58 protein-coding genes and 2 pseudogenes (1 of these 60 cut by a window edge) are annotated in these 55690 nt (G+C 68.5%); 25 read left to right on the top strand and 35 right to left on the bottom strand.

Annotation, left to right across the window (positions count from 1 at the left end; all coding sequences use genetic code 11):
* Positions 1-175, top strand: the 3' portion of a protein-coding gene (locus WT53_RS08980; protein ID WP_060259323.1) for a TetR/AcrR family transcriptional regulator. It extends 509 nt beyond the left edge of the window; the window shows 175 of its 684 coding nt (coding positions 510-684); its start codon lies off the left edge, out of view; it ends in the stop codon at positions 173-175.
* A gap of 61 nt (positions 176-236) precedes the next feature.
* Here WT53_RS08980 and WT53_RS08975 read toward each other — a convergent pair whose 3' ends face one another.
* On the bottom strand, positions 237-1145 hold the full coding sequence (locus tag WT53_RS08975) for a LysR family transcriptional regulator (RefSeq protein WP_059781879.1): 909 nt from the start codon (positions 1143-1145) through the stop codon (positions 237-239).
* Positions 1146-1275: 130 nt separating this feature from the next.
* Between WT53_RS08975 and WT53_RS08970 the strand changes: the two genes are divergently transcribed.
* Both WT53_RS08970 and WT53_RS08965 read left to right on the top strand, forming a co-directional pair.
* On the top strand, positions 1276-1686 hold the full coding sequence (locus WT53_RS08970) for a cupin domain-containing protein (RefSeq protein WP_059826834.1): 411 nt from the start codon (positions 1276-1278) through the stop codon (positions 1684-1686).
* Between the two features lie 242 nt (positions 1687-1928).
* Entirely contained in the window at positions 1929-2630 is a 702-nt protein-coding gene (locus tag WT53_RS08965; RefSeq protein WP_373558442.1) for a carboxymuconolactone decarboxylase family protein, read from the top strand.
* Positions 2631-2836: 206 nt separating this feature from the next.
* Here the strand turns inward: WT53_RS08965 and WT53_RS08960 are convergent, their stop codons facing one another.
* Positions 2837-3892 carry an aldo/keto reductase gene (locus WT53_RS08960; protein WP_060259319.1) on the bottom strand — a complete coding sequence of 352 codons (1056 nt, stop codon included), beginning with the start codon at positions 3890-3892 and terminating at the stop codon, positions 2837-2839.
* 74 nt (positions 3893-3966) lie between these two features.
* Positions 3967-4557, bottom strand: a complete 591-nt coding sequence (locus WT53_RS08955; RefSeq protein ID WP_060259314.1) for a flavodoxin family protein — start codon at positions 4555-4557, stop codon at positions 3967-3969.
* A 116-nt stretch (positions 4558-4673) separates the two neighbouring features.
* Here WT53_RS08955 and WT53_RS08950 point away from each other — a divergent pair, with 116 nt between their 5' ends.
* Entirely contained in the window at positions 4674-5579 is a 906-nt protein-coding gene (locus WT53_RS08950; protein ID WP_060259310.1) for a LysR family transcriptional regulator, read from the top strand.
* A gap of 88 nt (positions 5580-5667) precedes the next feature.
* Here the strand turns inward: WT53_RS08950 and WT53_RS08945 are convergent, their stop codons facing one another.
* Positions 5668-6561, bottom strand: a complete 894-nt coding sequence (locus WT53_RS08945) for a LysR substrate-binding domain-containing protein (RefSeq protein WP_060259306.1) — start codon at positions 6559-6561, stop codon at positions 5668-5670.
* Between the two features lie 170 nt (positions 6562-6731).
* Between WT53_RS08945 and WT53_RS08940 the strand changes: the two genes are divergently transcribed.
* The 5 genes from WT53_RS08940 (at position 6732) to WT53_RS08920 (ending at position 10715) form a co-directional block, all read left to right on the top strand.
* Positions 6732-7262: a hypothetical protein gene (locus WT53_RS08940; RefSeq protein ID WP_034208936.1), complete on the top strand. Its 531-nt coding sequence runs from the start codon at positions 6732-6734 to the stop codon at positions 7260-7262.
* Positions 7255-7581, top strand: coding sequence for a hypothetical protein (locus tag WT53_RS08935; RefSeq protein ID WP_034208937.1), 327 nt, complete (start codon positions 7255-7257; stop codon positions 7579-7581). Before WT53_RS08940 ends, WT53_RS08935 begins: the two co-directional genes overlap by 8 nt.
* 18 nt (positions 7582-7599) lie before the next feature.
* The gene (locus tag WT53_RS08930) at positions 7600-8445 is read left to right on the top strand and encodes an MBL fold metallo-hydrolase (protein WP_060259421.1); all 846 of its coding nucleotides are present in this window, start codon (positions 7600-7602) and stop codon (positions 8443-8445) included.
* A 4-nt stretch (positions 8446-8449) separates the two neighbouring features.
* On the top strand, positions 8450-8959 hold the full coding sequence (locus WT53_RS08925; protein WP_257127822.1) for a VOC family protein: 510 nt from the start codon (positions 8450-8452) through the stop codon (positions 8957-8959).
* 190 nt (positions 8960-9149) lie between these two features.
* A complete protein-coding gene (locus tag WT53_RS08920; RefSeq protein ID WP_060259302.1) occupies positions 9150-10715 on the top strand; it encodes a methyl-accepting chemotaxis protein in 1566 nt (521 codons plus the stop codon).
* Positions 10716-10724: 9 nt separating this feature from the next.
* Here the strand turns inward: WT53_RS08920 and WT53_RS08915 are convergent, their stop codons facing one another.
* Entirely contained in the window at positions 10725-11132 is a 408-nt protein-coding gene (locus tag WT53_RS08915) for a DUF3224 domain-containing protein (protein WP_060259299.1), read from the bottom strand.
* Between the two features lie 317 nt (positions 11133-11449).
* Here WT53_RS08915 and WT53_RS08910 point away from each other — a divergent pair, with 317 nt between their 5' ends.
* On the top strand, positions 11450-12712 hold the full coding sequence (locus tag WT53_RS08910) for a trans-acting enoyl reductase family protein (protein ID WP_060259297.1): 1263 nt from the start codon (positions 11450-11452) through the stop codon (positions 12710-12712).
* Positions 12713-12718: 6 nt separating this feature from the next.
* Here WT53_RS08910 and WT53_RS08905 read toward each other — a convergent pair whose 3' ends face one another.
* Positions 12719-13642 carry a LysR substrate-binding domain-containing protein gene (locus tag WT53_RS08905; RefSeq protein WP_060259295.1) on the bottom strand — a complete coding sequence of 308 codons (924 nt, stop codon included), beginning with the start codon at positions 13640-13642 and terminating at the stop codon, positions 12719-12721.
* A gap of 132 nt (positions 13643-13774) precedes the next feature.
* On the opposite strand from WT53_RS08905, the gene WT53_RS08900 reads away from it, so the two are divergent.
* Entirely contained in the window at positions 13775-14407 is a 633-nt protein-coding gene (locus tag WT53_RS08900; protein WP_060259292.1) for an FMN-dependent NADH-azoreductase, read from the top strand.
* 33 nt (positions 14408-14440) lie between these two features.
* Here WT53_RS08900 and WT53_RS08895 read toward each other — a convergent pair whose 3' ends face one another.
* Positions 14441-15058, bottom strand: a complete 618-nt coding sequence (locus WT53_RS08895) for a LysE family translocator (protein WP_060259290.1) — start codon at positions 15056-15058, stop codon at positions 14441-14443.
* 67 nt (positions 15059-15125) lie between these two features.
* Between WT53_RS08895 and WT53_RS08890 the strand changes: the two genes are divergently transcribed.
* The 3 genes from WT53_RS08890 (at position 15126) to WT53_RS08885 (ending at position 16944) form a co-directional block, all read left to right on the top strand.
* A complete protein-coding gene (locus tag WT53_RS08890) occupies positions 15126-16049 on the top strand; it encodes a LysR family transcriptional regulator (RefSeq protein WP_060259287.1) in 924 nt (307 codons plus the stop codon).
* 203 nt (positions 16050-16252) lie between these two features.
* A complete protein-coding gene (locus WT53_RS33415; protein WP_156447863.1) occupies positions 16253-16570 on the top strand; it encodes a hypothetical protein in 318 nt (105 codons plus the stop codon).
* A 41-nt stretch (positions 16571-16611) separates the two neighbouring features.
* Positions 16612-16944, top strand: coding sequence for a cupin domain-containing protein (locus WT53_RS08885; RefSeq protein ID WP_034208946.1), 333 nt, complete (start codon positions 16612-16614; stop codon positions 16942-16944).
* Between the two features lie 172 nt (positions 16945-17116).
* Here the strand turns inward: WT53_RS08885 and WT53_RS08880 are convergent, their stop codons facing one another.
* Positions 17117-17416, bottom strand: coding sequence for an H-NS family nucleoid-associated regulatory protein (locus WT53_RS08880; RefSeq protein WP_060259284.1), 300 nt, complete (start codon positions 17414-17416; stop codon positions 17117-17119).
* A gap of 227 nt (positions 17417-17643) precedes the next feature.
* Between WT53_RS08880 and WT53_RS08875 the strand changes: the two genes are divergently transcribed.
* Positions 17644-18132 (top strand): RidA family protein, encoded by a 489-nt coding sequence (locus WT53_RS08875; protein ID WP_034208948.1) that lies wholly within the window; start codon positions 17644-17646, stop codon positions 18130-18132.
* A gap of 117 nt (positions 18133-18249) precedes the next feature.
* Here WT53_RS08875 and WT53_RS34400 read toward each other — a convergent pair.
* Positions 18250-18402 (bottom strand): annotated as a pseudogene (locus WT53_RS34400) (AraC family transcriptional regulator); the annotation flags it as partial.
* Positions 18399-19457 (bottom strand): NAD-dependent epimerase/dehydratase family protein, encoded by a 1059-nt coding sequence (locus WT53_RS08870; RefSeq protein ID WP_179949002.1) that lies wholly within the window; start codon positions 19455-19457, stop codon positions 18399-18401. The gene WT53_RS08870 and the pseudogene WT53_RS34400, both read right to left, overlap by 4 nt.
* 248 nt (positions 19458-19705) lie before the next feature.
* On the opposite strand from WT53_RS08870, the gene WT53_RS33815 reads away from it, so the two are divergent.
* From WT53_RS33815 to WT53_RS08850, 4 genes are all read left to right on the top strand, one after another.
* Positions 19706-20110 carry a hypothetical protein gene (locus WT53_RS33815; protein ID WP_179949001.1) on the top strand — a complete coding sequence of 135 codons (405 nt, stop codon included), beginning with the start codon at positions 19706-19708 and terminating at the stop codon, positions 20108-20110.
* Between the two features lie 104 nt (positions 20111-20214).
* Complete coding sequence (locus tag WT53_RS08860) at positions 20215-21267, top strand: ankyrin repeat domain-containing protein (protein ID WP_060259415.1); 1053 nt, start codon at positions 20215-20217, stop codon at positions 21265-21267.
* A gap of 351 nt (positions 21268-21618) precedes the next feature.
* Positions 21619-21870, top strand: a complete 252-nt coding sequence (locus tag WT53_RS08855) for a hypothetical protein (RefSeq protein WP_034208950.1) — start codon at positions 21619-21621, stop codon at positions 21868-21870.
* A 280-nt stretch (positions 21871-22150) separates the two neighbouring features.
* Positions 22151-23236, top strand: a complete 1086-nt coding sequence (locus tag WT53_RS08850) for a helix-turn-helix transcriptional regulator (protein WP_257127821.1) — start codon at positions 22151-22153, stop codon at positions 23234-23236.
* Positions 23237-23271: 35 nt separating this feature from the next.
* Here WT53_RS08850 and WT53_RS08845 read toward each other — a convergent pair whose 3' ends face one another.
* Both WT53_RS08845 and WT53_RS08840 read right to left on the bottom strand, forming a co-directional pair.
* Positions 23272-23466, bottom strand: a complete 195-nt coding sequence (locus WT53_RS08845) for a hypothetical protein (RefSeq protein WP_034208952.1) — start codon at positions 23464-23466, stop codon at positions 23272-23274.
* Positions 23467-23556: 90 nt separating this feature from the next.
* On the bottom strand, positions 23557-25722 hold the full coding sequence (locus WT53_RS08840; RefSeq protein ID WP_060259279.1) for a glycoside hydrolase family 28 protein: 2166 nt from the start codon (positions 25720-25722) through the stop codon (positions 23557-23559).
* 599 nt (positions 25723-26321) lie between these two features.
* Between WT53_RS08840 and WT53_RS08835 the strand changes: the two genes are divergently transcribed.
* From WT53_RS08835 to WT53_RS08820, 4 genes are all read left to right on the top strand, one after another.
* Positions 26322-27308, top strand: a complete 987-nt coding sequence (locus WT53_RS08835; protein ID WP_034208954.1) for a TRAP transporter substrate-binding protein — start codon at positions 26322-26324, stop codon at positions 27306-27308.
* On the top strand, positions 27305-27877 hold the full coding sequence (locus WT53_RS08830; protein WP_059781852.1) for a TRAP transporter small permease: 573 nt from the start codon (positions 27305-27307) through the stop codon (positions 27875-27877). The genes WT53_RS08835 and WT53_RS08830 overlap by 4 nt, the downstream gene beginning before the upstream one ends.
* Before the next feature lie 4 nt (positions 27878-27881).
* Positions 27882-29234 carry a TRAP transporter large permease gene (locus WT53_RS08825; protein WP_060259272.1) on the top strand — a complete coding sequence of 451 codons (1353 nt, stop codon included), beginning with the start codon at positions 27882-27884 and terminating at the stop codon, positions 29232-29234.
* A gap of 94 nt (positions 29235-29328) precedes the next feature.
* Positions 29329-30420 (top strand): beta-propeller fold lactonase family protein, encoded by a 1092-nt coding sequence (locus WT53_RS08820; RefSeq protein WP_060259270.1) that lies wholly within the window; start codon positions 29329-29331, stop codon positions 30418-30420.
* Positions 30421-30442: 22 nt separating this feature from the next.
* Here the strand turns inward: WT53_RS08820 and WT53_RS08815 are convergent, their stop codons facing one another.
* The 23 genes from WT53_RS08815 to WT53_RS08705 are packed head-to-tail and all read right to left on the bottom strand — an operon-like array spanning position 30443 to position 54159.
* The gene (locus WT53_RS08815) at positions 30443-30688 is read right to left on the bottom strand and encodes a hypothetical protein (RefSeq protein ID WP_059781848.1); all 246 of its coding nucleotides are present in this window, start codon (positions 30686-30688) and stop codon (positions 30443-30445) included.
* A gap of 32 nt (positions 30689-30720) precedes the next feature.
* Positions 30721-32139 (bottom strand): FAD-binding oxidoreductase, encoded by a 1419-nt coding sequence (locus WT53_RS08810; RefSeq protein WP_060259266.1) that lies wholly within the window; start codon positions 32137-32139, stop codon positions 30721-30723.
* Between the two features lie 2 nt (positions 32140-32141).
* Positions 32142-32684: a hypothetical protein gene (locus WT53_RS08805; RefSeq protein WP_034208960.1), complete on the bottom strand. Its 543-nt coding sequence runs from the start codon at positions 32682-32684 to the stop codon at positions 32142-32144.
* A 37-nt stretch (positions 32685-32721) separates the two neighbouring features.
* Positions 32722-33801 carry an ABC transporter permease gene (locus WT53_RS08800; protein ID WP_059781843.1) on the bottom strand — a complete coding sequence of 360 codons (1080 nt, stop codon included), beginning with the start codon at positions 33799-33801 and terminating at the stop codon, positions 32722-32724.
* Positions 33794-34807 carry an ATP-binding cassette domain-containing protein gene (locus tag WT53_RS08795; protein ID WP_060259412.1) on the bottom strand — a complete coding sequence of 338 codons (1014 nt, stop codon included), beginning with the start codon at positions 34805-34807 and terminating at the stop codon, positions 33794-33796. Before WT53_RS08795 ends, WT53_RS08800 begins: the two co-directional genes overlap by 8 nt.
* A gap of 11 nt (positions 34808-34818) precedes the next feature.
* Positions 34819-35892 (bottom strand): TauD/TfdA family dioxygenase, encoded by a 1074-nt coding sequence (locus tag WT53_RS08790; RefSeq protein WP_060259263.1) that lies wholly within the window; start codon positions 35890-35892, stop codon positions 34819-34821.
* Positions 35893-35895: 3 nt separating this feature from the next.
* On the bottom strand, positions 35896-36558 hold the full coding sequence (locus tag WT53_RS08785; protein ID WP_027786439.1) for a class I SAM-dependent methyltransferase: 663 nt from the start codon (positions 36556-36558) through the stop codon (positions 35896-35898).
* 28 nt (positions 36559-36586) lie between these two features.
* Complete coding sequence (locus WT53_RS08780) at positions 36587-37825, bottom strand: citrate/2-methylcitrate synthase (protein ID WP_060259260.1); 1239 nt, start codon at positions 37823-37825, stop codon at positions 36587-36589.
* 1 nt (position 37826) lies between these two features.
* Entirely contained in the window at positions 37827-39674 is a 1848-nt protein-coding gene (locus tag WT53_RS08775) for an acyl-CoA dehydrogenase (protein WP_060259257.1), read from the bottom strand.
* On the bottom strand, positions 39674-40765 hold the full coding sequence (locus WT53_RS08770; RefSeq protein WP_060259254.1) for a hypothetical protein: 1092 nt from the start codon (positions 40763-40765) through the stop codon (positions 39674-39676). The genes WT53_RS08775 and WT53_RS08770 overlap by 1 nt, the downstream gene beginning before the upstream one ends.
* Positions 40762-42345, bottom strand: coding sequence for an acyl-CoA ligase (AMP-forming), exosortase A system-associated (locus WT53_RS08765; RefSeq protein ID WP_060259252.1), 1584 nt, complete (start codon positions 42343-42345; stop codon positions 40762-40764). Before WT53_RS08765 ends, WT53_RS08770 begins: the two co-directional genes overlap by 4 nt.
* A 20-nt stretch (positions 42346-42365) precedes the next feature.
* Positions 42366-43541, bottom strand: coding sequence for a PLP-dependent decarboxylase (locus WT53_RS08760; protein ID WP_060259249.1), 1176 nt, complete (start codon positions 43539-43541; stop codon positions 42366-42368).
* Complete coding sequence (locus WT53_RS08755; RefSeq protein WP_034208967.1) at positions 43531-44520, bottom strand: 3-oxoacyl-ACP synthase; 990 nt, start codon at positions 44518-44520, stop codon at positions 43531-43533. Before WT53_RS08755 ends, WT53_RS08760 begins: the two co-directional genes overlap by 11 nt.
* Position 44521: 1 nt before the next feature.
* Positions 44522-45505 (bottom strand): ferritin-like domain-containing protein, encoded by a 984-nt coding sequence (locus WT53_RS08750; protein ID WP_060259246.1) that lies wholly within the window; start codon positions 45503-45505, stop codon positions 44522-44524.
* A gap of 1 nt (position 45506) precedes the next feature.
* Positions 45507-46136, bottom strand: a complete 630-nt coding sequence (locus tag WT53_RS08745; protein WP_060259241.1) for a hypothetical protein — start codon at positions 46134-46136, stop codon at positions 45507-45509.
* 1 nt (position 46137) lies between these two features.
* On the bottom strand, positions 46138-47013 hold the full coding sequence (locus WT53_RS08740) for a hypothetical protein (protein ID WP_060259238.1): 876 nt from the start codon (positions 47011-47013) through the stop codon (positions 46138-46140).
* Positions 47014-47020: 7 nt separating this feature from the next.
* On the bottom strand, positions 47021-47275 hold the full coding sequence (locus tag WT53_RS08735; protein ID WP_011350104.1) for an acyl carrier protein: 255 nt from the start codon (positions 47273-47275) through the stop codon (positions 47021-47023).
* 58 nt (positions 47276-47333) lie between these two features.
* Entirely contained in the window at positions 47334-48428 is a 1095-nt protein-coding gene (locus WT53_RS08730) for a hypothetical protein (protein ID WP_060259229.1), read from the bottom strand.
* A 13-nt stretch (positions 48429-48441) separates the two neighbouring features.
* Entirely contained in the window at positions 48442-49770 is a 1329-nt protein-coding gene (locus WT53_RS08725; protein WP_060259228.1) for a hypothetical protein, read from the bottom strand.
* The gene (locus WT53_RS08720) at positions 49760-50503 is read right to left on the bottom strand and encodes an outer membrane lipoprotein-sorting protein (protein ID WP_060259227.1); all 744 of its coding nucleotides are present in this window, start codon (positions 50501-50503) and stop codon (positions 49760-49762) included. The genes WT53_RS08725 and WT53_RS08720 overlap by 11 nt, the downstream gene beginning before the upstream one ends.
* Positions 50500-51717 carry an ABC transporter permease gene (locus WT53_RS08715; protein ID WP_060259223.1) on the bottom strand — a complete coding sequence of 406 codons (1218 nt, stop codon included), beginning with the start codon at positions 51715-51717 and terminating at the stop codon, positions 50500-50502. The genes WT53_RS08720 and WT53_RS08715 overlap by 4 nt, the downstream gene beginning before the upstream one ends.
* Positions 51689-52399, bottom strand: a complete 711-nt coding sequence (locus tag WT53_RS08710; RefSeq protein ID WP_060259220.1) for an ABC transporter ATP-binding protein — start codon at positions 52397-52399, stop codon at positions 51689-51691. The genes WT53_RS08715 and WT53_RS08710 overlap by 29 nt, the downstream gene beginning before the upstream one ends.
* Positions 52396-54159, bottom strand: coding sequence for a fatty acyl-AMP ligase (locus tag WT53_RS08705; RefSeq protein ID WP_052100438.1), 1764 nt, complete (start codon positions 54157-54159; stop codon positions 52396-52398). The genes WT53_RS08710 and WT53_RS08705 overlap by 4 nt, the downstream gene beginning before the upstream one ends.
* Positions 54160-54579: 420 nt before the next feature.
* On the opposite strand from WT53_RS08705, the gene WT53_RS08700 reads away from it, so the two are divergent.
* Both WT53_RS08700 and WT53_RS08695 read left to right on the top strand, forming a co-directional pair.
* The gene (locus tag WT53_RS08700; protein ID WP_060259216.1) at positions 54580-55527 is read left to right on the top strand and encodes a fatty acid desaturase; all 948 of its coding nucleotides are present in this window, start codon (positions 54580-54582) and stop codon (positions 55525-55527) included.
* Positions 55528-55556: 29 nt separating this feature from the next.
* A pseudogene (locus tag WT53_RS08695) lies at positions 55557-55690 on the top strand (ferritin-like domain-containing protein); the annotation flags it as partial.

The raw sequence follows: 55690 nt of genomic DNA, 5'->3' as shown, positions 1-55690 counted from the left end.
GACGCGGCCCGACCCGGTGCCGCTCGAGCAGGCCGCGACGCTGATGATCTGCCGGCTCGCGGCCGACGGGTTGTGGATTTCGGAATTGCTCGACAGCGTCGACGTATCGGCCGAATTGCGCGCCGAGATCGTTCGGCAACTCGATGCAATGAGCCGGGGCGTGTTTCCGACGTGATGCGCGGCGCGGGAGCGATGTCGTCACGGGCGGGACGCTGTCGATACATCGGCGTCACGGCTCATGCCGATCGTGTGGTGCGTCGATACCCGGCCCTGAGCGCGTCGACCACGAGTTCCATGGCTCGCGACGATTTGTGCCGGCTCGGATAAAAGACGTGGTGCCCGACGAACGTTGGAAACCAGTCCTCCAGCACCCAGCCGAGCCGTCCGGCTTCGACGTGATGCGCGACCAGGTCCTTCGGCACATAGGCGAGCCCGAAGCCGGCAAGCGCCGCGTCGACCATCTGATAGACGTTGTTGAACGTCAACTGCCCTTCGACGCGGACCTGCAAGTCGCGGCGCCCCTTGCTCAACTCCCACGACAGCAGCGCGTTTCTGGTCGGCAGCCGAAGATTGATGCAGTTGTGCCGGGTCAGGTCCTGGGGCGTCTTCGCCGTGGGGCGGGACGCAAGGTAATCGGGAGAACCGATGATCGACATCGTCATGTCCGGCCCGATACGCTGCGCGATCATGTCCTTGGCAATCTGGTCGCCGAGTCGCACGCCGATGTCGTAGCGGCCGGCGACGAGGTCGGTCAGGCCATAGTCGTTCACCAGCTCGACCTTGAGCGCCGGATATCGACGCAGCAGCGGTTGCAGCCGCGGCCACACGTACTCGTTCGCCGCATAGTCGGTCGCGGTGATCCGGACGTTGCCGGCCGGCTGGTCCGTCATCGCGCGCAGCGATTCCAGTTCCGCCTCGATTTCCTGAAAGCGCGGGGCGATCGATGCCAGCAACCGCTCGCCGGCCTCGGTCGGCGACACGCTGCGCGTCGTGCGCGTCAGCAACGGGATGCCCATGCGGGCTTCCAGCGCGCGCACCGTTCGGCTCAACGCCGATTGAGACACGCCGAGCTGCGCGGCCGCACGGGTGAAATTGCGCTCGCGCGCGACGGCCATGAACGCCACCAGATCGTTGAAGTCTTCCATTGATTAATGCGCCACGGCATAGGTTCATGCCGATTTTGCCATCTAGTCGCATGAATCGCGAGTCGTTAAAGTGGGATGGCCGACCGCTGGAGCGATCCATGCGGCACCCTTTTCGATAGAGGAAGACATCATGGAACTGAAGCGCGCGGGCTCGCAGCCCTCGATCAAAGGCCCCGACGAATGGTTCACCGGCACGGTCCGCATCGACCCGCTGAACGCACCGCTGCCGCCGGCGCGCGTATCGTGCGCCAGCGTGACGTTCGAGCCGGGCGCACGCACCGCGTGGCACACCCATCCGCTCGGCCAGACGCTGCTGGTGACTGCCGGCTGCGGCTGGACGCAATGCGACGGCGAGCCGCGCGTCGAGATCCGGGTGGGCGACGTGATCTGGTGCCCGCCCGGCCACAAGCACTGGCACGGCGCGACGTCGACCACCGCGATGACGCATATCGCGATTCAGGAAGCGCTCGATGGCAAGAACGTCAACTGGCTGGACAAGGTGACGGACGAGCAATACCTCGGCAGCGGCGAGCCGCAATGAACGCGCCCGCTGCCGCTGCGTTGGCCTCGATGCCGGCCTGCGTGTCGCTCGCCGCGTCGGCCGACGACACGGCCAGCACGGGCATCGCGGTTGCGCACAGCGGCACGCGATCCTCGAACACGTCACCGATGCGCGGTACGGCGCACGGTGACGATCGCACGCGTCGCCCGTTGCGGCTCGTCGCCGCGACTGGACTGGCCCTGCTCGTCGCCGCGTGCACTCCCATGCAAAGGACCGACACCATGCAGGAACCCTTGTCTTCCCCCGATTTGAAAGCGGTCGCCCCGGCCTTCGAGCGATACACGACGCACACCGTGTTCGACGGCTTGTGGAAGCGGCCGCACCTGTCGCCGCGCGATCGCAGCATCGTGACGCTGTCGGTGCTGATCGCCCGCGGCCAGACCGTCGAGATGTCGCTGCATGTCCGCCTCGCGCTGGATCACGGCGTGAAGCCCGCGGAAATATCGGAAACGATCGCGCACCTGGCCTTTTACGCGGGATGGGCCAACGCGAGCGCCGCGTCGATTGTCGTCAAGCACGTCTATGACGAACGCGGCATCGGCCCCGATCAGCTCGCACCGGCGGACGTCACGCCGCTGCCGCTGAACGAGGCGGCCGAAGCGCAGCGCGCACGGACGGTCGCGGAAAACTTCGGCGCCGTCGCGCCGGGCGTGGTCGAGTACACGACCGACGCGCTGTTTCGCGACTTGTGGCTTCGCCCGGGGCTCGCGCCGCGCGACCGCAGCCTGGTGACGGTGAGTGCGCTCGTCGCCAACGGCCAGGTGGCGCAGATTCCGTATCACCTGAACCGTGCGATGGACAACGGGCTCACGCAGGCCGAGGCATCCGAGACGTTGACTCAACTGGCGTTCTACGCGGGATGGCCGAACGTCTTTTCGGCGATGCCCGTGTTCAAGGACGTATTTTCGCGGCGCGAGGCGTGACGCGTGACGCGCGCGCAACCTGAAGAGAGGAACATCATGACCGACAACATCGATGTCAGTCTATCGTCCGGACGTTGAGGCGCGTTCCGCAATGCTGTACAAGCAACCGGGTTGCCGGATGTGAGCGTGCATCGCAGGCACGGCGCGCTTGACACGGGCGGCTTCGCCACCGCCCGTGCCGAACCGCCGATGAAGCGCCGCCGGTCCTATTGCGCCGAGGTGCGTGTGAACGGCCCGGGAATCCTGCCCGCTTCCTGACGCGCGATCATCCAGCCGGGATAGCAGGGCGGCAACGCGCTCACGGCATCGAGGCGCGCCAGTTCCTCGTCGGTCAGGACGACGTCGACCGCGCCGAGATTGTCGTCGAGCTGGTCGATCCGCTTGGCGCCGATGATGACGCTGGTGACGGCCGGCCGGCCGAGCAACCACGCGAGCGCGATCCGCGCGACCGAGACGCCGTGCGCGCCGGCGATCGCGCGCATCTCCGCCACGCACGGCCAGGCCCGCTCCGGATCGACCGGCGGAAAATCGAAATGACCGCGCCGTGAACCGGCCTCGGTCGACGCGCCGGGACCGAACTTGCCCGACAGCAATCCGCCGGCGAGCGGCGACCAGACGAGCAGCCCCATTCGCTCGTCGACGGCGAGCGGAACCAGTTCGCGCTCCACGTCGCGCCCGGCGATCGAGTAGTAGGCCTGGAGCGTCTCGAAGCGCGTGGCGTGAAGCGCGGCACTCAGGCCGAGCGCCTTGCCGATCTTGCCCGCGCGCCAGTTCGACACGCCGACGTAACGGATCAGCCCCTGCCGCGTGAGATCGTCGAGCGCGCGCAGCGTCTCCTCGATCGGCGTGACGGGGTCGCTCGCGTGAATCTGGTACAGGTCGATATGGTCGACCTGGAGCCGTTCCAGGCTTCGCTGCACCGAATCCATGATGTGACCGCGCGACGCGCCCTGGTCGTTGGGGCCCGCGCCCATCACGCCGGCCGTCTTCGTCGCCAGCACGATCTCGTGGCGCGGGACGCCGAGCTCGCGCAGCGCTTGCCCGACCACGCGTTCGGACTGCCCGAACGAGTAAATATCGGCGGTGTCGATGAAGTTGATGCCGGCGTCGAGCGCACGGGCGATCAGACGGTTCGCGTCGTCCTGGCCGACCGCGCCGATCGCCGCCCACATGCCGGCATCCGCGTTGCCGCCCATCGTCATCGTGCCGAGGCACAGCTCGGAGACGTACAGGCCGGTGCGGCCCAATTGCTTGTATTTCATTGTTGCGCCCTTCGGAATCGGCCGGACACAATACGGGGCGTCGGCCGGTGGCGCCCCGCACGAACGTCGGAATGTCAGTTGGAGCGTGATGTGGCGGCCCGCAACTGCCCGGCAATCGCCGCGACGCGTGCGCCATAGCGGCGCGCCGTTTCGAGGTCGCCCGGCGACATCTCGTCCGGCGACGCATCGGCCGGTGTCTGCGCCATCGGCGCGATGTAGGCGCCCATGCGGTTCAGGTCGTCGCGCGTCGACGCTTTCAGATTGGCCGGCTTGATGTCCATGCTGACCCAGATGCCGCCGTGCTGTGCGGCCAGCAGGAAGAAGTATTCGAGCGTATTGAGCTTGTCGCCGTTGAGGCTTGCGCTATTGGTGAAGCCGCCGAAGATCTTGTTCCGCCATCCGCTTTCGAACCAGACCTTCGACGACGCATCCGCGAACTTCTTGAACTGCCAGCTCGGGCCGCCCATGTAGGTCGGCGAGCCGAACAGGATCGCGTCGGCGTCGGCCAGTGTGGTCCACGCGTCGTCGGCGAGGTTGCCGTCGGCATCGATCGCGACGAGTGCGGCGCCGGCGCCGTCCGCGACGGCGGCGGCCATCCGTTGCGTATGGCCGTAGCCGGAGTGGTAGACGACGACCGTTTTTGTCGGCGGGGCGAGTTGCTCCATGATGGTTTCCTTTCGTTCGGGTTGTCGTTCAGACGACGTGGGAAGCCACTCTACCGAGCCGCAATCGGGTTATAAACGACGACAGATTGAACGCTCCGTTACTTTCCGGATGAACAATGCAGAACCTTGACGCGCTTTTGATTTTTGCCCGTGTCGCCGAAATGGCGAGCTTCACGCGTGCCGCCGAAAGCCTCGGCATTCAGAAAGGGCGGGTATCCACGGTCATCCGTGCGCTCGAACGGGACATGGGTGTCGCACTCCTGCATCGGACCACGAGGCGCGTGCAGCTCACCGAGGACGGCCGCGCGTTCTATGCGCGTGCGACCGATCTGCTCGCCGAAGTGCAGGAATTGCAGTCGATGTTCTCGGGGCGCGGCGCGTCGCTGCGCGGCAGGTTGCGCGTGGACATGCCCACAGAACTCGCGCGCAGCGTCGTGGTGCCGGCGCTACCGCAATTGATGGCCGCGCATCCGGATCTGGAGCTGGAGCTGTCCAGCACCGACCGGCGTGTCGATCTCGTTCGGGAAGGGTTCGATTGCGTGATCCGGCTGGGCCCGATCGTCGACGAGACGCTGATTGCCCGGCCGCTCGGCAGGCTGCGCATGACGAATGCGGCGAGCCCCGCCTATCTCGCGCGGCATGGCGTGCCGCATACGCTCGCCGATCTGCATAGCCAGGGGCACAAGATGATCCACTACACGCTGACGCTCGGCGCGCGGCATCCCGGATGGGAATACCCGGATGGCGACGGCTATGCGTGGTTGCCGTTGCCCAGCGCGATGCAGGTGAACAGCGTGCAGACCTATCACGCGGCGGGGCTGGCGGGCATCGGGCTGATCCAGGCCGGCTATTCGGCGCTCGCGCATCACCTCGAAAGCGGTGCGCTCGTGGAGGTGTTGCCGGACTTGCGTCCCGATCCGCTTGCCGCGTCGCTCGTCGTCGCGCATCGGCGCAATCTGTCGCCGCGCGTGCGGGCTTTCATGGACTGGATCGGGGGCGTATTGAAGCCGTACCTGGATTAGCGGAACGGTTCGACGTGCCGGCGCATGCGGTTCCTACGTTGCGGTCCCTTTGCGTGACGCATACTTGCCGGAATCCACGACCACGGCATCAGCGCGCCGCGTCCCGCGCGTCGTCCAGCAGCCACTCCGCAAACGCCCGCACCGGCGCCGCGCTCAATTCGATCGGCTCGGGCAGCACGAGGCAAAAGTTTTTCGTAATCGCCTTGCCGTCCGGCCAGGGCGCGACCAGCCGCCCTTGTTCGAGCTCCGTCCCGATGTAAAGCCGCGGCACCAGCGCGACGCCGAGGCCGGCCAGCGCGGCCTCGATCAGCATCGAATGAAGATCGTATCGCGGGCCGACCGCCGGATTGGTCAGATCGATGCCGGTTTCCTGCGCATAGCGCTGCCACGCGTCCGGATTCTGCCGCCGGTGCAGGCGAGGCAGCGCATCCAGCGACGGCCTCGCGCCAACACCTTCGACGAGCGCCGGACTGCACACGGGCACCAGCACCTCTTCCAGCAGCGGATGCAGATGCATGCCGGCCCACGCGGGATGTTCGAAATGAATGGCGGCGTCGAACCCGCTGCCGGCCAGCAGGAACGGTTCCATCCGTTCGGCGATGTGCACGGTGACGTTCGGATGGCGCGCCTGAAAGCGCTTCAACCGGGGAATCAGCCAGCGGGTCGCGAAGGTCGGGATCGCGGCGATGTCGATGCTCGCGCCTTCGACGGGCTGCCCCATCAGATACAGGCTGTCCCGTTCCAGCCGGTCAAGAATCTCGCGCACCTGCACCGCGTATCGCGCGCCGTTGGGCGCCAGCCGCACGCGGTTGCCGATGCGCTCGAACAGCGTCACGCCGAGGAACGCCTCCAGCCTGCCGATCTGACGGCTGACGGCGCCTTCGGTGCGCGCCAGCTCGTCGGCGGCGCGGGCGAAGCTGCCGTGTCGGGCCGCCGCGTCGAAGGCCAGGAGCGCGGAATTGCTGGGGATCTTGCGTCGCATCGTGGGTTTTGCCGGTCGGGGTGCGTTCGACGGTCAGCTTGATCAAATGTCACTGAAGGCTGACTTTAAGTCGATATCTGTGGGGAAAACAGCAGATTAGCATTACGTCACTGCACTGAATATCCCGTATTCGAGATGCAGGATGCTCACTCGTCACGAAGGACGAACCGATGATCTATACCGTCGAATGCAGCTTCGCCGACGCTGCCAGCGAAGCCGAATGGAACGATTTCTACAGCGACGACAAGCTGCCGGCCCTCATCTCGGTCGCCGGCTTTCACACGTCGCAGCGCTTCAGGGCGATAAGCGACGGCTGCCCCGTTTATCTCGCCGTTCACACGATCGACGGTCTCGACGTGCTGACCGGCGATGAATATCGACGCAAAGGCGGCGGCAATTTCGCGCGGTGGCAGCAGCACATCACCGACTGGCACCGCAATCTCTACAGCGATATCGGTCGCGCGCCGGCGGTCGATGCCGACGAGCTGCTCGCGCTGAGCGCCAGCGGCCCCGGCCCGCTGATCGAACTGGGCCTGAAGCCGCTGGCCATGGAGGCCGTTGCGCTGGAGCAATTTCCGGCGCGCCGCTGGCTCGCGGTCCTCCCCCGGAGCGATGCCCCGCTCGACGACGACGTGCCGGCCGGCCTTGACCTGTACGAACCGATGACGGTGCAACTGACGAAGAGGCGGGGCGATGCCTAACGTGACTTTCCATATCGACGCGGAACGCATGCCGCCCGACGCGCGCCTCGCCGAACTTTCCGGCGACTGCATCGAACTCTGTACGCGTGTCCTTCAGGCAGAAGTCAGGAACGTCCACGTCATTTACGTGGCGGTTCGGCACGGATGCGGGCATCCCGTTTTCGCGGAAATCCGGTATCGCGTGGAATCGTTTCGTCCGCCCGCGGTCATGGACGCGTTCATGGAAGCGCTGGATCGCGCCGTCGTTCGCCGCACGGGGCTGACGGCGCGCATCCGCTGTTTCGGTCATGCCGTGCCGAACCTTCACGCGCGAAACTAGCCGCTCCGGAGCAGCATGATGTCCAACGTTACGTTTCCCTGTCAGCGTGTCGGGGATTTCACGATCACCGCGATCAGCGACGGCTACCTCACGGCCAGCCTCGATTTCCTGTCGAATATCGACGTGGCCGACGCCGCCGGCATGCAGCACGCGGCCGGGGAGCAGGCGCCGTCCGCCGTGCATATCAACTGCTACGTCGTGCGCGGCGCGGGCCGCACGATTCTCGTCGATGCAGGGGCCGGCGGCATCAGGCAATGGGGCGGCCGTCTGCAGGACAACTTACGGTTGGCCGGCATCGATCCGGGCGCGGTCGACACCGTCCTGCTCACGCACGCCCATCCCGACCACATTGGCGGGCTGACGAATGCCGCCGGACACGTTGCGTTTCCGAATGCGGAGCTGCTCGCGCATCGTCGCGAGGTCGCGTTCTGGCGCGACGACGGCAATCTGAGCCGCGCCAGCGAGCGCGCCCGCGGCAATTTCCGGATCGCGCGTCAGGCATTCGACGCTTACGGCGACGCGCTTCGGACCTTCGACGCAGGCGAGGTGCTGCCCGGAATCGCTGCCATCCCGCTCCCGGGGCATACCGACGGACATACCGGCTATGTGCTCGAATCCGGCGATCGGGGCCTGCTCGTGTGGGGCGACATCGTGCATTTCCCGCACATCCAGATCAAGCGGCCGGACGTCTCGATTGCGTTCGACCAGGATGCGTCGCAGGCGGCGACGACGCGTGCACGGCTGCTCGACCGGGCCAGCTCGGAAGGGCTGCTGATCGCCGGCATGCATCTGGGGGAACCCGGGTTCGCGCGAATCGGGCGAACCAACGGCGAATACCGCCTCATTTACGAGACCGACGCGTGAAGCGATGCACGGAAACGTTCGCGGTCGATACCGCGCGCCCGCTTTGCAGGCTGCCGTTCGAGGAGGACAATCCAGCCTGAAATCTCGTCGGAGGTCGCACATCATGGCTTCGTTCCAACCCGATGGATGGCATACCGTCACGCCGCGGATCGTCGTGCCGGATCCGCGCAACCTGGTCGCCTTCATCCGCACGGTGTTCGACGCGGAAGGCGAATGCCGTACCGGTTTGCCTGCCGAAATCCGGATCGGCGACTCCGTCGTAATGGTCAGCGGCGGAGACGGCCTGCGCGATCCGATGCCGGCGTTTCTGTACGTGTATGTCCAGGACACCGACGCCGCCTATCGACGGGCGCTCGCGGCGCAAGCGATTCCGCTCGAAGCGCCCGCCGACGTGCCGTACGGCGACCGGCGGGCGATGGTGAGGGACCCGTGGGGAAACGTCTGGCAGATCGCCACGCACCAGCGTGACCTGTCGGCCGACGAGATTCGCGCGAGGCTCGGCGACGGCGGCTAGTCGCGCTACCTCGGTTCTCCCTCTGTCGCAATCGTCAAGATTCGCGTCGCATGCGGATAAAAGCCGCCCGTTCCCCGCGTCGTTAACCCGTTCGCAGCCCCGCGCCCGGTATTGCGCCACGGCGCGCGTCGTTCGTGTTCCGGAATTCACCTCCGCCGCTGGCCGTGCCCGGCCGGCTCAAGGGAACGTCATGCGAAAACAACTCACTATCCGTGGTGGACTCGTCGCGACCATCGCCGGTTATACCGTGCTGCTCGTGCTGGTGGTCGGCGCCTGCATCGCGGCCCTCTACATCGGCAACGGCTCGCTCGAGGCGATGTACCGCGACGACACCGCGTCGCTGCTGCACCTGAAGACCAGCTCCGAGCGGATGCTGGTGCTGCGCGAACGCATGAGCGACGTCGCGCAGATCATCAGCGCCGGCCAGCCCGCGAAGGCGGAAGTCGCGCAGCTTCACGCGCTGCTCAAGCAGAGCAACGACGAACTGGAGGCGTACACACGCCTGCATGCGCGCGACGCCGGCGAGCAGGCACTGTTCGACACGTTGCAGGAGCGCCGGCGCACGCTGCTCGACCGGGTGTTCCTGAAGGCGCTGTCGCAGCTCGACGGCGACGACGCATTCAACTTCCTCGACACGCAGCGCACCGCGCCGCCGGCGTTGTTCGCGGCCTACCAGACGGCGATCGACGCGCTCGAGTCGTTTCAGGTCACGCGCCAGAAGGCTCGCTACGATGCGGCCGGCATGCATTTCCACCGGATCGTGTGGGGGATGGGGGCGGTCGCGGTGCTGGCGCTCGTCGTCGGGTTCGTGGCCCAGCGCGTGCTCGCGAAGGCGATCATCGAGCCGATCAACGTCGCGGTCGAGCAGTTCGAAAAGATCGCGAAAGGCGACCTGACCGGCGCGGTCGTCGTCCCGGGCGAGAATGAAATGGCGTATCTGCTGAATGCGCTGAAGCGGATGCAGGACGGCCTCGTCGATACGGTGAGCCAGGTGCGCGCGAGCACCGAGACGATCGTCGGCGACGTGCGCACGATCGCGAGCGGCAACGTCGACCTGTCCACGCGTACCGAGCAGCAGGCCGTGTCGCTGCAGCAGGCGGCCGCGAGCGTCGAGCAACTGACGGCGGCCGTGCGCCAGAACGCGGACAACGCGCGCGACGCGCGCACGTACGTCGAGGGCGCGGCCGGCATCGCATCGCGCGGCGGCGAAGCGATGCAGCGCGTCGTCGAGACGATGTCGGAGATTTCGCACAGCTCCACGCGCATCTCCGGCATCGTCGGCGTGATCGAGAGCATTGCGTTTCAGACGAACATCCTCGCGTTGAACGCCGCCGTCGAAGCTGCGCGTGCGGGCGAGCAGGGGCGCGGGTTCGCGGTCGTCGCCACCGAGGTGCGCGGGCTCGCACAGCGCTGTGCCGCGGCGGCGAAGGAAATTCGCGACCTGATCGGCCAATCCGCGCGACGCGTCGAAGACGGCAGCGGCCTCGTCGCGCGGGCCGGCTCGGCGATGGCCGAGCTCGTCGCGGCGGTCGAGCGGGTGAACGCGATCATGGGCGAAACCAGCCAGGCATTCGACGAGCAGTCGTCGGGCATCGAGCAGGTGAACGCCGCGGTGATCCAGATGGAGCAGACGATGCAGCGCAATGCCGCGCTGGTCGAGGAAGCGGCGGCCGCGGCGCTGTCGCTCGACGAACAGGGCGCGCGGTTGAGCGCGGCGGTTGCGCAGTTCCGTCTGCGCGACGCGGCGCTCGCGTGACGTGCGCGCTTATTGCGGCGCGTCCGGCAACGCGTAGTCGAAGCGGTACGCATGCAGGCCGTCGTCGATGTCGATGCGCATCGCGCCGGACAGGCCGAGCAGTTCGTCCGTTCCGGAATCGGGCACGACCGTGATCGACTGCGTCGGCTGCCCGCGCGTCATGGTGGAGCTGTGCTGCAGGACGAAGCTGCCCTTGCGTCCGCCGAGCACGCCTTCGACGGTTTCCATCGCCACGTAGCCGGCCGACCCCTGAACGCTGCTGCGAAACGCGAGCATTTCTCCGTGGCTGACGGCTTCCAGATCGCCGTGAAAATGCTTGTCCAGCGACAGGCGGCCGAGTCCGCTGTTCTCCGCGACGCGACTCAAGGGTTCCGGATTCAGCTTCACTTCGAACGGACCGCTGGCCTGCAGTTTCATGACTGTTTTCCTCGTCGAATGGGCAGTCGACACTATAAGCGAACGCCGTCGACGGTGGGCCGATCGCGGTGCGTCAGTCGCCGTCCTTCGCGAGCCCGATTGACCGCGCCCGCCGGCCGCATGATCCGGCGACGAAACCGCTGCGGCCATCGGGCCGCGCCACCGCCGTCCGACATATTCCTCTACTCGTCACCTTGACCTTGAAGCCGACTTGAAGCTTAGAGTGCTTGCTGGCGGCAGCGGCAGGCTTCGGATCTCGCGTGCCGCGGTCTAACGATACGGATACGTGCGACGTGCGCGCACGGAAGGAGTCGTCCATGCCCCAACCGACCTACGATCTCGTCGTATTCGGCGCCACCAGTTTCGTCGGGCAGATCCTGACCCGTTACCTGTCCGATTATCTGTCCGGCGCGGCCGCCGGTGCCGGCGACACGCTGCGCTCGGCGATTGCGGGCCGGTCCGACGCGAAGCTCAGGCAGGTCCGGGATACGCTCGGCGCGGCCGGGCAATCCGTGCCGATCATCGTTGCCGACGCGGCCGACGAAACGCAGCTGCGGGCGCTGTGCGCGCAAACGCGGGTGGTCGTGTCCACCGTCGGCCCTTACGCGCTGTACGGAGAGCCGCTGGTCCGGGTCTGCGCGCAAACCGGCACCGACTACTGCGACCTCACCGGCGAGACGCAGTGGATCCGGCGGATGATCGACAGGTACGAGCCCGCGGCCCGGCAATCGGGCGCGCGGATCGTGCATTGCTGCGGCTTCGATTCGGTGCCGTCGGACATGGGCGTCTTCTTCCTGCAGCAGCAGGCGCGGCGACAGTGGGGCGAACCGGCCGCGCACGTGAAGATGCGCGTCAAGACGTTGAAGGGCGGTGCGTCGGGCGGCACCGTGGCCAGCGTGATCAACGTCGTGCGCGAAGCGGCGGCCGATCCGGCATTGCGTCGGGAGCTGCTCGATCCTTATTCGTTGTGTCCGCAACGGCATGGTTTCACGGTGCGGCAGCATGCGGTCCGGTCCGCCGAATTCGATCGCGACTGCGATACGTGGATCGCGCCGTTCGTGATGGCGGCGATCAACGAGCGCGTCGTTCACCGCTCCAATGCGCTGGCGGACGATGCGTACGGCAACCGCTTCACCTACGACGAAGCCGTGATGACGGGCACGGGCCTGAAGGGGCGCATGATCGCGCTGGCAATGGTGGCGGGCCTCGGCGCATTCATGGTCGGCGTCCTCGTCGGGCCGGTGCGCGGCCTGATGGCGCGCTTCCTGCTGCCGAAGCCGGGCGAGGGGCCGAGCATCGACGCCCAACAGGCCGGCCGCTACGATTTGCGCTTCTTCGGTCGCGCCGACGACGGGCGTACCTTGCGCGTGAAAGTCACCGGCGATCGCGATCCCGGCTACGGCTCCACCGGCAAGATGCTCGGTCAGGCCGCGATCGGTCTCGCGCTCGATTGCAGCCGCGACGGCGTGAAGACCGGGCGCGGCGGCGGTTTCTGGACGCCGGCGACGATGTTCGACGAACGCTATATCGAGCGTCTGGTTCGCCATGCCGGGTTGCGTTTCGAGGTGATTCGACCGTAGTTCGCGTCAGCCATTCGAGCCGGGCGTCGTCGTCGTGGACGCTCGGCGGCGACGCGCGCGGCTATCCTTGCCCGCGCCCGTACGGGCAGCCGTCTCGTCCAGAATCGTCGCGGCGAATTCGGCCGCCGCGGGCATCCGCGCGTCGTGCATCATCACGAATTCCATCTCCGGCAGCGCCGGCAAACCTTCGGCCAAGCCCAATTCGCGGAGCGTGTCGTCGATCGCGCTGCGCGGCACGGGCGCGATCGCGATGCCGGCCCGTGCGAAGGTCCGGATACCGGTCACGCTCGGGCTTTCGCACGCGATCCGGTAGCGCATGCCGGCCAGTGTGAGCGCCTTGATGGCGGCGCCGCGGTACGGGCACGGATCGGGGAAGCACGCGAGCGGCACGTCGCCTTCCGGAAGCGGCTCGTGGCGCGCGAACGCCCAGGCGAGCGGCTCTCGCCACAACGTCGCGCCGTGGCCCGAGTGCGAACACCGGCTGCCGATCACGAGATCGAATTCGCCGTTGGCGTGCCGTCGAAACAGGCTGTCGCCGATGTCGACGACCAGATCCAGCCGCAGGCCGCGCCGCGCGGCGCCGTGGCGGCGCATCAAATCCGCAAGCCAGCCGCCTGCGAAGTCCTCCGACACGCCGATCCGCAGCTTGACGTCGACGGCGTCACCCGTTCCCAGCCTGGCCCGTGCTTCCTCGCTCAGGTTGAGCATCGCCCGCGCGTAGCCGAGCAGCGTCTCGCCATGCACGGTCAGCGTCACGCTGCGCGTATTGCGAACGAGCAGCGCCTGCCCGACCTGGTCTTCGAGGCGAACGATCTGCGCGCTGACCGCGGACTGGCTGAGGTTCAGCCGCCGCCCGGCGCGGGTGAAGCTGTGCACGTCGGCAACCGCAACGAAGGTATGAAGCAGCGCCGTGTCGAGAGGAGGATTCATTCATCACCGATCCGGGTTAATTCGATCAATTAATATCGTTTCCGGATTATAGGCCGGCCGGATAGGCTGTGAAGCGCGGTGGGCGTGCGCGCATCGGGCGCGCCGTCGTCACCCTTGGCAAGGACCGGCGCCATGACACGCGTGCTCTATATCGAAGGCTCACCCAACAAGGCTCATTCGGCGTCCATCGAGGTGTGCGATGCGTTTCTCGACGCGTACCGGCATGCCCATCCCGATCACGAGATCCGCACGCTCGATATCTGGGATCTGCCGATGCCCGAATTCGACGGCGCCGCGCTGGCCGCGAAATATGCTGGGCTGGGCGGCACAGCGTTGACGCCGGAGCAAGCGGCGGCGTGGCAGCAGATCGAACGGCTCGCGGCGCCGTTTCACGAAGCGGACAAATTCCTGTTCGGCGTGCCGCTGTGGAATTTCAGTATTCCGTACAAGCTCAAGCACCTGATCGACGTGATCTCGCAGAAGGACGTGTTGTTCACGTTCGACGCAGCCGGGTTTGCCGGCAAGCTGGCCGGCAAAAAGGCGGCGGTGGTCTACGCACGCGGGCTCGCCTACCAGTCGCCGGGGTCGTTTACGCCGGCCGCCGAGTTCGATCTGCAGCGCCCTTACATGGAAACGTGGCTCAAGTTCGTGGGCGTGACGGACGTTACCGGAATCGTCGTCGAGCGCACGTTGTTCGGTGCGGACGGGAAGGTCGATCGGCGCCGGGCGATCGACGACGCACGGGCGATCGCGCGGACGTTCTGACGTGTCGGCGCCGCGCATCCGGCGCGGGTCGTGTCAGCGCCCGCCCCGGGCGATGGCGAGTGCGACGCCGAAGCCCACCAGCAGGCATCCGAACGTACGATCGATCCAGTGCCGCAGCGACAGCAGGCGATCGCGGACAGCCGTGGCCGAGAAACAGCAGGCCACGAGGCTGAACCAGCCGGCATGGGCGGCCGCGATGAACGCGCCGTAGCCGATCTGCACGATCAACGGCGTGTCGGGCCGGACTGCCTGCATGAACAGGCTGACGATGAACACCGTGGTTTTGGGATTCAGCGCATTGGTCAGAAAGCCCGTGCGCAGCGCGGCGAGATCGGACAGCGGCGTCACGGTGGCATCGGCTTGCACGCCGCCGGCTTTCGTCATGAGCATCCTTGCGCCGAGGTAGACCAGGTAGATCGCGCCGATCAGCTTGACGGTATCGAAGAGCCACGCCGACTGACGAATCAGCAGCCCGACGCCCAGCAGCGTGTAGCTCACGTGGACGATGACGCCGAGTCCGATCCCGCATGCGGTGAGTACGCCGGAACGACGCGACAGCATCAGGCTGTTGCGCGTGACCATCGCGAAGTCCGGCCCCGGGCTGATGACGGCCAGCAGCGTGATGGTGACTACGACTATCAATTCGGTCATCGTGTCGCTCCTGCGGTGGATGTCTTGATGGCACAATCCTATCGATCGTGCTTCATCAGGAAAAACGATGATTTCTGACCAGAATGGTGAGTTTGAATCACAATCGGTCCGTGCCGGCCTGCCGTCGCTGATGGCGCTGCGTTGTTTCGAGGCGGCGGCGCGTCACGAGCATTTCAGCCGCGCGGCCGACGAGCTGTGCCTGACCCATGGCGCGGTCAGTCGCGCGGTGCGTCTGCTCGAGGACGATCTGGGCGTGGCGCTGTTCGAGCGGCGCAGCCGTCGCGTGTTCCTGACCGAGGCGGGCCGCACCCTCGCCCAGGCCGTTCGTGACGGCCTGGGCCTGATGCGTCACGCCGCTCACGCCTTGCGTACCGACGCCGCCCGTGCGCGGCGTTCGGTCCTGTCGTGCGAGCCGACGCTCCTGATGCGCTGGCTGATGCCGCGCTGGCCGGATTTCCAGGCGCGGCATGCGGGCGTCGACATCCATCTGGCCGCCGCGGGCGGCCCGTTCTCGTTCGACAGCGGTATCGACATGGCGATTCGTCGCAACGATTTCGCGTGGCCGGCGGCGTATCACGCCGAGCATCTGTTCGCCGAACGCGTGGGGCCGGTTTGCCGGCCGGACAAGGTCGGTGCGTGGTTTGCGTCGCGTCGCGGTGCCCGCGCGTTGAAGCCCGACGCTGTGCGACTGCATACACGCACCCGGCCGGACGCATGGAATGCCTGGGCGGCGGCGGCGAATCAACCGGCCGCGAACGGGCGCGGGCAGCGGTTCGATCATTTCTACTTCAGTCTGCAGGCGGCCGTCGCGGGGCTGGGAGTCGCGATCGGACCGTGGCACCTGGTGCGCGACGACATCGAAAGCGGTGTGCTGGTTGCGCCGATGGGGTTCGTCGAGGATGGATCGGATTACTACCTGTTGACGCCGACGCCGGCGATGGACGGGAGCGCGCACGCGGCGTTGCTCGGATGGTTGAGGGCGATGGTCTGACGACGGCTGTCGGGCGCGCTTTCGAATGACCGGCCAAGCGCGTGCCCGGATGTGCGACGCACCAAGCGATCCCGCGCGCCGCGAAGGCCGGTACCTCATCGGCGCTCGCATCGATATCGACGCTCCCGGCAATATCGCCGCTCGTCGGGCAAACGCCACCTCGAATCGAAATAAAGCGTGAATGGACTTCCCGATGCTTGCACATGCCGGCCAGCGAACGGAAAATGCATCGATCGGGACAGCGCGCTGCAAGCAGGATTGCCGAACTGCCGAGCCTACGTTTGCGCCTGATTGCCTGGGCCCGATGCTGCCGGGGCCGGCAGGATGTCGGCCGGCTTTTACCGGAAATGACGCGTGATGGTGCGCGCGTCGCTAAAAGAAAGCCGATGCGTGCTTTATCGTTGCAACGAATGAGCGCCGATGAAATCGTCGCCATTCTTCATCTTTTTGACATGGCTTTTAACGACGCGGGGCAAGCCAGGGCGCGTCAGGCTGCAGCGAATATTTCCCGTTGCCTTTAAATCCGCATCCTTTACCCGAAGATCGACGACGAGGCGAAGCCATGCAACTTCAAACCGGTAATTTATTCGCCGTCGACGGGCGGCGCGGCGGCGACGAGCGAATCGACAGGCTCGTCACGGGCCCGCGCGTGAACGTCGAGCGGATCGTATCGATGGGGCACGCGAGCCCGGACGGGTTCTGGTATGACGACCCGCGGGCCGAATGGGTCGTGCTGCTGTCCGGCGCGGCCGTGCTCGAATTCGAAGCGGATGCGACGCGGCTCGATATGCGCGCGGGAGATTACGTGCTGATCGAGCCGCATTGCCGTCATCGTGTCGCATGGACGCATGACGAAGTGCAAACCGTCTGGCTTGCCATCTATTACGAACGCTGAAGAAAGGATGGGCGTGCGGCACGATCGATGAATGGACTTGTGCGCGACACGCCGAGCGGGCAAAACCTCGTCTACCGGAGCGGCTTTGGAATACCGCCGGTATCGATGCGCCAATCCATGCCCAAATTGCCGGACAGCGTGTTGAATCACGCGCCGGCCCAGGCGGGCAATCTTATTCCTGGATCAGGAATCGATTGCGATTCTTCGCATCCTTGATCCATGCGGGCGCGCGACCGCGGCCCGACCAGGTCGCCCCGGTCTTCGGATCGCGATACTTCGCCTGCACGGGAGCGCCCGCCTGTCTGGCCGGCCGACCGCGACGCGTACCGAAAATGTCTTTTTCGGTGATGTCGTATTCCGCGACTTTGGTGCGGATGTCGTCGACGACCGCCTGGAATTCAGCGACGCGCGCTGCTTCGGCTTTCTCGGCCAAAGCATCCATTTGAGCTTTCAGTTCCTTGTAAGTTGCCATATATCACTCTTCAGGTTGTGTCCATACATGATAGCGGTTTCAACCGGAAATGACGAAGAAAATTGCGCCGACTACGAATTGCATTGCGGATATGGCAATGCACGACTGCTTCGAACACCTGAGAAGTCGTTTGATTGGATCGTTTGCGTCCGATCTTCTCGTGCGGGACAAGCTTCGGAGACTCAATTATTCTTTATCTTTTTTCAGAAGGATTGGGGAATTCACTGATGAACAGGGATGACAAACTGAAACATGTCGCAGCCGAATTCGGATTCGATCCGGACGAAACGATCAGGATCGGCGGAAAGTACACGCCCGTCCTGGTCGACGGAAGGACGGCCTACGTCGCCGGCCAGATTCCGCGAATCGGCGAAGTCGTGCATTTCGTCGGCATCGTGGGCGAATCCGTTTCGCTGGACGACGGCCGCCGCGCGGCTGGCATTTCCGCACTGCGCGCGCTGGCGCTGATCCGCAAGCAGTGCGGCACGCTCGATGCGATCGCGACGGTGCCGCGCATGACCGTGTACGTGCGCAGCGCGCCCGGCTTCACGATGCAAAGCGAGGTGGCCGACGGCGCGTCGGACGTGTTGTATGCCGTGCTCGGCGACGCCGGCGTCCATACGCGCTCGTCTGTCGGCGTGCTGCAATTGCCGAAGGGCGCGTCGGTCGAAGCCGATTTCATTTTCGGGCTGAATCGCAGCGGCGCCGCCGGGTGACCGGGAATGGCCGTGCCGACCGGACGGGCCGCCTTGCGTCGATCGGCGCGCCGAGCGCGAGCGGGCGGCTTCGGGCGTCGTCCCGGTCCGTTCATCGAATGCGCGGAAGAACGAATCCGGATCCCGGTAGCCGGGCAGGAAGGCGATCTGACCGGAGGGCAGGTTCGAGCGATCGAGGTCATGCCGCGCGAGCTTCGCGCGAACTACCGCCGGCAGGGTTTTGAAGTTCGCGCCCTCGTCGCCGAGCCGACGCTGCGCGAAGCGGTTCATCGCCGCAATTGCCCGGTTTCGACGAGCTGCTGAAAGAAGTCGTTCATCGACTCGGCGAGCGGGCGATAGCGGATGCCCAGTTCGTTGCGGCTGCGGCTGTTGTCCGCGCGCCAGCGCAACCCGACGTTGCGCGCGATCACGCGGCGCGTCACGCTCTTGTTCACGAGCGGGCCGACCAGCCACACCAGCCACTTCGGCAGGATGCGTCGCGGAATCGGATAGTCGGCGCCATACCGTTCCAGCAGCGTGGCGGCCATCGCCGGCAGGTTCGTGTCGTGCGCCGAGACGATGTAGCGGCCATTGGCGCTCGGCAGGAACGCCGCACGCAGGTGCGCGTCGGCCACGTCGCGGACATCCACCGCGCCCATGCCGAGATCCGGCACGCCGGCCTTCATCGTGCCGTCGCCCATCTGCCGCACGATCTCGAAGCTCTCCGACGTCGCGTACGGATTGATGCCGGGCCCGATCACGAGCGACGGATTGATGGTGACGAGATCCCAGCGTTGCTGCCGGCGGGCGATCTGCCACGCTTCGCGCTCGGCGACCGTCTTCGAATACGAATAGGGTTGATGGGCGAGCGACGAACTGGTGTTCCAGATTGCTTCGGTGAACATACCGTTGGGCGTCGCAGCGAGATCGGCGTTGTCGCCGTAGATCGCCGCGCAACTGCTGGTGAGCACGACGCGCCGCACCGACGGCGTGCGGTTGACCGTCTCGAGTACGTTGCGCGTGCCGAGCAACGCCGGATCGACCAGTTCCTTCTGCGGATCGCGAACGGTGACCGTGAATGGCGACGCGGTATGGAACACGATCGCGCAACCCGCCATCGCGTCCTCGTACGACCCGGGTTCGAGCAGGTCGGCGCGGAAATAGCGGATCGTGCCGGGCTTGCCGGCCGCGATGCGCTGGAGATGCTTCAGCTTGTCCGGGCTGTCGGGGTCGCGGACGGCCGCATGGACCGTCAGGCCGGCCTCGAGCAGACGCTGCACGAGCCAGCCGGCGACGTATCCGGTTGCGCCCGTCACCATGACGGGGCGGTCGGTATCGATGTCCATGGGCGGGATTCCGTTGCAGGGGAGATGCGCCATGATGCCGCCTTTTGCGCGTCGCTTCACGCGCCAGGCGCGTCGATCGACATGCAAGGCGCGACGGGCGGCACGATACCGGTGGCCCGCGGCGATGTTCGGGATCGCTGACGGTTCCGGATCCGGCGGACGGGCCGCGCGCCGGTTTGCCGACGGCCATTGACGCGCCGCGTCGGGTCCGATTACGCTCGTCTCCGATCTCATTTCGGGGCCGATCGATGAGCGACGACGCGACAGAAAAGGTGATCGAATTCGCCAGGCACGTAATCGGCTACATGCAATCCGCTTTTCCCGGCTGGCGCGAAGTTTACGTTTGCTTCAGCGCGCCGGGCGACGGGCAGTACGGCGTGCGTGCGTCATATGCGACGGCGGCCAGCGTCGAGCTGGTTTCGACCATGGAGCACCGCGATTTCATCGGCGGGATCATGCGCATCGGGCCGCAACTGCGCGACGTGCTCGCGAACGACGGCAGGACGTTCCGCGCCGCGCTGTTTCGTGCCAATGCACGGTTTTCCTATCGAATGGATTACGACTGGAACGACGCCGCACGCTGGAACATCACGAAGCTCGGCGGCGCATCCGGGCTCCCGGACGGGCTGGAGGCGCTGGAGCCGCTGGACTGACGGGTGCGGTCGGTTGCATGCGCACCGATGACGGATACAAAACCGCGTTATCACTTTGACGAATGGCCGACGATACGGACTCGATCGAAGGCAGGAGAGCCGCCATGCCGAAAGCAAAAAAGAAGCTGCTGCCGAAGGACTTCGACGCGCTGCTGGACGAGGGCGACATTGCGAAGCTTCAGGCGGTGTTCGACACCTGCGACGTGAATGCGCGCGGCGGGCCGAGCAAGCGAACCGCGCTGTCGTTCGACCGGTGTCCCGACGAGCTCGCGCGCTGGCTCGTCGCGCACGGCGCGGATATCGGCGCAGCCGATGCGTACGGCAACACGGCATTGCACGTGCGTGTGCGCAGCCGGCGCAGCCGCTTCGACGTGCTGCTCGAACTCGGCGCGGACGTTCACGACGACGGTGCGTCGATCGGCACGCCGCTGCATGCGGCGGCCGACTCGCGTCATGCGTTGTCCGCACGCCTGCTGCTCGAGCACGGCGCGCGCGTCGATGCATTGAACCGGGACGGCCAGACGCCGCTCGAGCGCGCGTTGCGCACCTGCGGCAACGCGGATCTCGAACACATGGCGGCGCTCGCCGACGTGCTGCTCGGCGCCGGTGCGGCAAAGACGCCGCAGATGCAGGCCAGCGTCGCCGAAATCGGCGAGCGTTTCGAGTTCATGCGCGAGCGCTACAACCCGCAGGAAGTCGACGCGGCGAGCGCTGCGCTGGACCGCCTCTACGCGCTGTTCGACGTGCCCCCGGCGCCGCGTCGCCGGCTGCACGACGGCCGCTCGCCGATCGTCGTCGCGGCCGGAACCTGGCAGCAACAGCATCAGGCATTGTGGACGCAGCTCGTGCCGGGAACGGGGCACGCGGCGACGGTGCAGGGCGAACTCATCCGGATCTCGGGCCGCATCGCGCATGAACTCGAACACAACGGCGGCTGCAACTGGGACGCCGATTTCAGGAAGATGGCCGATGCGTTCGCGGCGATCGTGCGCACCGGCACGTCGCTGCCGGCGGCCGATCTGGCGGACATGGAGGCCGTCGTGCAGGACGTCAAGCGCCAATCCGGCGACCCGGCGCAACTGTGTCGGCTCGCGGTGGCGTGGGTGCGCCTGAACCCCGATCTGCTCGAACTCGCGCCGCCGTCGTATCGTCGGTAGCGCGCGGCACCGTCGCCTTGCGGAGCCGGCCGGCCGCCCCCGCCGGTCGTTCCGGCTCCCGGCGTTTCCGGAAGTCACCCGACCCATATCGGCCGGCATCCCCACTTTTGGGGATGCCGGCGCCGGGCGGTACGCCTACGATGATCAGCGAGGCACCGGGGACCGGATATCACCAGAACAATCGAGCAGGCCTGTCGTTCCGTGTCGGTCGCCGTGAACGTCCGCACAGTCGATTGACACAGTCGTCGCATACGCTGATGCGCAACGTATGCGGTGCGTCGTTGGCACCGCGCACGACGGCGCGTCGATGACGGAAGGCCTGATGTCGTATTTCGGGGAATCTCAATCACTATGCTCGCACGAGACTATGTGGAACGAGAGCTCTCGCACATTCAGCGCATGGTGGCGCTGCTGGACAGCGAGACGGACATCGACGACGTGTCGATGTCGGGGGCGGGGCGCGTCAGGCATCCGCGATACTGGCGTGGGCGTATCGAGGAACTGATGTCGACGCCCGACGTGCCGCGTCACGTCAGAAAGCTGAGCGAAGCGGTGCTCGCGAAGATCGACGAGATGGAAGTGCGGTTCGCGACGATGAAGTAAGTGCATCGTCGAGTCGGGCCGCGACACGCGTTTCATCGCGCCGCCGGCTGCGTCCTTCGAGCCGGATGCCCTCGCGTCGATCGACGCCGCGCAGGCCGCCGCGTGCGTCGACGCGGGTTGCGTTGCGCTATCGGAAACGGCCATTACGTCTGACGAGAAACGGTAACGAATGTGGTATTTCGACCAAACCCGCATCGGCGATTTGAACAATGAGGCCGATTGACTAAGATGCCCAAACGGCGTTCGACAAAAACGCACGGCGCGGGGTGGCCAGATGCAGATGAACGGATTGGTTTCGTCGGCATGGATCGATGACGTCTACGCTGCGGCACTGGGCGACCAACGATGGGAAACGGTGCTGGACGGGCTGCGTCGGTCGGTCGGCGTACGCATGGCCACACTGCTGTCGTTCGACGATGCGGCAAGGCTGCCGGCGATCGAGCAGGCGGCCGGCGACGATCCGTCATGGGTCGCCGCGTGCCACCACCGCTACAACACCGAGTTCTACCTGTACGACCCGGTCGTGCCGGTGGCTGCCGACTGGCCGGCAGGGCGCTGGTTCGAGGACGTCAAGCATCTGTCGGTGCGGCAGCGCACACATGGCGTGTTCTATCGGGAATTCATGCAGCCGTTCGGGCTTGGCGGCATCTCGGGCCTGTACATCCATCGCGGCGACGGTGCGGGCGCTTTCCTCAGCGTGCAGAGCGGCCCCGAATCGCACGGGCTGGCCGATGAGCAGCGTCGTGCCATCGAAATCATGGGCGCGCACATCAGCCGCGCGCTGCGCATCCACGCGCGCATCGGCGAGCTCGAAGCGCGCGTGGCCGCCGCGGAATCGGCGCTCGACGTGGTGCCGGTGCCGGTGTTCCTGCTCGGCGCGCAGCGCGAACTGCGCTATACGAACCGCGCGGCCGATCGACTGATCGCCGCCGAACCGGCGCTGCGGATCGTGAGCGGCCGTTTCGTGCCGGAAGGCTGCGTCGACGACGCGCAATGGCGGCATGCATTCGCACGCGGCGGGCTGTTGCTGCGTCGTGCGACCGGCGAGCCGCTGCCGCTTGCGCTGATTCCCGTTCCCGAACAGTCGCGCCTCGCGCGCGAACGGCCCGGCGTCGCGGTGCTGATGACGGGCGCCGACCTGCGTTCGCCGTCGGCGCGTGCGCAGCGCCTGCGCGTGTTCTACGGGCTGTCGTCGGCGGAAGCCGAGCTCGCGGTGCTGCTGTGCTGCGACGGGCGCTCGCCGCAGGAATGTGCGGCGCTGCGCGGCGTATCGATCGGCACGGTGCGCGCGCAGATCAAGTCGATCTACACGAAAACGGACGTGGCGCGCGCAGCCCAGCTCACGTCGCTGGTCATGCAGACCTGAGCGGCCAACGCGCGCCGCCGGGACTGCGTTTTTACCTAGCCGCCGCCGATTCCCTGCAGTATCTTGCCGGTCCCGCCGCAGACGGTGCATGGCTGGCCCTCCACGCGGCCGGTGCCGCGGCAGACGCGGCAGGTGTCCTCGCCGATGCCCGGCGCGTCGGCCGGGCCTTCGTCGCCGGCATTCGGCGAGGTAGGCGGATCGTGGGGCGCCGATGGCTTCGTGGTCGACATCGCAGGCTCCTTTTTCGTTGCACGATGTCGCGGCGAGCATCGCGCGTGCCCGCCGGGCGGCACGCGCGACGGCGACGGAACGACCACGCGTTACAGCGCCGGCGCCCACGTCGACCCGAACGGGTTCGACTGGTCGATGCCCGGGAAGTCGATGAACGCCTTGCTGCAGTCGAGCACGCTGGCCGGATCGATCGCATGGACCGCGGCGCCGTCGACGACCACCCGGTTCGCAGCCGACGGGAACACCGGCAGATTCACGTTACGCAGCGTGAGGTTCGCGTCGGACGCGATCGTCGCGATGCCGTCGGGCGTATCGGCCACCACGTCGGTCAGCGACATCGCGAGCGGAAACGCCGGTTCGCCATAGCCCCCGGTGTTCGCCTCGAACCCCTGCAGCTTCACGCCGGCCGCGCCCTCGATCACGACGTTCGCAAGCGAGATGTCGTGGAAGTTCGGATACAGCGGGCCGCTCGCGGGCACGGCCTTCGTGCTGTAGTACGGCGTGAAAAGCAGCGCATTCTTCGCGTCGCGGATGCAGATGTTCGCGTAGTGGATGTTGCTCACTTCGCCGCCGCGCGCATAGTCGGACTTGATGCGCAGCCCTTCCTCCGAATCGCGAAACGAATTGTCGTACACCTGAACGTTGGTCACGCCGCCGTTGGTTTCGCTGCCGATCGAGATGCCGTGCCCCCAGTAGATATGGTTGTGCGCGATCGCGACGCCCCATTTGCGGTCGGCGCGCACGTCGCGATTGCCGTCGATGCCGAACAGCCCCGAGCCGGCCGGCGCCGGGTTGTTGCTGCCCTTGAGCGCGATGTCGTCGTCGCCGGTGCTCACGTAGTTGTATGCGAACACGAAGTTCTTCAGGTAGCCGTCGAACGAGATCGCGGCGGCGGACGTCGTCGTGCTGCCGGTCGACAGCGCCACCGACGTCGGCTTCGCCGCGGAGCCAGGGTCGAACGCGTCGGTGTTCTTCACGTTGTCCGCATTGAACGTCTGCCCGTTGTACAGCGGGTTGCCGTTGCCGGCCGGGTTCGCGAACGCGGCGAGCGTGGGCGTCTGCACCTTCACGTTCCAGATCGTCAGCCCGTCGACGCCGCTCGGCACCACGTGGAAGTTCGGGCTGTTGTTCAGCGTGATGCGGTACAGCGTGAGGTTCTTCGCGTAGTTGAACACCATCAGCCGGAAATTCGACTGCGAGCCGAAGCCGGTCGTGCCGTTCTGCACCATGTTGCCGAGATACGCGAGATCCCACCACGTCATGTTGCGCACCGTCGATTTCGAATCGACGACGGTGCCGCCGTCGTCGCACGCGGTGCCGTCGGGCGCCACGGTGCCGCTCTTGTAGGCCGCGTAGGTGTTCGAGCAGGTCAGGTCGACCTTCATCAGCGGGTATTTCGCGTCGGACGTCACGAGCTCCGCGTAGCCGCGGCCGTCGATCCGGCCGTCGCCGACCACCGCCGCGTTGACGAGGTTGGTGCCCGTGATCAGCGCGGCGCAGTTCGACGAGCTGCCGGCTTTCGTCGCGCTGACGGCCGTGTTGCCGCAGTACGGGCCGGCGGCGTTCGGCGAATACGCCTTCACGTCGCGCGACGCATACAGCGTGACGCCCTTGTCGATCCACAGCGTGACGCCGGACGGCAGCGTCAGCGGCCCGCTGATGAAGCCGTTGCCGGGTCCCGCGCGATTGACGACGAGCCGCACTGCGAACTTGCTCGCGCGGTACTTCGGCTTCGCGAGCGCCTCACCGGACGCGCCGGCGATGTTCGCGTTCGGCGCGGCAGCCGTCTTCTGCGCGGCGGTGGCCGCGGCGTCCGCCGCCGCGATCGTCGCGCCGACTTCGGCGTCGACGGCCGCGCCGCAGGCGTCGAGCGCGGCCTGGATGCGCGCCTGGTCGGGGTTGGCCGTCGCGGTCGACACGGCCTTGCCGACGCCGGCCGTCGACGGGTCGGCCTCCGGCGGCAGCGAGCCGTCGGGGCGGCTCACGAGCGTATTGGCGGCTTCGAGCGTGCTGCATACCTGCGTATCGGCGGGCAGCGCCGGCTCGGGCGGCAGGTTCGGGTCGACGGTCGTCGTGCCGACCTGGAACACGCTGGTCGCGGGCGGCGCGGTGGGCGCGGCGCCGCCGCCGGCACGCGTGTCGTCGCCGCCGCAGGCAGTGAGTGCCGCAGCGGTGGCGAGCAGCGCGGCGAGCAGGCCGAGCGCGCGCGGGCGGCGGTTCGGCCGGGCATGCGGCCGAGAAACGGGAAAGGTCATGACGGAGATCTCCTGAAGAGGCATCGGTTGCGCGATGTCGGGTTGGTATCGGGGCGTTCGGCGGCGCGTGTCCCGCGGCGCCAGCGGGCGGGCGATAGACGCGTTGCCGGCAAGATCGAAACGGGCGGTCGCGGCCGCCGGCGCGGGTCGTCGGTCGGGTGCCACGGGCGCCACGGGCGCGAATCGCGTCGTGCGGAATGCGTCGCGTGCAATGCGGCCGGCGCATGCTCGTGGCATCGCGACGGCGTGACTGTGTTGTGATCAGTCATCCTATAACGATGGCAAGCGAAGCGAAAGAAGACCGTCGGATGTCGGGAAAGCGCGTCATCGGCGTCCGATTCGCCTGTCGGCCGGTTTCCGGAAAACGTTTCGCGAAAAAGCGCGAAGTCAGAGAATGCGATTCCCCGTTTCCTGCCAAAATCCTTTGATGACAGCGGTTATAGGGGTATGCACCAAGTGAGTTAAACGGTTAACCGACGTACATTCGCTGAACACGTCATACGACGTATGACTCTGCGGTTCGAGGAAGCGCATCGGCGACGCCCGCGCGGGCCGACGGATCGCCGCACAACAACGATCGACCATCAAGGAGACTCACCATGAAGCACCGATTCACCGGCTCCCGTACCGCGCTGGCCGTCGCACTGCTGGCCGGCTTCGCGATGTCCGCGCAGGCGCGCGTGTTCCGCTCGGCGGACGTGCACGGCGACAACTTCCCGACCAACATGGCCGTGAAGTTCATGGGCGACGAGCTGTCGAAGCAGACGGGCGGCAAGGATTCGATCAAGGTGTTCGGCAACAGCGCGCTCGGCTCGGAGAAGGACACGGTCGACCAGGTGCGGATCGGCGCGATCGACATGGCGCGCGTGAACGGCGCATCGTTCAACGAGATCGTGCCGGAATCGCTGATCCCGTCGTTCCCGTTCCTGTTCCGCGACGTCGACCATTTCCGCAAGGCGATGTACGGCCCGGCCGGCCAGAAGATCCTCGACGCGTTCACCGCGAAGGGGATGATCGCGCTGACGTTCTACGAGAGCGGCGCGCGCTCGATCTACGCGAAGCGCCCGGTGCGCTCGCCGGCGGACATGAAGGGGCTGAAGGTGCGCGTGCAACCGTCCGACCTGATGGTCGACGAGATCAAGGCGATGGGCGGCACGCCGACGCCGATGCCGTTCGCCGAGGTGTACACGGGCCTGAAGACGGGGCTCGTCGACGCGGCGGAAAACAACCTGCCGTCGTACGAGGAAACCAAGCATTACGAAGTCGCGCCCGATTACTCGGAGACGCAGCACGCGATGACGCCGGAAGTGCTGGTGTTCTCGAAGAAGATCTGGGACACGCTGTCGCCGCAGGAGCAGGCGGCGATCAGGAAGGCGGCGGCCGATTCGGTGCCGTACTACCAGAAGCTGTGGACCGCGCGCGAAGCCTCCGCGCAGCAGATGGTGACGAAGGGCGGCGCGAAGATCCTGCCGGCCGCGCAGATCGATCGCGCGGCGTTCGTGAAGGCGATGCAGCCGCTGTGGACCAAGTATGAAAAGACCCCGCAGATGAAGCAGATCGTCGACGAGATCGAGGCCACCAAGTGACGCGTCGCACTTCCCTGAACGGCGCGGCAGCCGCGGGCTCGCCGGCCGCTGCCCCGGACGGCGCGGCGCCGGCGCGACCGCACGCCGCGCCGCTGTTGCGCTGCGTGAACGACGTGCTGTTTCGCGTGCTGGCCGTGATCGCGTCGGCGTGCCTCGCGGTGCTCACGGTGCTGGTGTTCTATGCGGTCGTGATGCGCTACGCGTTCGACAACGCGCCGGATTTCGTCGAGCCGATCGCGTTGTTGCTCGTGATCGTGATCGCGATGTTCGGCGCGGCGATGAAGGTGCGCGACGGCGGCCATATCGGCCTCGATTCGCTGGTGCGCCGGCTGTCGCCGAAGGCGCGCACGGTCGTCGTCGCGATCCAGCACCTGAGCCTGATCGCGTTCGCGATCATGATCATGATCGGCTGCGGCAGCATGGCCGCCGAGACGATGGGCGACCGCATTCCGATCATCGGGCTGCCCGAAGGCGTGCGCTACCTGATCGCGATGCCCGCGGCGGTTGCGATCGTCCTCTTCTCGCTCGAGCACCTGCTCGCGCTTCGTCGTTCTTCGTCGGGACAATAACGCCATGGAACTCGCGATCCTGTCCGTCAGTTTTCTGATATTTCTCGTCCTCGGCGTGCCCGTGTCGTTCGCGCTCGGCGTTGCGTGCGTGCTGACCTACATGGTCGAAGGCCTGCCGATCGCGACCGCGATGCAGGCGATGATTTCGGGGATGAACGCGTTCTCGTTTCTCGCGGTGCCGTTCTTCATCTTCTCCGGCGAACTGATGCTGCACGGCGGCATCGCGGACCGGATCCTGCGCTTCGCGCAGGCGAGCGTCGGCCACTTCCGCGGCGGCCTCGGGATGGCGAACGTCGTCGCGTGCACGCTGTTCGGCGGCGTGTCGGGCTCACCGACCGCCGATACGTCGGCGATGGGCGGCGTGGTGATTCCGCTGATGAAGCGCGAAGGCTACAGCGCCGCGTACGCAGTCAACGTGACCACGCATGCGTCGCTCGCCGGCGCGCTGATGCCGACGTCGACCAACATGATCATCTACGCGTTCGCCGCGCAGGGCATCACCGGGATGCTGCACGGCCAGCCGGTGAGCGGCGTGTCGATCGGCGACTTGCTGTTCTCGGGGCTCCTGCCGGTGTTGTGGGTGATGGGCTTCGTGCTCGCCGCAGCATACTGGCAGGCCGTGCGTCACGGTTATCCGCGCCGCGATGACGGCTCGTCCGTGCTGCCGCGGTTTCCCGGCTGGTATGCGGTGCTGCGCAGCTTCGTCGGCGCGGTGCCCGGGTTGATGGTGATCGCGATCATCCTCGTGTGCGTCGCGAAGGGCATCGCCACCGCGACCGAAGCGGCCGCGATCGCCGTGGTCTACTCGCTCGTGCTGACCGCGGTGGTCTACCGGACGCTCACGGCCGAGAAGCTGCGCCGCGCGCTGTCGCATGCGGCGCGCACGACGGGCGTCGTGCTGCTGCTGATCGCGGTGTCCAACATGCTGCGCTTCCAGATGTCGTACCTGGAGATTCCGGATGCGATCGAAGGGTTGCTGAAGCAGTCGACCGCGGCGCCGTGGCTGATGCTGCTGTACATCAACATCATCCAGGTGTTTCTCGGCACGTTCGTCGACATGGCCGCGCACATCCTGATCACGACGCCGCTGTTCCTGCCGATCGCGATGGCGTGCGGCGTCGGGCCGGTGCAGTTCGGGATCATGCTGCTGCTGAACTGCTCGCTCGGTCTCGTGCACCCGCCGATCGGGTCGGTGCAGTTCGTCGGCTGCGCGATCGGCAACGTGTCGATCGGCGAGACCACGAAGATGGCGTGGCCCTACTATCTGGCGATCTTCAGCGCGATCAACATCGTCACGTACCTGCCATTCTTCTCGACGTGGCTGCCGAGCGTGATCAGCGGGCACGCGGTGTTCTGACGGCGTGCATCGCCCGTCGCGGCGCCGGACGACCGAGGCGGTCCGGCGCCGCGATCGCATGCGCGGCTTCCTTTCTTCACTTCCCGTCACTTCCATGAAAACGACTCTCGTGCGGCGCGCCGTTGCGGCGGCCGCGTTGACGATGGCGGCTTCGCTCGCGCACGCGGCGACGTATGCGTACGTGTCGAACAGCGACAGCCGCGACATCTCGGTGTTCGGCGTCGACACGTCGAACGGTGCGCTGACCGCGATCGAAACCGTGCCGGTCGGCGGCGCGGTGATGCCGATGGCGCTGTCGCCCGATCATCGTCGCCTCTACGCGGCGTTGCGCTCGACGCCGTATCGCGTCGTCAGCTTCGCGATCAATCCGGTCGACGGGCGGCTGTTCGAGGTGGGCCGCTCGCCGCTCGCGGACAGCATGGCGTACGTGTCGACCGATGCGTCGGGCCGCTACCTGTTCTCGGCATCGTACGGCGGCAATCTGCTCGCGGTGAACCGGATCGGCGCGGACGGCGTCGCGGGCGACGTGCTGCAGACGGTGAAGACCGGCCCGATGGCGCATGCGATCCGCCAGTCGCCGGACGGCCGCTATGCGTTCGCGTCGGTGCTCGGCGCCGATGCGTGGCTGCGCTTGCCGTTCGATGCGTCGACCGGCAGGCTGACCGACACGGGCGAGCCCGCGTATCGGCTGCCGGAGAAGTCGGGCCCGCGCCATTTCGTGTTTTCGCCGAACGGGCGGTTCGCGTACCTGGTCGATGAGCTCGACGGCAAGCTGCACGCGATCGCGCTGTCGCACGGCGGTGCCGATGCGCGGCCGATCCAGGCCGTATCGATCCTGCCGCCCGATTTTCACGGCGACAAGCCATGGGGCGCCGACCTGCATCTGACGCCCGACGGCCGCTTCCTGTACGCATCGGAGCGCACGTCGAGCACGCTCGCCGCGTATCGCGTCGACGCGAAGTCAGGCACGCTCGCGCGAATCGGCACGTTCGCGACCGAGCAGCAGCCGCGCGGCTTTGCGATCGATCCGTCGGGCCGGTATCTGCTCGCGGCCGGGCAATTGTCGCCGACGCTGGCCGTGTACCGGATCGACGGCCGGACCGGGCGCCTGGACGCGATCGGCAAGTATCCGGTCGGCAAGGGCGCGAACTGGGTCGAGATCGTCACGTACGACGGGACGAACTGACGGCCGGCCGCACCGCAGGCGGTCAGTCCCGTCGCGGCGCCGGCTCGACGTCGCCGTCGGCCGACCGTTCGTCGCGCCAGTCCGCCAGCGCGCGCCACAGCGCCGGGCGCGCATGGTCGCGCGGCGGCAACCGGATCACGTGAGCGACGCCGCGCACGTTCACCACGACGCCCGAGTCGGGCAACGTTCCCGGGATGCCGGAGGACGAGCGCTCGTCGGTGTCCGGTTCGGCCGCGGCGTGCGGGCCGGGCGAGTGTCGAAACATCATGCGAAATCTCCGTGGCGCCGCGCAGCGACGCGTCAGTAGCGAACCCGCCCGATCAGGCCCAGCGGGTCGACGGCGTGCTGGACCGCGGCGGCGACCTGCCGTTGCGCGGCCGGCACGTGCTTGCGGTAGTACGCGATATTGACGGGCCCGACGCCATGCTCGGCGCTGAAACAGCCGCCCGCGCGCGCGACGCGGTCGTACAGCGCGCCGCGCAGCGCCATCTGCTGCAGCGGCCCGTAGCGTGCCGCGTCGGCATGCGGAATCGACACGACGAGATGGCAGCCGCCGTCGCCGAAATGGCCGAACGCATGACAGCGCAGCGACGGATGCGCGGCCGCGAGCCATTGCTCGGCATCGGCGACGAATCCGGCCAGCGCGCCGCGCGGGAACGACACGTCGAACGACAGCGGCATGCCGTCCTGCGCGACCGCGGCCGGCAGCGCATCGCGAATCCGCCAGAACCGTTCGGCCGGCGCGCACGCCGCGTCGAGCACCGCGCGTTCTTGCGCGAGCGCGTCGAGCGTCGCGACCGCGCGTTCCTCGAGCAACGCATCGAGCCCGGGCATGCCGGTCGCGATCTCGACGAGTGCGTAGCATGCGGCGGCGTCGGCCTCGAACGGCACCCGCAACGCCGGAAACACGGCGGCGACGCGACCGATCGCCGCCGCCGACATGAATTCGAACGCCGACAGCATCTCGCCGAATGCGCGCTCGAACGTGAGCAGGCCGGCGAGCGCCGCGTCGTACGACGCGAACGCGACGAACGCCGCGCACGACGACCGTTCGAGCGGCGCGAGCGCGAACGACACGGCCGTCACGAGCCCGTTCGCGCCATTCGCGCCGATGAAGCACTGCGCGACGTCGAAGCCGGCGTTGCGCTTGCGCAGCGGCGCGAGCGCGTCGATCACGGTGCCGGCTTCGTCCGCGAGCACGACTTCGACGCCGAGCACGTGACGGCGCACGTCGCCGTACTTGATCAGGCGGCTGCCGCCCGCGTTCGCGCCGACGAGGCCGCCGGCCGCCGGATCGCTGCCGAGATCGATCGGCAAGCAGAGCCCGGCTTCGCCCGCCACCCGATTGAGATCGGACAGCCGCACGCCGGCCTCGACCGTGATGCTGCGATTGGCCGGATCGAACGCGCGCACGGCGCGCATCCGCTCGAACGACACCACGCATTGCGTGCCGCTGCGATCGGGTACGGCGGCGCCGACGAGCCCGGTGCGCGCGCCCTGGGCGACGAGCGCGATCCGGTGCGCGACGGCGACGCGCACGAGCGCGCGCGTGTCGGCGGTCGAGGCCGGCCGCGCGACGCCGAGCGGCACGCCGCCGTAGCGCGCGACGTCGGTCGCATACGGCTCACACGCCGCGCCGTCGAGCCAGCCGTCGCCGAGCGCCGCGGCGAGCGCGTGCCGCTGCGCGGCGTGCGCCGCATGGGCGGGCAGCGCGTTCATCGTCAGCTTGCCCGCGCGAGCTGCTTGCGCAGCCGGCCGCGCACGACGACCAGCGCGATCAGCGGCACGACGCCGCCCCACAGCGGGCTGTGGCGCATCGCGATCGACACCGCGAGCGCGACGACGGTGACGGCGAGCAGCACGAGCGATAGCGAACGCGCCCGCGCGTGGTCGACGAACGCGCCGTCGACGAAGCCGCCGTCCGACCAGGCGGTATGGACGATGCCGACTACCAGCACGCAGACGAGCATCGCGGCCGGCCCGAGTTCCTCGCCCCACAGACGGCTACCTGTCGGCGAGACGAGCGCGAGCACCGCGCCGATCACGAGGAACAGGTCGACGCCGATCGCGATGCTGTTGCGCTCCGCGCGGCGGATCAGCCACGCGCCGTGCACGAGCGCGAGCACGCCGCCGATCAGGAACGCGTGGGTCCAGCGCAGGCCCGGCTGCTCCGGGCCGAGCCGGCCGTAGAACAGGAACACGATCGCCGGCAGGAAGTTGCTCGCATGCAGCAGGTAGTCGGTTATGGGATGGTTCGATTTCATCGGTGTCTCTCCTTCGTCGAAACGGCGTGGCGACGCGTCAGGCGTCGTGCCAGCGGAACAGTCGCGCGGCGGCGAACAGGAACAGCGCGGTGCACGCGGTCATGCCGAGCAGTTGCGGCGCGAGCTGCGCGTACGGCGCGCCGTCGACCAGCGCGCCGCGCAGCGCGACGGCGAACTGGTTGGTCGGCAGGAACGCGAGCCCGGCTTTCAGCCACGCGGGTGCGTCGTGCATCGGGATCGTCAGGTCGCTGAAGAACAGCAGCGGGTAGTAGGTGACGTTGCACGCGAGTTCGGCCGCCGCGAGCGACCGGGTGCGGCTGGCCAGCAGCACGCCGATGCTCAGCACCATCGCCGCGCCGAGCAACACGATCGGCAACGCGCGCAGCCCGTCCGGCGTCGCGATCGGCAGCGCGATCCCGAACGCGACGCGTGCGACCGTCAGCAGCACGAGCGCCGACAGCGCCATCATCGCCATGCGCGCGACGATCAGCGCGGCGAGGAACACGCCGCGGGAGACCGGGAAGCACACGTACAGCTTGAACGTATTGCGCTCGCGCAGCGCGGCGATCGCGGTGGTCGTCGAGTTCAGGCCGATCGCCATGAACGCCATGACCAGGATGCCGGTCGCGAAGAACGCGCCGTAGTCGAACGGCCGGCGCGCCGGCGCGGCATTCTCGAAGCGTGCCTGCGCGGCCGGCAGCCCGAGCCGCTGCGCGGCGCAGCGCGCGAGCGCGATCTCGACGACGCGCGACGCGGCCTTGACCGCGAGCGGGCCGTTGAAGTCGTAGCGGATCGTCGCCGGCGTGCGTTCGTCGGCGCCGAGCACGACGGTCACGCGATCGGCCGGCGCGCCGCGGCCGCCGAAGGTCGCCTTCACCGTGTCGCTGTGCGACAGGCTGTCGACGATCTGCGCTTCGCATGCGCGGCTGTACGGCGTCGCGCCGCCGGGCGCGTCGAACGCGATGTCGGCCGTGCCGAGCGAGCCCGAGCCGCCGAACGCGAACAGCATCACGCTCAGCAGGAACACCGGGAACACGAGCGTCCAGAACAACGACGAGCGGCTGCGCAGATAGCCGAGCAGCTCGTTGCGCACGAGAATCAGGAACACCTTAGTCATGGGTCGGGCCCTCGGTGCACAGGCGCAGCAGGTCGCCCAGCGTGCTCGGCGCGAGCGCGAGATGCTGGATGCCGCGTTCGCCGACGATCCGGTGCACGTTCGGATGCAGCGTCGCATCGCCGAACGCCTCGACCACGTGCGCGGCCGACACGCGCACGCCGGTCACGCCGGGCAGCGCCGCGAGCCGCTCGTGCAGCGCGCGCGCGTCGGCTTCGTCGCGGCAATGCAGGACCGCGCGCGCGTCGCCGACGAGCTCGGCGCGCAGCGTGTCCCGGTCGCCCTGGTAGCGCACGCCGCCGTCGCGCACCCAGACGAGATCGTCGACCACGCTCAGCTCTTCCTCGGAATGGCAGATCATCGCGACGCTCGCGCCCCGCGCGCGATGGCGCAGCAGGTCGATCACGACGCCCGCATAGCGGCGGTCGAGGCCCGTGAACGGCTCGTCGAGCACGGCCAATTCGGGCCGGTGCGCGAGCGCGACGTACAGGTCCACGCGCTGGCGCTGCCCCTTCGACAGCGCGCGGCACGGCTTGTCGAGCAGTTCGGCGATGCCGAGCGCGTCGGCGATCGCCGCATCGGTGTGCGCGTACATCGCGCGGTGCAGCGAGACGATCTCCGAGACGCGCAGATGATCGGGATACTCGACCTTTTGCAATTGCGCGCCGATCCGCTGCAGCGACCGCGAATCGCGCATGAAGCGCTCGGACGGCACGTCGAGCACGCGCACGTCGCTGCCGCCGCGCCGGAAGCCGAGCAGCGTTTCGAGCAGCGTGGTCTTGCCCGAGCCGTTCGGCCCGACGATCGCGGTGATCGCGCCGAGCCGGAACCGCACGTGGCGCGCGGTAAAGCGGAAATCGCCGGCCGCGACGTCGATCGCGCGCGCGCCGAGCGCCGCGCCCGGCGCATGCGCATCGGGCAGCGGCGGCAGGCCCGCGCGCTGCGGCCGGTCGAACGCGGCGGGCGCGCCGAACATCGCGCGCACGGACGCAAGAAACGAAACGCTCATCGTGGGCATCCTCAGTCGAACAGCATGACCTGCGTGTCGCGCGCACCGCGGTACGGGTTGCGGCCGTGCGCGACCAGCATGTTGTCGACGACGAGCACGTCGCCGGCCTGCCACGGGAACGCCCGCTCCTCGACGTCGAGCGCGTCGTAGATCGCTACCAGATCGTCGAACGGCATCGGCGTGCCGTCGCCGTAGCGGATCTCGTACGGGAACGCGGCGCGTGTGCCGTACATGCGCTGCAGGTAGCGATAGCTGAGCTCGCCCATCGAACGCGGATTCGGGTGCTGCGCGCTCGCCTGGTTGAACCACACCGTCTCGCCGGTGCGCGGATGCGTGCGCAGCGCGCTGCCGACGTGCGACACGGTCACGCTGCCGTCGTCGAGCCAGCGGCAGCCGACGCCGCGTTGCGCGCACAGTCGCTCGACCTCGTCGCGATCCGTCGTGCCGAATGCGTCGTCCCACGGCCGGTGGTAGGCGGCGAACGGCAGGTTCGGGTTCGCGGCGAGGCCGTCGGCGCGGTCGCCCGGCGCCGCGAAATTGCGCAGATACATCACGCCGCGTTCGGCGAACCGCGCGCGCAGCGCGGCCGGCACGCGCGCGGTCACGCGGCGCATGTCGCAGATCGGCGTCTCGCCGCCCGCGTCGGCCGGCTGCCGGCAGTAGAACGCGACGAGGCGCGGGAACGCGGGCATGTAAGCCATCTCCTGATGCAGCCCGATCCTGAACGGCGGCGGCATGCGGGTCGACTCGTAGACCTGGCCGTCGATCTGCCGGCGCGGGGCGGCGCCGGCCGTATAGCCGTTCGCGTGCGCCGGATAGAGCGCGCCGAGGCGGCCGAACGCGGCGGTGTCGGGCACCGCGAAGCCGCGCCACAGCAGCGCGCCGCACGCGTCGAGCAGCGTGTCGATCGTGTCGAGCCGCGAGCGGTACCACGCGACGAACATCTCCGGCGACGTCGCGAGTTCGGCGCTGCGCGGGGTCACGCACAGCGGCAGCGTCGCGCCGGGCGCGACCGCCGCGCAATGCACGTCGTCGGCGCCGAGCCGTGCGGCGGCATGGGCGGCGAGGAAGGCGAGATCGGTCATCGCTCAGGCCAGCGCCGGTTTCTTCAGCAGGATTTCGAAGCCGAGCGCGCCGAGCCCCGCGCTCGGGCTGTAGATCGACGCCACCGCCGCGAGGCCGGCCGCGGCGACGAGCGCATGCGCTTCGTCGAGCGTGATTTTTTCCTCGACGTGGGTCGGCGGATAGTCGGCGGCCGCGCGCATCTCGGTGAAGCGGTCGAGCAGGTGCTGCGGCGCGTCGCGGCGCATGTCGTGCACGAGCGCGATGCCGCCCGGCTCCAGCACGCGATACATCTCGGTCAGGCTGAGCGCCTTGTCGGGCAGGTGATGCAGCGTCGCGCGGCCGACCGCCATCGTCAGCGTGCCGTCGTCGAACGGCAGCGCGAGCGCGTCGCCGACGCGCATCTCGATCGTGTCGTCGAGCCCGAGTTCGCGGATGCGCGGGCGGCCTTCGTCGAGCATCGCCGGATCGAGGTCGATGCCGACGTAACGCCAGCCGCGCATCGCCGGATCGGTCGCCAGGCGCACCGGCACGACGCCGGTGGCCGTGCCGATGTCGGCGATCGTGCCCGGCGTCATCCCGCGCGCCAGCTGGCGGATGCGACTGATGAACAGCAGGTCCCAGGGTTCGAGCGTTTCGGTGGCGAAGCGATCGTAGTCGTTCGCCGGGCGCAGGTTCTTGAGCAGCATGACGTTCCTTGTGCGAAAGGGTGAGGGTTCACAGCCAGCCGACCGGCACGGCGGCCAGGAGCCGTCGCGCGGTCGCGCTGTTGACGCCGAACGCGGGGCGGCGGCGCCGTTCGACCGCATGCGCGGCCATCGCCGCGATGCGCGCGCCGAGCCCGACGCCGACGCCCCACGACGGCGCGGCGACGCCGAGTTCGAGCAGCGTCGCGGCGGTCAGGAAATCGATGTTCGGCCGCAGCGCGCGGCGCGCGTCGGCCTGCGCGCAGCACGCGTCGAACAGCGTCACGTAGCCGCCGTCGAAGCCGCATGCCGCGAACCGGCCGCGCAGGTGCGGCGGACGCGGATCGGCGACGAACAGCGGATGGCCGAAGCCGTACAGCGTGCGTTTCGCGTCGAGCGCCGCATCGATCGCCGCGCGACCGGCCGCGTCGAGCGCGGCCGGCGGCGCGCCGGCGCCGCCCGGCACCGAGCGTGCGAGCGCCGCGAGCCACTGCATCGCTTCGAGCGCCGCGCCGACGTGCGACGGCCCGCTGGCGAGGAAGCCGGACGCGATCGCCTGCGCGAGCGTGACGCCGGTGCCGATCGCGACGCGCGGCGCGAGCACGGTCGGCGTGATGTAGCCGAAGCCGGCGTGCCAGGCGACGAGCAGCATGTCCATGGCCGCTTGCGCCGGCGCATCGCCGCGCGTCGCGCCGGTCAGCACGAGCATGCGTTGCGCCTGCGTCGTGGCCGCGTCGAGCGACGCGCGGCCGGCCGTGCCGGCGGCGAACGGCCGGCCCTCGATCGCCGCGTGCAGCAGGAACGGCGCGGCGGCCGCGCACAGCAGCATCGTGTCGAGATCGGCATCGTCCGGCGCCGGGCCGCGCACGCGCCCGGTCACGTCGTCGAGGCCGCGCAGCAGGCCTGACGCGGCCGCGAACACCGGCGCGACGCCTGCCGCGCCGAGGTCGGCGGCGACCGACTGGCCGACCGAGCCCGGCGCCAGCGCGTCGGCGAACGCCGCGAGCCGCGCACCGAGCGTCGCCTCGTGCGCACGATGCGCGGCGCTGCCGGGCGCGACGTCGAACCATAGATGCGCGAGCGCGCCTTCGAACGTCGTCGCACCGATCAGCGCGTTCAGGTCGAGGTCGCGCACGCGCAGCGCTTCGGGGTCAAGCGTCGCGCCGTCGATGTCGGTGCCGCGATGGCGCGTCGCCGGGCGGCCCAGCAGGTTGCGCGGCGCATCGCCGGCCGCGGGGATGGAGGTGCGGGAATCGAGTGTCGTGTCCATGTCATTCCGCCACGGCGAGTTCGTCGCTGCTGACGCTGATTGCCGCGTGCGCCATCGCGGCGATCACGGCCGCGTGCTGGTCGACGACGGGCAGCACGTTCGCGAAGTAATAGCGCGCGCTTTTCAGCTTGCCGCGATAGAACGCGAGCTCGGCCGGCGCGTCGGCCGTTTCGGGCGCGTCGAGCCGGCGCGCGGCGATCGTCGCCGATTCGAGCAGCACCCACGCCGACGTGACCACGCCGAACATCTCCAGGAAGCGCGTGTAGAACTGGCTGCTGCGATGCGTGTGGCCGTCCTGCACGTCGCGCGCGATGTCGTCGAGCGCGGCGGCGATCCGGTCGGCGCCCGCGCGCAGCGCATCGAACAGCGGCCGCAGTTCCGCATGCGTGCCGGGCTGATGCTGATGGGCGAGAAACGCGTCGAGTTCGTCGCGGTAGTACTGGATCAGCCGCGAATGACGGCCGAAGCCGAGCTTGTCGCGCACGAGGTCCTGCGCCTGGATGTAGTTCGTGCCTTCCCAGATCGACAGGATCTTCACGTCGCGCGCGTTCTGCTCGACGGGGCTCGCGTCGGTGTAGCCGAGCCCGCCGTGCACCTGGATCGCCGTCTCGCAGATGCGCCACGCCTGGTCGGAGATGAACGCCTTGCAGATCGGCGTCAGCAGCAATTGCAGCTTGCGATGGCGTTCGATCTCGGCCGGGTCGGCGTCGGGCGTCGCTTCGAGCATCGCCGCGCGCGTCGCGGTCGCCGCGAGCTTGCCGAGCAGCCCGCGGCAGCCGTCCACGCGGCTTTTCATGTCGACCAGCATGCGCTGCACGTCCGCGTGCTCGACGATCGCGACGCGCGCGGCGTTCGTGTTCGACGCGCGCTCGATCGGCCGGCCCTGCAACCGGCGGCCCGCATACTCGACCGCGTGCAGGTACGCGCTCGACGCGACGCCGACGCCGAACATCCCGGTGCTCATCCGCGCCTGGTTCATCAGCGGCATCAGTTGCAGCAACCCGACGTTGCGCCGGCCGCCGAGCAGCCAGCCCTTGGTCGTGCCGTTCGCGCCGAACACGAGGTGCGTGTTCGCGCAACCCTTCAGCCCCATCTTGCGCGGCAGGCCGATGCAGTCGACGTGGTTCGGTTGCAGCTCGCCGGTTGCCTCGTCGGGCCAGAAGCGCGGCACGACGAGGCACGACAGCGAGAACGAATCCGGCGACGCCGTGTCGATGCGGCCGAGCACGAAGTACAGCGTGTTTTCCGTCAGTTCGTGCATGCCGGCCGAGATATAGACCTTCTCGCCGTCGATCGCGTAGACGTCGCGTTCGAGCGGCGTCGCGCGCAGCGCGACCGCGGTGAGGTCGGTGCCGGCCTGCGGCTCGGTCGCGCAGAAGCACGCGTCCCAGCGGTACGCTTCGAGCGGCGCGACGAGCGCTTTCTGGTGCGGCGTGCCGTGCATCTGCAGCAGCTTGATCGCGGGGCGCGTGAAGCCGCCGTAGGTCATGAACGACGGATTCGCGCCCATGAACATCTCGTAGATCATCTGCGTGACGATCGGCGGCAGCCCGTGCGCGGTGCCGAACAGCGTGTTCGACCACTCGTCGCGAAAGCGCGCCCACAGCGCGTGGAAATGCGAAGGAATCCGTACCTGGCCGTCGTCGAGCAGCGTGCAGCCCTCGACGTCGGCCTGCTGGTAGCTGCGGCCGAGGTCGAGCGCGAAATCGCGGGCGCGTTCGAGCAGCGCATCGACCGACGCGCGATCGTGCGCGCTGTACGGCCCATGTTCGAGAAAGTGCCGGTCGGCCTCGAACAGTTCCCACAGAAAGAAGCGCAGTTCGCGCAGGCTGACCTTGTATGCGCTCATCATGCGTCTCCTTCGATATCGAGCGCGGCGTCGAGGCCGCCGGCCAGATCGACGACGGCCGCCGCCGCCGCGCCGTGCAGCGCCGCGTCCCACACGAGCACCGTGCGGCGTTCGCCTTCGTCCAGCGCGCCCGCGAGCCGGATCAGCGCGGCGGCCGATTCGGCGGACGACAGATGGCCCGATCCATCGTGCTGGATGCGCGCGGCGACCGGAATCGACGCGGCGTCGGCCACGCGCGCCGCGAAGCCGGGATCGAAGCCGGGCGGCACGCACCAGTCGATCTGGCTCGCGCGCAGGTTGGCTTGCTCGAGCGCGCGGCGGATCGCGCGGGCGGCGACCGGCGCGAGCGTGTCGCGCAGCGTGACCGGCGCATCGGCCCACGGATCGGCGATCGACGGCCCGAATTCGAGCGCGACGGCCCGCACGCCGCCCCATGCGGCCGGCTCCGGCGCCGGGCCCGCGCGCGACACGAGCAGTGCGGCGGCCGCGTCGCCGTAGCCGACCAGGTCGCCGAACTGGCGGAAGAACGGATAGAGCCACTTGTCGCTGAGGATCACGAGCGCCTGGTCGCCTTCGTCGAGCAGCCCGTCGAGCAGCATCAGCGCCGAATACCAGCCGAGCGTGCCGTTCTGGCCGAGCGCGAACGGCGTCACGCGCTGCAGCCCGAGTTCGTATTGCATGCGGCCGACGACCGAGTCGCCGATGCCTTCGTTGAGTGCGCAGCTCGCGACGATCACGTGCGTCGTGCGCGCAAGCGCGCCGGAGCCGAGCTGGTCGCGCAGGTCGAGCGCCGCGTCGGCGGCCAGGTCGGCGAGGCTGCGCCCGGGCGGCGCGACGCGCAGCACGGGGCGGCCGCCCGGCGCGAGGCGCGCGCCTTCGTCGGGCGTCAGCGCGCCCGTGCCGCGCGGCCGCGCAAAGCGCGCCTGCGGCAGCAGCAGGTGCCGGTAGCCGGGATGGCGCTCCTGCGCCTGGATCGCGCTGAACACGACGGCGGGCGGCAACACCACGACGCCGCCGGACAACGCGAGCGTGCCGGGCGCGGCGACGCGGGGCGCGCCGATACAGGTTTCATCGAGCGTCGACAAGGTCATGCGGCGGTCTCCTCGAGGTTCGGGCGCGCGAATGCGTCGCGATACTGCGCTTTCAGCGCCGGTCGGTCGATCTTGCCGTTCGGGTTGCGCGGCAACGCCGGCAGCGGCTCGACGACGAGCGGGTTCATGTAGGTGGGCAACGCGTCGCGGCACGCCCGCGCGATGTCGGCGCGGCAGGCGGCGGCGTCGAGCGTCGACACGACGCACGCGGCGATCGCCTCGCCGAGCGCCGGGTGCGGCACGCCGAACACGGCGGCCTCGCGGATGTGCGGCAACGCGAACAGCACGTCCTCGACCTCGGTCGGGCTCACGCGATAGCCGGACGTCTTGATCATGTCGTCGCCGCGCGCGACGAAATACAGATAGCCGTCCGCGTCGCGCCGCACGATGTCGCCGGACCACACGGCGACGTCCGGGCGCGGGATCTCGCCGTGCCGGCGCGGCAGCGGGCGAAACCGCTGCGCGGTCAGCTCGGGCCGGTTCCAGTAGCCGAGCGTGACGAACGCGCCGCGATGCACGAGTTCGCCGGGTTCGTCGGCCGCGCATTCGCTGCCGTCCGCGCGCAGCACGAGGATTTCCGCGTTCGGCACGGCCTTGCCGATCGACGTCGGGCGCAGCGCCGCGTCGGCCGGCGCGAGGTACGTCGAGCGGAAGGCCTCGGTGAGCCCGTACATCAGGTAGGGCGACGCTTGCGTGAACAGCGCCTGCAGGCGGTGCAGCAGCGGCGTCGCGAGATGCCCGCCGGTATTCGCGAAGCGGCGGATCCGCGTGCGTGCGGCGTCGCTCCAGCCGGCGGACGCGAGCTGCATCCACAGCGGCGGCACGCCGGTGATCGACGTGACGCCGAACGCGTCGCAATGGCGCGGCACTTCGGCCGGCTGCAGGAAGTCGAGCGGCGTATAGCACGCGCCGGACGCCAGCGCGGTCGTGAGCTGGCTCAGGCCCGCATCGAAGCTGAGCGGCAGCACGCCGAGCACGACGTCGTCTTCGGCGAGCCCCTGGTACGCGGCGACGCTGAACGCGCCCGACACCAGGTTGCGATGCGACACGACGACGCCTTTCGGCTTGCCGGTCGAGCCGGACGTATAGAGCAGCGCGGCCGGATCGTCGTCGACCGGGCGGCCGGCGGCGGCCGCTGCCGACGCCGGCGTGTCGGTGCCGGGCGAGTCGATCGCATCGGCCAGTGCCTCCATCAGCATCACGCGTTCGCCGACGAGCGCGGCGAGCGCCGGCAGGCGCTTGAGTCGCTGCGCGCCGGTCACGAACAGCGCGGCGCCGCTGTCGGCGACGATATGTTCGATCTGCGCTTCCTTCAACTGCGGATTGACCGGTACGAAGATCGCGCCGAGTGCGTTGGCCGCGAGCATCGCGACCACGGTTTCGATGCGCTTCGGCGCGTAGATCGCGATGCGTTCGCCGGGCTGCACGCCGCGCGCTGCCAGCACGGCGGCGGCGCGCCGGACCGCGCGGGCGAGCTGGTCGTAAGTCAGTGTGCCGCCGCCGTCGGCATAAGCCGGACGCTGCGGCCAGCGCTGCGCGCCGTGTTCGAGCAGGTCGGCGACGCTGATCAATGCGTTCATGATCGGCTCCTCTGGAAGGTCTAGGCCGGCCGCACGTACACGTGCGCGGCTTCGTGGGACAGGAAATGCGCCATCGAGTACGTGCGGTGATACGCGCCGCAGCGTGCGAACACGGCGATGTCGCCGACCTGGGGTGGCGCGCCCGTGTCGTCGCGGCCGATCACGTCCGCGCGGCTGCAGGTGCTGCCGACGTAGAGCGTCGGCACGCCGCGAGGGACCGGCGCGGGTGCGAGGCGCACGAGCGACGGCGTGGCCAGGCGGCGCATCACCGATTCGGTCTGCGCGAGCAGGAACGCATGCGACAGGCCGCCGTCGCAGACGGCGATCGTGCGGTCCTGCCACGCCTTCACCGCGACGACGCGCGTCGCGAACACGCCCGCATCGGCGAAGATCGCGCGGCCGGATTCGTGCGCGAGCGAATACCGGCCGGCCAGCGGCGCGAGCGCGGCGGCATAGCGTTCGAACGCGGCATCGCCCGGGTGATCGTCGGCAAAGCCGCCGCCGAGGCTCAGCGCGCCGAGCGGCGCACCGTTGGCCGGCGCGAGATCGCGGGCCAGCGCCGCGAGCAATTCGGGCAGCACGAGCGTGTCGGGCTGCGTCGCGTCCTGGCGGATGAACGAATGCGGGCCGGAGAACACGTGCAGCCCGGCCACGGGCAGGCCGGCGGCCGCGAGCGTGCGCACCGCGTCGTGCGCCTCGTTCGGCGTCATCCCGAAGTGGTCGTGCCACAGCGAGCGCGCGTGGACGCCCGCCAGTGCGCCGGCATTCACGCGCAGCAGCACCGCGCCGGGCGTGCTGCCGCCCGCCGCCGCTTCGTGCGCGAGCGGCACGAAACGCGCGACCGCGTCCGGGTTGTCGAGCACGAAATGGCAGCGCGACGCGAGCCCCGCGCGCATGAACATCTCGTCCATCGCCGGATTGTTCAGGTAACGCGGCGTCTTGATCCGGCCGATCACAGCGTCGAGCTCGCCGCGGCTCGCGAGTTCGACGCCGTCCTCGTACGCATGCGCGCAGCGCGCGAGCATGTCCTGGTTCGGGTTCGCCTTCAGCGACACGATCAGCCGCGTGCCGAGCCGCGCCTTCAGCGACCGGTAGCGGGCGATCGCGACGTCCGGCTCGTACACGTAGCACGGCGTACGCAGGTCGGCGATCCAGGCGTGATCGCCGGCGGGCGGAAGCAGGCGTTCAGGCGTCATGGCGACCCACCGGATGAAGCGTGGCGGCTGCATACGCGCCGCAGTTCGACTGCATCACGCCGAGCACGCGCCGGCCGCGCGCGACCGCATCGAGCCCCACGTCGGCCAAGTTGATCGGAAAGTCCGAACAGCACGCGTGACCGCGCGCATGGATGTTTTCCGCATACAGCCGCTCGGCCGGCACGCGCATCGCGCGGCACAGCGCGTTCCAGCCGGGCAGGTCGGCGTTGTGCGGCAGCACGAGATCGTATGCGTCGAGCGCATGCGGCTCGAGCGCGACGGCTGCGTCGATCGCGCGGCGCGTGTACGGCCACTCCATCATGATCAGGTCGGCCTCGTTCGCGGCGACGGTGTCGGACCCGCGATGCCATTTCGCGTGCGTCTCGATCGCGATGCCGCCGAGCCGGTTCTTCGTGCTGTTGCGCGCGATCAGCATCGCGGCCGCGCCGTCGCACTGCACGCCCGTCATCTGCCGCATCCGGTAATCCTCGCCGTACACGCGGTCGGACGACACGACGAGCGCCGCATCGAGCTGCGGATGGCGGCGCATCAGCGCGCGCACGGTCTCGATGCCGGCCGCGACCGACACGCAGTTCAGTTGCGCGACGGAGCCGAGCCACAGCGGCTCGATGCCGAACTGCGCGGCCACTTCATGCGGCAGGCTGCGCGGCGCCGGCGGCACGCTGAACTGCTGCGTGTGCACGTGCACGATCGCGCCGACGTCGGACGGATGCACGCGCGCGGTGTCGAGCAGCCGGCCGACGGCCGCGATCGCGAGATCGGTCTCGCTCGTGTCGAGCGCCATATGGAAATAGCGGCTGCCCGACTGCGCGATCGCGGCCGCCCGCTGCGCCGGATAGTCGCGTTCGGCGGCCCAGGCCTCGATATCGACGGGTGGGCCCGGCAGCTCGTAGGCCACTGCGTCGATGCCGATCCAGAAGCCGGCGTCGCGGGATGCGTGGGAGGAGGGCATCGTCATGTCAGTTGAGCGGCATCGCCGCGTAGTCGAGGACGTCGAGCTTTTCGAAGGTCGCCTGCACGGTTGGCGTGAGCAGGCCCATCTCGCGGATCGTCGGCACGAGGCGCCGGAAGATCGAGCGGCGGATCGAGCTCGACACCGGCGATTCGCGCACCATCGCGCTGCATTCGCGCTTCGACAGCCCCATCGGTTCCCAGATGTCGTCCGCGCACAGGTGTTCGTACAGCACGGCCGCGCCTTCGCAGACGAATTCCTCGCGCTCGCGCAGCTCGTGCGCGCTCATTTCCGCGTACACGCGGCACAGCGTGATCCGGCCGACCGCGAAGTGACGCGCCTCGTCGCGCTGGATCCGCAAGAACAGGTCCTTGACGAACGGATCGGTGCTGTACGCGACGACGCTCTGGAAGATCGACAGCGCGATGCCCTCGACGAGCACCTGCATCCCGAGGTTCGTCATGTCGAGCGCGCTGCTCGTGATCGTGTCGTGCAGCAGCCCCTTCAGCGAGCGGCTCATCGGGTAGCTGACGTCGAGCTTCTCGTTGACGAGCTTCGCGTACGCCTCGACGTGGCGCGCTTCGTCCATCATCTGCGCGGCCGCGCACAGGCGCGCGCTCAGGCCGCTCTCGGCCGACGCGAGCTTCGACGCGCAGATCAGCGCGGCCTGCTCGCCGTGCAGGATCTGCGACAGCAGCCAGCCCTGCGCGTGGTGGCGCACCTCGCGCTTGTCGGCGTCGGCGAGCTTGCCCCACAGCTCGGTGCCGTAGATCAGCAGCGTCGGGTCGGGCATGCCGAGCGGATTCGCCGGGTCGAGGTCGTGGCTCCAGTCGACGTCGGCCGCGACATCCCACTGCGCGGCCTTCGCCTTCTCGTACAGCCGGTTCAGCGCCTCTTCGCGCAGCGCGTAGTCGTTCGACATCAGCGCATCGACGGGCATCGACCAGCGGATATCGGCCGTGTCCTGCATCACGGTAAGCGTGTCATTCATGTCAGGGTCTCCCCGGCCGCGCGGCGGCGCCGGAATGATGGGCGGAATCGATGAACGGAGCGGCGGCGCGCGACGCGCCCGGGTGCGGGTCGAGCCGGATCGCATAGGCCGGCCACGCGCCGCGCAGTTGCGTGTCGAACGCATCGGCGAGCCGCGCGGGCCAGATCGCGCAGCACACGCGGTTGTCGCCGGCGAATTCCGCATCGCGCAGGATGCGGTCGCCGATCCAGACGACCGGCGCGCCGCGGGCGGCGTCGCGCAACGCTTCGTCGTACAGGTGCACGCCGAGCAGCACGTGCGGCGCGAGCAGTTCGGCCGGCAGCGCGCCGAAATACGGCGCACAAACTTCGATGAACAGGCGCGCGTCCGGATGCACGGCGCCGCGAATCCGCGCCGCGATTTCCGCGAGGAATGCGAAATACTGGACGTGGTCGAGCAGCACGCGTCGTTCGCCGCCGGCCACGTCGTACGTATTGCCCGCGTCGTACGCGTCGCCGGCCGCCTCCGCGAGCGCGGCGCGCGCATAGTCGGCCGGCGTGTCGAGCGGCATCCGGTATGCGCTGGCCGCGACCGCAACCGGCTGGCGCACGTCGCGCGCGATCCGGTACGTGAAGTGAACGGGTCGCACCATGTCACGCCTCGCCGTCGAGAGAGAACGTCGCGTCCGGCGCGAACGCGACGTCGGCGATCGCGTAATAGCCGTTCAGCGCGAGCGAGCAGACGGCCGCGCGGCGCGGCGTGTCGCCGTCGCGGTGGGCGAGCAGCACCGACAGCCACGGGTCGCTGCCGAACGCATGACCGAACAGGCCGTGGCCGTCCGGTAGCAGCGGCGTCTTGCCGACCGACGCGAGCAGCGCGCGGCGCGACGTGGCCGGAAAGAACGGCAGCGCCGCGTGCAGCCCGGGGCGCGCCGCGCAGAACGTGCGGATGTCGCGACCGAGCCGCACGACCGCGCTGGCCGGCGGCGCGGCGTCCGCGACGACCGACTGCGCCGGTTCGCGGCCGACGTCGACGAGCAGCGTGCAGACGCCGAAGCCCGAGCGCCCCCAGGCGGGATTCCCGTGCCAGTACGTATAGCCGTGCACGTCGATGTCGACGATCTGCAGCAGCAGCGTGCGCGGCCCGGTCTCGGCGGCGGTCGCGAGCGTGCGGCGCAGCACGTAGCCCCAGCCCGCGCACTCGTACGAGCACGTCATCCAGTCGGGCGTGTAGTCGTTCGTACCGGCGAGCGCCTGCGCGAACACGCGATGCTGCGGCGAGTCGTTCATCAGCAGCATCGACAGGATCGTCGAGCTGACCACGTAGTCGTCAGCGCCGATCGCGCCGCACAGCCGCTCGCGTTCGGCACACGCCAGCGCGCCGATCGAGCGGGCCGCGTCGTCGAGCGGCACGGCCGCGCCGTCGCGCGACGGCGCGACGCGCCGGTACGCGAGCGCCTGCACGGTCAGCGCGGTCGCCGGAGCCGGCTGGACGGCGGCTGCCGCCACGGGGGCAAGGGGCGCGAGCATCGTCGTATCAGGCCGCGTGCTGCTGGCGGCGCAGCTGCGCGTCGAGCTGCTGCAGCGTCGTGTATTGCGTGATGTTCAGCGCTTCCGGATCGATCGAACCGTAAAGCTGTTCGCAGAACACGATCAGCTCGACGATGTTCAGCGAATCGATGCCGAGTTCGCCGATGCCGGCGTCCGTGTCGACGGTTTCGACGTTGAGGATCTTCGCGACTTCGCGGGACAGGATGTCGAGCGCGTCGGCCGGAACGTTCTGGGTCGTCATGAGGGGAGCTCCTGAAGTTGAGTTGGATTGATCGGGATCGATCGGCCTGTCGCGTGGGTCAACTGCCGGCTTCGCAGCGCAGGCTCTTGCGAAGCTCGTGATAACAACGGTACGAACTGCCTTCCATCTTCGAAAACGCCAGCAGGTCGCGCTGGTCGTCGAACAGCGGCACCTTGCCGTCGCGGACGAGCGCGCTCAGAAACTCGTTCGACAGCAGCTTGATCGCGAGCACGCGCTGCACCTTGCCGAAGCTGTAGTGCGCGTCGTCGGTCTGGTTGCGCGCGGCGTCCGCGATGAAGCGGTGCACCGCGCGGGCGTCGGCGTCGAGCTCGACGCGGCCGGTCCGTTCGAGCCAGCCGACGTGCGCCATCAGCGCGCGCACGAAGTACGGCCGCACGACGGTCAGGTATTTGTTGAACACGGTCGGGCCGCCGATCCGCAGGCGATCCTCGGCGGCGATGCGCACCTGGCCGCCGACGTTCGCGAGCTGCAGGTTGCCCGCGAGGAACGGCGCGCCGCAGGTTGCGCGTGTCAGCTTTCGGTACTCGTCGGGCCACACGAGATAGGCGGCCGGGAACATCACACCCGGCAGGCGTGCCGCGACGACGGCCATGCAGTCGCGGTGCGCCTCGATGCCCCACACCTTGTCGACCGTGAGCGCGAGCCCGTTGTCGTCGCTGCGTGCGACGGTGCGCCAGGCGGCCAGCGTCGGCCCGCCGCCGTCGCTCATCAGGAACGCGAAGTTGTGGCCGGCGTCGATGCACTCGCATGCGCGGCGGTTCTGATCGTCCGAGAAGAACAGCCCGAACATGATGCGGATGAACGCGCGCATGAACGGCTTGAACAGGTGATGAAACCCTTCGCGGCCGATCTGTTCGAGCAGCGCTTCGGTGAGCGGCGCCTCGTCGTGCCGAAGCGGCGTCGACGCGGACGCATCGGGCAGCACGTCCGGTGTGGACGCGCGCAGCGCGATCACCATCTCGCTGTCGAGCAGCCGCACGGCGGCGGCTTCAACCAGCCGGGCCGCCGCGCGCGGCGGGGTGCCGAGCGTGTCGAGGTGGCGCAGCACCGGATACGCGGCCTGGTCGGCCACGCGCAGCAGCAGCGGCGAGGGCGGCGTGGCGGTCGAAGCGGGAACGGAAAGCGTGGACATGGCAGGGTTCCTGTCAGAAACGCACGCGCACGGCGGCGTCGATACGGGTGCCGAGACCGACCATCCGGTACTCGGACTGGCTGTCGGAGAATGCGCGCGTGACGGCGACGTCGACGCTCACGCGCTTGTTCACGTCGGCGACGACCTGCGCGATCGCGAGCAGGCCCTTGTCCTGCGGCGAATAGACGCCGCGCAGCGAATACTCGACGCGGCCGATTTTCTTGCCGAGCCGCGCGAACAGGTAGTCGCGCAGGCTGCCGTCGACGCTCACGAAGTTGGCCGTGCCGCCGAGGCCGGCCAGCGCGGCGCCGGGCGCGACGGGCAGCAGCGCGTTGTTCGCCTGCGCCGCGCCGACCATCCTGCGCCACTGGCTCGCGTCGTAACGCGCTTCGTCGTGCGACCACTCGACGATCAGCGACAGGTTGCCGGGCAGCGCGCTCTGCATGCCGACCGCGCTGCGCCACATGTATTGACGATCGTTGCGGCGATCGACGGCGTCGTACGCAGCCGCCGAATCGAGCGGCGTGCCGTTCGCGATGAACGCGGGCAGCGGCCGCGTCGTGCCGCGTTCGAGCCAGGCGCCCGCATAGACGGTGTTCGAGCGCGCGACGTCGAACGACAGCGTCGCGCCGGCGCCGCCGCGGCCCGCGTGACGGCCGGCGAGCAGGGCGGCCGAGCCGCCCGACCAGTTGTATGCGCCGCGCACGAGCTGCGTCGCGCCTTCGACGTCGCGGTTGTCGACGTCGTTGCGCAGCGTGCGGTTCTCGCCGGCGATGAACTGCAGCGTGGTCTGCTCGCCGGCCCATTTCGCTTCGACGAGCGGCGTGCCTTCGACGTCGCCGTAGCGGTCGTAGATGTCGGCCGTCGCGGCCCGTTTCTGGAAGAAGCCGAGCGGGAAGAACGCCTGCGACGTGTCGAGCGCGTCGATCCGCTTGCCGGCCGTGAGCGTGATGCCGTTGTCGAACGCGTAGCGCACGCCGGCTTCGTTGAAGCGGCTCGCTTGCGCGCCGAGCGAATGATTGCCGGCGACGACGCGCGCATTCGCGAACAGGTTCTCGCCGTCGATGCGTGCGAGCAGGCCGGCTTCCTGCAGATTGCGCGGCGAGTCGCCGATCAGGCGGCCGAGCAGCGCGCGGCCGTCCATGCTGTCGACGGAGCGCGCGTAGCCGATACCGTTGAGCGTGCCGAGCTGGTCCATCAGCGATTCTCCATGCGCGAGCGTGCAGCCGAGCGCGAGCGGGATGGCGAGCGCGATCCCCGGCCAGCGGCGGCTGGTCCGGCCGGACGATGAACGGAGGCGGTCACGACGAGCGTCGGCATCGGCGTCGTACTCACTGGCCATCGGCGAGCGTGTCGGGGTTGAACCAGCCCGACGGAATCTTGCGCGGCTGGCCGTCGAGGATGTCGACGACGCTCGCGCGCTGCTTCTCGACCTCGTTGCGATACGTGATCTTGCGGATCACCTTGCGGCCGTTCGCGTCGACCGGCGCGGAAAAATCCGCGCTGCGAAACAGCAGGCCGCTCGCGAGGAAGAACTGCGCGCGCACCGGCACGTCGGTATCGGGCGTGACCCACAGCTTGATCGTCGGGTACACGTTGTCGGGGTCGGTCGCGGTCAGGTCGAGCTCGGTGGCCGGCTTGCCGTCGATCGGCGTCGTGCCTGGGGTTGCCGTCGCGCGATAGCTGTCCGCCCAGTGCGTGCGCGTGATGTCGCTGATCACGACTTCGCCTTGCAGTCGCTGCATCCCGTTGATGCGCACCGCGCTGCGCGTGTTCGGCACGTAGAACCAGTGCCCGCGCGTGGTCGCGAGGTATTTCTGGCCGTCGTTCTCGCCGCTGCGCGTGAGCGCGAGCGTGTCGCCGTTGCCGCGCGTGTAGACGAGATAGCGGGTCGCGTCGCCGGCTTGTCCGCCGACCTCGTTGGTGATCCGGATGTTCGTCTGCGTATCGGCGGCCGTGCTGCGGTAAGCGTCGGCGCGGGCGAGCATGGTCTGGGCCGTCGGCACGTCGGCTGCGAGGGCGGCGAGCGGCGCGCACGCGACGAGCGCGGCGAACGTAACGCGAATGCGATTCATGGGGCGAGTCCTTCGAGGATGTTGCGTTTCGCGAGCCCGAGCGTCGCGAGCAGCGCCGCGGCCACGCCGAGCACGACGAACGCGGCTTCGACGGCGGCCACGGCCACGGGCGACACGGTGAATTCGAGCAGGATCGGTTTCACGCGACCGGGCGGCGCGGGCAGGTGGATCTGCGCGTGATTGAGCGCGACCATCGTCAGCAGCGCGAGCGCGATGCCGGCGGCCGCGCCGAGCAGGCCGAGCAGCGCGGTTTCCTGGATCAGCACGCCGCGCACGGTGGCGGCCGGCACGCCGAGCGCGCGCAGCGTCGAGATCTCGCGGCGCCGCTCGACGATGCTCATCAGGATCCAGTTGCTCATCGACAGCAGGATCGTCACGCAAAGGATGGCGCCGAATACCGAGAACTGGTTCTTGTACAGCGCGACGACCTGGTGATAGAGCGACACGAGCTGGTCCCAGGTCCGCACGTCGAGCGTCGGCAGCGCGGCGCGCAGCGTCGCGGCGGCGGCCGGCGTATGCGCGGTATTCGACAGGAACACCGCGATGCGCGACGCGCGATCGGTGCGCAGCAGCGCCTGCGCGGCCGTGAACGTCACGTCGACGATCCGTTCGTCGACGTCCTTGTTGCCGGTGCTCATCACCCCGACGATCTGCGCGTCGGTCGCGTTGATGCCGCCGTGCGCGGTCGACGCCATCAGTTGCACGACCGAGCCGACGTGCACGCCGAGCTTGCGCGCGAGTTCGGCGCCGACGACGACTTCGGTGCCCGCATGCGTCGACGACAGATAGCGGCCCGACAGCACCGTGTGATAGTCGAAGAAGCCGGGCGGCTCGCGGTTCGGCTCGATTCCTTCGCCGACGAAGCCGTAGCTCAGATCGCCGTTCGACACGAGCCCGTCGAAGTCGATGCCGCGCGCGGTCGTCGCGACGCCGGGCAGCGCGGCGATCGCGCGCGTCGCGGCAGCCTGCTCGTCGGCGGTCAGCCCGTACTGCAGCGGCCGTTCGCCGATCAGGTCGAGATAGCCGCGATGCAACACCTGCACATGGCCGACGCCGCTGTCGATCGACCCTTCGCGCACCGCGTCGAACGTCGCGATCACGTAGCCGAGCGCGAGGCTCGACGCGAACGCGGCGACGCCGATCATCGCCATCGTCAGCACGGTGCGGCGCCGGTTGCGCCAGAGGTTACGCCACGCAAACGTCGACCAGTTCACGATTCACTCCCGGTACGCCGTCGCGCATCTCGATGCGGCGCGGCAGGTGCGCGCACAAACGATCGTCGTGCGACGCAATCAGAAAGGCGGTGCCCAGCGTGCGGTTGGTGTCGAGGATCAGCTCGGCGACCGCCCGCGCGTTGGCGCTGTCGAGGCTCGCGGTCGGCTCGTCCGCGATCACGATCGCCGGCTCCTTGGCGAGCGCGCGGGCCAGCGCGACACGCTGCTGTTCGCCGCCCGACAGCTCGCCGGGGCGGTGTCGTTCGCGCGCGGCGAGCCCCACCGCGTCGAGCATCGCGCGAGCGCGTTCGCGCCGCGTGCGCGGCGTGCCCCACGCGAAGCAGCCGAGTTCGACGTTCTCGAGCGCCGACATCACCGGAATCAGGTTGAATTGCTGGAACACGAAGCCGATGCGCTCGCGGCGAATCCGTTCGAGCGTGTCCGGCGCGTCGTCGATCCGGCGGCCTTCGAGCCAGCGTTCGCCGCTGCTCGGCACGTCGAGAAAGCCGGCGAGGTTGAGCAGCGTGCTTTTGCCGCTGCCCGACGGGCCGACGAGCGCGACGACGTCGCGCCGGCCGATGGAGATCGTCGCGCCGCGTACGGCGACGACGCGTCCCGCGCCGTCGTACACGCGGGTGACGTCGCGCAGCTCGAGCACGGGGCCCAGCGACGCGGCCGTCATGCGAACGCTCCCTGGCCCGCTTCGACGGCGGCCGACGCGGGAATCACGGGCAACGCGCCGTTCGCATAGAGATCGCGACACTTCAGGCGCTGCAGCTTGCCGCTCGTCGTGCGCGGCAGCGAGCCGGGCTCGACGAAACACAGATCCTGCGCGGCGAACCCGATGCGCGACGCGAGCAGCTGCTGGCACTCGGACCGCGTTTGCGCCGTGGCGTCGACGGGCCGCGCCTCGATCGCGACGACCAGCCGCTCGGTGCCGGTTTCCGGATCGGGCAGACCGAACGCGATGCACGTGCTCTTGCGCAGCGCGCCGTGCGACGCCAGCGCTTCCTCGATCTCGTGCGGGAAATAGTTGCTGCCGCGAATGATGATCACTTCCTTCTTGCGGCCGAGGATATGCAGCTGGCCGTCCGCGACGTAGCCGATGTCGCCGGTGCGGAACCAGCCGTCGGCCGTCAGCGGCGCGGCGATCGTGCCGTCGTCGGGGTTCAGGTAGCCGAGCATCACCGACGTGCCGCGGATCGCGACTTCGCCGACTGCGCGATTCGGCAGCGCGTGGTCGCCGTCGTCGAGGATGCGGAACGCCATCCCTTCGATCGGCGTGCCCATCGCGAGCACAGTTTCGGTTTCCGTCTCGTGGCCGTCGTTCGCGGCGGCCGGCTGCGCGTCGCGGCGCTCGATCAGCGCGCGCCGGTCGAGCGTGTCGGCGATCACGTACGGTGCGCCGTCGACCGCGCCTTCGTGCCATGCACGGTGCATCGATACCGCGAGCGTCGATTCGGCCATCCCGTAGCACGGTTGCAGCGCCGACGCCGCCAGGCCGTACGGCGCGAACGTCGCGGCGAAATCGCGCAGCGTCGCATCGTCGACGCGTTCGCCGCCGATGAAGATGTTGCGGCACGCGGACAGATCGACGCCGTCCATCGCGGCGGCATTGAAGCGGCGCACGCAGTAGCGCAACGCGAAGGTCGGCACCGACGTCGTCGTCGCGCGCACCGATGCGATGCGCTTGAGCCAGCCGAGCGGATTCCGGATGAAGCTGTTCGGCTGCATCATCAGCAACGGGGCGCGGTAGTGGAGATTCGACAGCAGCGTGAGCAACCCCATGTCGTGATAGAGCGGCAGCCACGACGCGGTGCCGTCGCCGGCTGCGACGTCGAAGCGCACCGACCCGCCGATGCCGAGCACGTTCGCGATCACGTTCTCGTGGCTGAGCACCGCGGCCTTCGGATGCGACGTCGAACCCGACGTGAGCTGGACATGATGCGGATCGCGGCCGCTCTTCGCGCTGATCAGCGCTCGCGTGCCGGCCTCCGCGGCGCTCGACAGCATTGCGAGATCGACGACGCGCGTGGACGCCACGGGAAACGCCGCATCGTGCCAGGCCGCGGCCTGCGCATCCGCGGCAACGACGATACGCGGCCGGTACAACTCGCACGCGACGTCCGCCACCTGCCGTCCGGCCGTTGCACGCCGCGCGGGAACGGGCACGGTGCAGGGCAGCGCGCCCGTCATCACGCAGGCCATCATCGCGACCGCATGCTCGACCGATGCGGGCAGCGCGAGCATCACCAGATCGTTCTCGCGCACACCGAGCTCGCGCAGCGCGCCGGCCTGGCGAAACACCTCTTCCGCGAAGCGCCGGTACGTGATGCTCGCTTCGCGGCCTGCGTCGTCGACGAACGTCATGCGATGCATGGCGCCCGCGACGTCCTCGAGCGATTCGATCAGGCGATGAATGGTGGATGCGTACTTCGTCACGAGGGTTCTCCCCTTGAGGAACACGGCCGCTCGCGCCACGGTGCCGGCGGCGCCGTTCGTCGAGTGAGGAGGATTCTTGCCGGATCGATCCGCTGCGACAAACGGAATCTATGCAGGCTATGCATGAGCGCAGCGCATCCACGAGGGCCGGCGCAGGTTCCTTGTCAGCGTGCCCGGACGCGAGGTGACTGGTCGGTCTCATTCGACCGGTCGTCTAGTTCACGATGTGGTTCGCTCATGCGCAGGCGTCATGCAATGCGTTCGGAAAATTCGTTTGTCCGAAGCATCGACTCACAGAAGAATTGCATCCCGGCAGCGCGCCAGCGTCGCCGCGTCATCGTGCCGGGCAGGGTCCGGCTCAAGGAGAGCGTCTTGTCCGTCACCTCATCGCCTGTTGCCCGCTCGAAACCGGTTGCTGACATGAAGAGCCGCCCGAGCGGCGTGGTCTTCTCGCTGAAACTGGCGGTGTACGTCGCGCTCGTCGCGCACGGGATGATGTTCGCGCTGTCGGCGCTCGTGATCGTGAAGATCGTCGGCATCCTGCTGATCGGCGCGATGTATGCGCACGGCGTCGAACTGCAGCACCAGGCGCTGCATTACCAGGGGTTTCGCAGCAAGCGCCTGAACATGGTGTTCGGCGTGCTGCTCGGCATGCCGATGCTCGTGTCGTTCCACGCGTACCAGGACAGCCACCTGCGCCATCACCGGCTGCTCGGCACGCCGGAGAACAAGGAGTTCTTCGACTACGGCGACCAGTACGGCGCGAGCCCCGTCGTCAATGTCGGGCTGTGGGCGTGGCGACTGTCGATGGCCGCGCACTATATCCAGTTCGCGAAGAACGTCGCGAAGCTCGTCGTGCCGGGCGCGCGCTTCGGCGACAACGCGCTCGTGTCGCGTGCGATCCGCCGCGACTACCTGCTGATGGCCACGGCGATCGCGCTGCTCGCCGCGCTGTCGTTCGCGCTGCACACGTGGTTCGCCGTCTGGGTGTGGGTCGTGCCGCTCGTATGCGTCGCGGCGCCCGTGCATGCACTGGTCGAGATGCCCGAGCACTACCGCTGCGACCTGACGAGCACCGACCCGTTTCGCAACACGCGGACGATCGAGAGCAACGCGTTCATGACGTGGTTCACGAACGGCAACAACTATCACGTCGAGCATCACATGATGCCGAGCCTGCCGATCGAGCGGCTGCACGACCTGCATGGCGCGATCGCGCCGCGCATCCGCCATTACCACCGCACCTATCGGCAGTTCTACTACGCATTGCTGCGCGGCCGGCTGTCGCCGCGCTCGGTGGACGACGATCGGGACGACCGCGAGCCCGATGCCGAAGCGGTCGCGCCCGCATCCACGCAATCGGCGTGATTACCGGCGCCGAATGCGTTGCGACGACGATGACGACGATGCTCTATCCGGAACTTTTCAGGTCGCTCGAGGCCGTCCGCTGGGATATGGAGAAGGACATTCCGTGGGACAGGTTCGACGCTTCGCTGCTCACCGACGAGCAGGCGAAGACGATCAAGATGAA

This window comes from Burkholderia sp. MSMB2157WGS, assembly GCF_001532755.1.
Lineage (GTDB): Bacteria > Pseudomonadota > Gammaproteobacteria > Burkholderiales > Burkholderiaceae > Burkholderia.
This window is presented reverse-complemented; position numbering and strand designations above follow the sequence as displayed.

Coding starts and splice junctions, on each gene's coding strand:
- WT53_RS08880 (WP_060259284.1), bottom strand. CDS start 17,416: ATGGCAACTTACAAGGAACTGAAAGCTCAAATGGATGCTTTGGCCGAG.
- WT53_RS33815 (WP_179949001.1), top strand. CDS start 19,706: ATGAGCGACGACGCGACAGAAAAGGTGATCGAATTCGCCAGGCACGTA.
- WT53_RS08850 (WP_257127821.1), top strand. CDS start 22,151: ATGAACGGATTGGTTTCGTCGGCATGGATCGATGACGTCTACGCTGCG.
- WT53_RS08795 (WP_060259412.1), bottom strand. CDS start 34,807: ATGAGCGTTTCGTTTCTTGCGTCCGTGCGCGCGATGTTCGGCGCGCCC.
- WT53_RS08725 (WP_060259228.1), bottom strand. CDS start 49,770: ATGGCCAGTGAGTACGACGCCGATGCCGACGCTCGTCGTGACCGCCTC.
- WT53_RS08945 (WP_060259306.1), bottom strand. CDS start 6,561: ATGCGACGCAAGATCCCCAGCAATTCCGCGCTCCTGGCCTTCGACGCG.
- WT53_RS08780 (WP_060259260.1), bottom strand. CDS start 37,825: ATGGACACGACACTCGATTCCCGCACCTCCATCCCCGCGGCCGGCGAT.
- WT53_RS08940 (WP_034208936.1), top strand. CDS start 6,732: ATGATCTATACCGTCGAATGCAGCTTCGCCGACGCTGCCAGCGAAGCC.
- WT53_RS08765 (WP_060259252.1), bottom strand. CDS start 42,345: ATGAACGCATTGATCAGCGTCGCCGACCTGCTCGAACACGGCGCGCAG.
- WT53_RS08805 (WP_034208960.1), bottom strand. CDS start 32,684: ATGAAATCGAACCATCCCATAACCGACTACCTGCTGCATGCGAGCAAC.
- WT53_RS08785 (WP_027786439.1), bottom strand. CDS start 36,558: ATGCTGCTCAAGAACCTGCGCCCGGCGAACGACTACGATCGCTTCGCC.
- WT53_RS08740 (WP_060259238.1), bottom strand. CDS start 47,013: ATGCTCGCGCCCCTTGCCCCCGTGGCGGCAGCCGCCGTCCAGCCGGCT.
- WT53_RS08890 (WP_060259287.1), top strand. CDS start 15,126: ATGATTTCTGACCAGAATGGTGAGTTTGAATCACAATCGGTCCGTGCC.
- WT53_RS08810 (WP_060259266.1), bottom strand. CDS start 32,139: ATGAACGCGCTGCCCGCCCATGCGGCGCACGCCGCGCAGCGGCACGCG.
- WT53_RS08960 (WP_060259319.1), bottom strand. CDS start 3,892: ATGAAATACAAGCAATTGGGCCGCACCGGCCTGTACGTCTCCGAGCTG.
- WT53_RS08970 (WP_059826834.1), top strand. CDS start 1,276: ATGGAACTGAAGCGCGCGGGCTCGCAGCCCTCGATCAAAGGCCCCGAC.
- WT53_RS08750 (WP_060259246.1), bottom strand. CDS start 45,505: ATGAATGACACGCTTACCGTGATGCAGGACACGGCCGATATCCGCTGG.
- WT53_RS08965 (WP_373558442.1), top strand. CDS start 1,929: ATGCAGGAACCCTTGTCTTCCCCCGATTTGAAAGCGGTCGCCCCGGCC.
- WT53_RS08815 (WP_059781848.1), bottom strand. CDS start 30,688: ATGATGTTTCGACACTCGCCCGGCCCGCACGCCGCGGCCGAACCGGAC.
- WT53_RS08935 (WP_034208937.1), top strand. CDS start 7,255: ATGCCTAACGTGACTTTCCATATCGACGCGGAACGCATGCCGCCCGAC.
- WT53_RS08840 (WP_060259279.1), bottom strand. CDS start 25,722: ATGACCTTTCCCGTTTCTCGGCCGCATGCCCGGCCGAACCGCCGCCCG.
- WT53_RS08800 (WP_059781843.1), bottom strand. CDS start 33,801: ATGACTAAGGTGTTCCTGATTCTCGTGCGCAACGAGCTGCTCGGCTAT.
- WT53_RS08910 (WP_060259297.1), top strand. CDS start 11,450: ATGCCCCAACCGACCTACGATCTCGTCGTATTCGGCGCCACCAGTTTC.
- WT53_RS08855 (WP_034208950.1), top strand. CDS start 21,619: ATGCTCGCACGAGACTATGTGGAACGAGAGCTCTCGCACATTCAGCGC.
- WT53_RS08915 (WP_060259299.1), bottom strand. CDS start 11,132: ATGAAACTGCAGGCCAGCGGTCCGTTCGAAGTGAAGCTGAATCCGGAA.
- WT53_RS08825 (WP_060259272.1), top strand. CDS start 27,882: ATGGAACTCGCGATCCTGTCCGTCAGTTTTCTGATATTTCTCGTCCTC.
- WT53_RS08975 (WP_059781879.1), bottom strand. CDS start 1,145: ATGGAAGACTTCAACGATCTGGTGGCGTTCATGGCCGTCGCGCGCGAG.
- WT53_RS08820 (WP_060259270.1), top strand. CDS start 29,329: ATGAAAACGACTCTCGTGCGGCGCGCCGTTGCGGCGGCCGCGTTGACG.
- WT53_RS08920 (WP_060259302.1), top strand. CDS start 9,150: ATGCGAAAACAACTCACTATCCGTGGTGGACTCGTCGCGACCATCGCC.
- WT53_RS08770 (WP_060259254.1), bottom strand. CDS start 40,765: ATGACCTTGTCGACGCTCGATGAAACCTGTATCGGCGCGCCCCGCGTC.
- WT53_RS08905 (WP_060259295.1), bottom strand. CDS start 13,642: ATGAATCCTCCTCTCGACACGGCGCTGCTTCATACCTTCGTTGCGGTT.
- WT53_RS08885 (WP_034208946.1), top strand. CDS start 16,612: ATGCAACTTCAAACCGGTAATTTATTCGCCGTCGACGGGCGGCGCGGC.
- WT53_RS08930 (WP_060259421.1), top strand. CDS start 7,600: ATGTCCAACGTTACGTTTCCCTGTCAGCGTGTCGGGGATTTCACGATC.
- WT53_RS08925 (WP_257127822.1), top strand. CDS start 8,450: ATGCACGGAAACGTTCGCGGTCGATACCGCGCGCCCGCTTTGCAGGCT.
- WT53_RS08845 (WP_034208952.1), bottom strand. CDS start 23,466: ATGTCGACCACGAAGCCATCGGCGCCCCACGATCCGCCTACCTCGCCG.
- WT53_RS08870 (WP_179949002.1), bottom strand. CDS start 19,457: ATGGACATCGATACCGACCGCCCCGTCATGGTGACGGGCGCAACCGGA.
- WT53_RS33415 (WP_156447863.1), top strand. CDS start 16,253: ATGCCGGCCAGCGAACGGAAAATGCATCGATCGGGACAGCGCGCTGCA.
- WT53_RS08760 (WP_060259249.1), bottom strand. CDS start 43,541: ATGACGCCTGAACGCCTGCTTCCGCCCGCCGGCGATCACGCCTGGATC.
- WT53_RS08710 (WP_060259220.1), bottom strand. CDS start 52,399: ATGACGGCCGCGTCGCTGGGCCCCGTGCTCGAGCTGCGCGACGTCACC.
- WT53_RS08720 (WP_060259227.1), bottom strand. CDS start 50,503: ATGAATCGCATTCGCGTTACGTTCGCCGCGCTCGTCGCGTGCGCGCCG.
- WT53_RS08730 (WP_060259229.1), bottom strand. CDS start 48,428: ATGTCCACGCTTTCCGTTCCCGCTTCGACCGCCACGCCGCCCTCGCCG.
- WT53_RS08775 (WP_060259257.1), bottom strand. CDS start 39,674: ATGAGCGCATACAAGGTCAGCCTGCGCGAACTGCGCTTCTTTCTGTGG.
- WT53_RS08755 (WP_034208967.1), bottom strand. CDS start 44,520: ATGACGATGCCCTCCTCCCACGCATCCCGCGACGCCGGCTTCTGGATC.
- WT53_RS08700 (WP_060259216.1), top strand. CDS start 54,580: ATGAAGAGCCGCCCGAGCGGCGTGGTCTTCTCGCTGAAACTGGCGGTG.
- WT53_RS08860 (WP_060259415.1), top strand. CDS start 20,215: ATGCCGAAAGCAAAAAAGAAGCTGCTGCCGAAGGACTTCGACGCGCTG.
- WT53_RS08735 (WP_011350104.1), bottom strand. CDS start 47,275: ATGACGACCCAGAACGTTCCGGCCGACGCGCTCGACATCCTGTCCCGC.
- WT53_RS08790 (WP_060259263.1), bottom strand. CDS start 35,892: ATGACCGATCTCGCCTTCCTCGCCGCCCATGCCGCCGCACGGCTCGGC.
- WT53_RS08900 (WP_060259292.1), top strand. CDS start 13,775: ATGACACGCGTGCTCTATATCGAAGGCTCACCCAACAAGGCTCATTCG.
- WT53_RS08745 (WP_060259241.1), bottom strand. CDS start 46,136: ATGGTGCGACCCGTTCACTTCACGTACCGGATCGCGCGCGACGTGCGC.
- WT53_RS08950 (WP_060259310.1), top strand. CDS start 4,674: ATGCAGAACCTTGACGCGCTTTTGATTTTTGCCCGTGTCGCCGAAATG.
- WT53_RS08875 (WP_034208948.1), top strand. CDS start 17,644: ATGAACAGGGATGACAAACTGAAACATGTCGCAGCCGAATTCGGATTC.
- WT53_RS08955 (WP_060259314.1), bottom strand. CDS start 4,557: ATGGAGCAACTCGCCCCGCCGACAAAAACGGTCGTCGTCTACCACTCC.
- WT53_RS08895 (WP_060259290.1), bottom strand. CDS start 15,058: ATGACCGAATTGATAGTCGTAGTCACCATCACGCTGCTGGCCGTCATC.
- WT53_RS08835 (WP_034208954.1), top strand. CDS start 26,322: ATGAAGCACCGATTCACCGGCTCCCGTACCGCGCTGGCCGTCGCACTG.